The sequence below is a fragment of the Jatrophihabitans sp. genome (genome assembly GCF_036388195.1).
Lineage (GTDB): Bacteria > Actinomycetota > Actinomycetes > Mycobacteriales > Jatrophihabitantaceae > Jatrophihabitans_A.
In genome coordinates this window covers 1-47024 of sequence record NZ_DASVSG010000165.1, presented here as the reverse complement: position 1 = coordinate 47024, position 47024 = coordinate 1, and the positions used below count along the sequence as shown (strand labels likewise).

General features: G+C 71.0%; 43 protein-coding genes and 2 pseudogenes. 11 read left to right on the top strand and 34 right to left on the bottom strand.

Translation table 11 applies throughout. The features are described from left to right. Positions 1-302 precede the first annotated feature (302 nt). On the top strand, positions 303-626 hold the full coding sequence (locus tag VF612_RS16985; protein WP_408661035.1) for a M23 family metallopeptidase: 324 nt from the start codon (positions 303-305) through the stop codon (positions 624-626). A gap of 174 nt (positions 627-800) precedes the next feature. Here VF612_RS16985 and VF612_RS16980 read toward each other — a convergent pair whose 3' ends face one another. From VF612_RS16980 to VF612_RS16915, 14 genes are all read right to left on the bottom strand, one after another. Then, positions 801-1721 carry a tyrosine recombinase XerC gene (locus VF612_RS16980; protein WP_408661034.1) on the bottom strand — a complete coding sequence of 307 codons (921 nt, stop codon included), beginning with the start codon at positions 1719-1721 and terminating at the stop codon, positions 801-803. Between the two features lie 167 nt (positions 1722-1888). After that, positions 1889-3121: a DNA-processing protein DprA gene (gene dprA, locus VF612_RS16975; protein ID WP_408661033.1), complete on the bottom strand. Its 1233-nt coding sequence runs from the start codon at positions 3119-3121 to the stop codon at positions 1889-1891. After that, a complete protein-coding gene (locus VF612_RS16970; RefSeq protein ID WP_408661032.1) occupies positions 3118-4647 on the bottom strand; it encodes a YifB family Mg chelatase-like AAA ATPase in 1530 nt (509 codons plus the stop codon). Before VF612_RS16970 ends, dprA begins: the two co-directional genes overlap by 4 nt. Then, on the bottom strand, positions 4647-5003 hold the full coding sequence (locus tag VF612_RS16965) for a YraN family protein (protein ID WP_408661031.1): 357 nt from the start codon (positions 5001-5003) through the stop codon (positions 4647-4649). Before VF612_RS16965 ends, VF612_RS16970 begins: the two co-directional genes overlap by 1 nt. Positions 5004-5195: 192 nt before the next feature. Beyond that, the gene (locus VF612_RS16960; protein ID WP_408661030.1) at positions 5196-5519 is read right to left on the bottom strand and encodes a DUF2469 domain-containing protein; all 324 of its coding nucleotides are present in this window, start codon (positions 5517-5519) and stop codon (positions 5196-5198) included. Beyond that, positions 5516-6424 carry a ribonuclease HII gene (locus VF612_RS16955; protein WP_408661029.1) on the bottom strand — a complete coding sequence of 303 codons (909 nt, stop codon included), beginning with the start codon at positions 6422-6424 and terminating at the stop codon, positions 5516-5518. Before VF612_RS16955 ends, VF612_RS16960 begins: the two co-directional genes overlap by 4 nt. Beyond that, on the bottom strand, positions 6425-6898 hold the full coding sequence (locus tag VF612_RS16950) for an NUDIX hydrolase (protein ID WP_408661028.1): 474 nt from the start codon (positions 6896-6898) through the stop codon (positions 6425-6427). It lies immediately after the preceding gene. Beyond that, entirely contained in the window at positions 6895-7863 is a 969-nt protein-coding gene (gene lepB, locus VF612_RS16945) for a signal peptidase I (protein WP_408661027.1), read from the bottom strand. Before lepB ends, VF612_RS16950 begins: the two co-directional genes overlap by 4 nt. Before the next feature lie 210 nt (positions 7864-8073). Continuing rightward, a complete protein-coding gene (gene rplS / locus VF612_RS16940) occupies positions 8074-8430 on the bottom strand; it encodes a 50S ribosomal protein L19 (protein ID WP_408661026.1) in 357 nt (118 codons plus the stop codon). A 179-nt stretch (positions 8431-8609) separates the two neighbouring features. Further along, the gene (gene trmD / locus VF612_RS16935) at positions 8610-9311 is read right to left on the bottom strand and encodes a tRNA (guanosine(37)-N1)-methyltransferase TrmD (RefSeq protein ID WP_408661037.1); all 702 of its coding nucleotides are present in this window, start codon (positions 9309-9311) and stop codon (positions 8610-8612) included. A 35-nt stretch (positions 9312-9346) separates the two neighbouring features. Next, positions 9347-9880 carry a ribosome maturation factor RimM gene (gene rimM / locus VF612_RS16930; RefSeq protein WP_408661025.1) on the bottom strand — a complete coding sequence of 178 codons (534 nt, stop codon included), beginning with the start codon at positions 9878-9880 and terminating at the stop codon, positions 9347-9349. Positions 9881-9911: 31 nt separating this feature from the next. Continuing rightward, the gene (locus tag VF612_RS16925; protein WP_408661024.1) at positions 9912-10151 is read right to left on the bottom strand and encodes an RNA-binding protein; all 240 of its coding nucleotides are present in this window, start codon (positions 10149-10151) and stop codon (positions 9912-9914) included. Continuing rightward, positions 10152-10721, bottom strand: a complete 570-nt coding sequence (gene rpsP / locus VF612_RS16920; protein ID WP_408661023.1) for a 30S ribosomal protein S16 — start codon at positions 10719-10721, stop codon at positions 10152-10154. A gap of 181 nt (positions 10722-10902) precedes the next feature. Further along, the gene (locus tag VF612_RS16915; protein WP_408661022.1) at positions 10903-13878 is read right to left on the bottom strand and encodes a S8 family serine peptidase; all 2976 of its coding nucleotides are present in this window, start codon (positions 13876-13878) and stop codon (positions 10903-10905) included. A gap of 215 nt (positions 13879-14093) precedes the next feature. On the opposite strand from VF612_RS16915, the pseudogene VF612_RS16910 reads away from it, so the two are divergent. The 6 genes and pseudogenes from VF612_RS16910 to VF612_RS16885 form a co-directional block, all read left to right on the top strand. After that, positions 14094-14307: pseudogene (locus VF612_RS16910) on the top strand (carbohydrate ABC transporter permease); the annotation flags it as partial. After that, positions 14304-15716, top strand: coding sequence for a glycoside hydrolase family 1 protein (locus tag VF612_RS16905; RefSeq protein ID WP_408661021.1), 1413 nt, complete (start codon positions 14304-14306; stop codon positions 15714-15716). The pseudogene VF612_RS16910 and the gene VF612_RS16905, both read left to right, overlap by 4 nt. A 387-nt stretch (positions 15717-16103) precedes the next feature. Then, on the top strand, positions 16104-16649 hold the full coding sequence (locus VF612_RS16900; protein WP_408661020.1) for a MauE/DoxX family redox-associated membrane protein: 546 nt from the start codon (positions 16104-16106) through the stop codon (positions 16647-16649). 37 nt (positions 16650-16686) lie between these two features. Further along, positions 16687-17202: a hypothetical protein gene (locus tag VF612_RS16895; protein WP_408661019.1), complete on the top strand. Its 516-nt coding sequence runs from the start codon at positions 16687-16689 to the stop codon at positions 17200-17202. Next, positions 17180-18994: an ABC transporter ATP-binding protein gene (locus VF612_RS16890; protein ID WP_408661018.1), complete on the top strand. Its 1815-nt coding sequence runs from the start codon at positions 17180-17182 to the stop codon at positions 18992-18994. Before VF612_RS16895 ends, VF612_RS16890 begins: the two co-directional genes overlap by 23 nt. Further along, positions 18991-19413: a S26 family signal peptidase gene (locus VF612_RS16885; protein WP_408661017.1), complete on the top strand. Its 423-nt coding sequence runs from the start codon at positions 18991-18993 to the stop codon at positions 19411-19413. Before VF612_RS16890 ends, VF612_RS16885 begins: the two co-directional genes overlap by 4 nt. A 1-nt stretch (position 19414) precedes the next feature. On the opposite strand, the gene VF612_RS16880 is transcribed toward VF612_RS16885, so the two are convergent. From VF612_RS16880 to VF612_RS16850, 7 genes are all read right to left on the bottom strand, one after another. Further along, a complete protein-coding gene (locus VF612_RS16880) occupies positions 19415-20629 on the bottom strand; it encodes an amidohydrolase (RefSeq protein ID WP_408661016.1) in 1215 nt (404 codons plus the stop codon). Next, positions 20626-21966: an MFS transporter gene (locus tag VF612_RS16875; RefSeq protein WP_408661015.1), complete on the bottom strand. Its 1341-nt coding sequence runs from the start codon at positions 21964-21966 to the stop codon at positions 20626-20628. The genes VF612_RS16880 and VF612_RS16875 overlap by 4 nt, the downstream gene beginning before the upstream one ends. 129 nt (positions 21967-22095) lie before the next feature. Beyond that, positions 22096-22962 carry a hypothetical protein gene (locus tag VF612_RS16870; protein ID WP_408661014.1) on the bottom strand — a complete coding sequence of 289 codons (867 nt, stop codon included), beginning with the start codon at positions 22960-22962 and terminating at the stop codon, positions 22096-22098. A gap of 171 nt (positions 22963-23133) precedes the next feature. Continuing rightward, positions 23134-23469 carry a hypothetical protein gene (locus VF612_RS16865; protein ID WP_408661013.1) on the bottom strand — a complete coding sequence of 112 codons (336 nt, stop codon included), beginning with the start codon at positions 23467-23469 and terminating at the stop codon, positions 23134-23136. Positions 23470-23609: 140 nt separating this feature from the next. Beyond that, positions 23610-24482, bottom strand: coding sequence for a hypothetical protein (locus VF612_RS16860; RefSeq protein ID WP_408661012.1), 873 nt, complete (start codon positions 24480-24482; stop codon positions 23610-23612). A 150-nt stretch (positions 24483-24632) separates the two neighbouring features. Continuing rightward, positions 24633-25706, bottom strand: coding sequence for an amidohydrolase family protein (locus VF612_RS16855; RefSeq protein WP_408661011.1), 1074 nt, complete (start codon positions 25704-25706; stop codon positions 24633-24635). Beyond that, the gene (locus VF612_RS16850; protein ID WP_408661010.1) at positions 25703-27280 is read right to left on the bottom strand and encodes a helicase HerA-like domain-containing protein; all 1578 of its coding nucleotides are present in this window, start codon (positions 27278-27280) and stop codon (positions 25703-25705) included. The genes VF612_RS16855 and VF612_RS16850 overlap by 4 nt, the downstream gene beginning before the upstream one ends. Positions 27281-27589: 309 nt before the next feature. Between VF612_RS16850 and VF612_RS16845 the strand changes: the two genes are divergently transcribed. Beyond that, positions 27590-28510: an EAL domain-containing protein gene (locus VF612_RS16845; protein ID WP_408661009.1), complete on the top strand. Its 921-nt coding sequence runs from the start codon at positions 27590-27592 to the stop codon at positions 28508-28510. A gap of 87 nt (positions 28511-28597) precedes the next feature. Here the strand turns inward: VF612_RS16845 and ffh are convergent, their stop codons facing one another. The 7 genes from ffh to VF612_RS16810 form a co-directional block, all read right to left on the bottom strand. Continuing rightward, positions 28598-30133: a signal recognition particle protein gene (gene ffh, locus VF612_RS16840; RefSeq protein WP_408661008.1), complete on the bottom strand. Its 1536-nt coding sequence runs from the start codon at positions 30131-30133 to the stop codon at positions 28598-28600. A gap of 126 nt (positions 30134-30259) precedes the next feature. Then, a complete protein-coding gene (gene fabG, locus VF612_RS16835; RefSeq protein WP_408661007.1) occupies positions 30260-31015 on the bottom strand; it encodes a 3-oxoacyl-ACP reductase FabG in 756 nt (251 codons plus the stop codon). 82 nt (positions 31016-31097) lie between these two features. Beyond that, a complete protein-coding gene (locus tag VF612_RS16830) occupies positions 31098-31907 on the bottom strand; it encodes an SDR family oxidoreductase (protein ID WP_408661006.1) in 810 nt (269 codons plus the stop codon). Beyond that, complete coding sequence (locus tag VF612_RS16825; protein WP_408661036.1) at positions 31904-32935, bottom strand: LLM class F420-dependent oxidoreductase; 1032 nt, start codon at positions 32933-32935, stop codon at positions 31904-31906. The genes VF612_RS16830 and VF612_RS16825 overlap by 4 nt, the downstream gene beginning before the upstream one ends. Before the next feature lie 14 nt (positions 32936-32949). Then, positions 32950-34191 carry an acyl-CoA dehydrogenase family protein gene (locus tag VF612_RS16820; protein ID WP_408661005.1) on the bottom strand — a complete coding sequence of 414 codons (1242 nt, stop codon included), beginning with the start codon at positions 34189-34191 and terminating at the stop codon, positions 32950-32952. A 10-nt stretch (positions 34192-34201) separates the two neighbouring features. Next, positions 34202-35233: a phosphotransferase family protein gene (locus VF612_RS16815; RefSeq protein WP_408661004.1), complete on the bottom strand. Its 1032-nt coding sequence runs from the start codon at positions 35231-35233 to the stop codon at positions 34202-34204. Positions 35234-35578: 345 nt separating this feature from the next. Continuing rightward, entirely contained in the window at positions 35579-35833 is a 255-nt protein-coding gene (locus tag VF612_RS16810; protein WP_408661003.1) for a hypothetical protein, read from the bottom strand. A 25-nt stretch (positions 35834-35858) separates the two neighbouring features. On the opposite strand from VF612_RS16810, the gene VF612_RS16805 reads away from it, so the two are divergent. Next, positions 35859-36008: a hypothetical protein gene (locus VF612_RS16805; protein WP_408661002.1), complete on the top strand. Its 150-nt coding sequence runs from the start codon at positions 35859-35861 to the stop codon at positions 36006-36008. Positions 36009-36232: 224 nt separating this feature from the next. Here the strand turns inward: VF612_RS16805 and VF612_RS16800 are convergent, their stop codons facing one another. From VF612_RS16800 to VF612_RS16790, 3 genes are read right to left on the bottom strand one after another with little or no spacing between them, the layout of a single operon-like run. Next, positions 36233-38629 (bottom strand): [protein-PII] uridylyltransferase, encoded by a 2397-nt coding sequence (locus VF612_RS16800; RefSeq protein WP_408661001.1) that lies wholly within the window; start codon positions 38627-38629, stop codon positions 36233-36235. After that, complete coding sequence (locus VF612_RS16795) at positions 38613-38945, bottom strand: P-II family nitrogen regulator (protein ID WP_408661000.1); 333 nt, start codon at positions 38943-38945, stop codon at positions 38613-38615. Before VF612_RS16795 ends, VF612_RS16800 begins: the two co-directional genes overlap by 17 nt. Beyond that, the gene (locus VF612_RS16790; protein WP_408660999.1) at positions 38942-40324 is read right to left on the bottom strand and encodes an ammonium transporter; all 1383 of its coding nucleotides are present in this window, start codon (positions 40322-40324) and stop codon (positions 38942-38944) included. Before VF612_RS16790 ends, VF612_RS16795 begins: the two co-directional genes overlap by 4 nt. Positions 40325-40554: 230 nt before the next feature. Between VF612_RS16790 and pepN the strand changes: the two genes are divergently transcribed. After that, complete coding sequence (pepN, locus tag VF612_RS16785; RefSeq protein WP_408660998.1) at positions 40555-43047, top strand: aminopeptidase N; 2493 nt, start codon at positions 40555-40557, stop codon at positions 43045-43047. A gap of 36 nt (positions 43048-43083) precedes the next feature. After that, on the top strand, positions 43084-43458 hold the full coding sequence (locus VF612_RS16780) for a VOC family protein (protein ID WP_408660997.1): 375 nt from the start codon (positions 43084-43086) through the stop codon (positions 43456-43458). A 137-nt stretch (positions 43459-43595) separates the two neighbouring features. Here the strand turns inward: VF612_RS16780 and VF612_RS16775 are convergent, their stop codons facing one another. The 3 genes and pseudogenes from VF612_RS16775 to VF612_RS16765 form a co-directional block, all read right to left on the bottom strand. Next, positions 43596-45113: a M4 family metallopeptidase gene (locus VF612_RS16775; protein WP_408660996.1), complete on the bottom strand. Its 1518-nt coding sequence runs from the start codon at positions 45111-45113 to the stop codon at positions 43596-43598. A gap of 538 nt (positions 45114-45651) precedes the next feature. Beyond that, a complete protein-coding gene (locus VF612_RS16770; RefSeq protein ID WP_408660995.1) occupies positions 45652-46344 on the bottom strand; it encodes a streptomycin biosynthesis enzyme StrG in 693 nt (230 codons plus the stop codon). Then, positions 46341-47024 (bottom strand): annotated as a pseudogene (locus VF612_RS16765) (hypothetical protein); the annotation flags it as partial. The gene VF612_RS16770 and the pseudogene VF612_RS16765, both read right to left, overlap by 4 nt.

Below are 47024 nucleotides of genomic sequence, written 5' to 3'. Positions count from 1 at the left end.
CCGGGGTTTCGTCAGCGCGGGTCTCGTCAGCCGGGGTTTCGTCAGCGGGAGTTTCGTCAGCCGGGGTTTCGTCAGCCGGGGTCTCGTCAGCTATCGCCCCGTCAGCTGATGCTCCGTCGGCGGTCGCGTCCTCGGGCGTGTGGCCTGTTGCGGGGTACCCCGGCTCCGCCGGCTTGGGCCTGCACCGAAGTGCGGCCGAGCGGAGCGCGGGAAGGTACCGGGTTCCGACCCCCACCGGCGCAACCCAGGTGCTGACCGGTTTCAAGCCTCCGGCGACCCGCTATGGCCGGGGACATCTAGGGGTGGATCTCGCCGCTGCCCAGGGCAGTGCGGTGATGGCCGCCGGCGATGGGGTGGTCCGCTTCGCCGGGCCGGTGGCCGGTCGGGGCGTGGTGGTGCTGGTACACCCGGACGGCATCAGCACCGAGTACGAGCCGGTGGCTGCCGTCGTGGCAGCCGGCCAGCGGGTGGTGGCCGGCCAGCGGATCGGGACGGTGCGCGGCGTCCATCGCAGTTGCGCACCGGCGGAGTGCCTGCATTGGGGAGCCCGGCGCGGTAACGCCTACCTCAACCCGATGTCGTTGCTCGAGCCGCTCGGGGTGGTACGGCTGCTGCCCTGGTCCTGAGGGTGCCGCCGCTGGGGACCTGAAGGTGCCGCCGTGGGACTGAACTGGTGGCATAGAGCTGAGGGGGTCGCTGGGGAACTGAAGATGCCGCCGTGGAGCTGAAGGTGCCGCTGGAGAACTGAGCTGGTGGCCCAGGCTGGGGCCCGGGCCGAGGATCGATACCCGCGTCGGTGCTCAGGCGCGCGGGTGGGCCTGGTTGAAGCTGGCGCGCAGCCGGTCGACCGAGACGTGGGTGTAGATCTGGGTGGTTGCCAGGCTGGCGTGCCCGAGCAGCTCCTGGACGGCCCGCAGGTCGGCGCCGCCATCGAGCAGGTGCGTCGCCGCGCTGTGCCGCAGCCCGTGCGGCGACAACCCCGACCCGCCCGCCAGCCCGGCGGTCGCGGTGTTGACCACGCGCCGGGCGGCCCGCTGGTCGAGCCGGCCACCACGCCGTCCGAGCAGCAGCGCCTGGCCTGACGCGGCGGTGGCCCAGAGCGGCCGCCCGTGGTCCAGCCACCGTTGCAGGGCGGCGTCGGCCGGGATCCCGTAGGGCACGGTGCGCTGTTTGTCACCCTTGCCGATCACCCGGAGAACCCGGCGGCCACGGTCCAGGTCGGTCAGGTCCAGGCCGACCAGCTCGGCGACCCGGATGCCGGTGCCGTACAGCAGCTCCAGGATCAACCGGTCGCGCAACTGCTCGGGTTCGTCGCCGTCCAGGGAGTCGACCACCTGGCCGGCCTCGCCAGCGGACAGCACGGCAGGAATCGACCGGTGCGGCCGCGGGCTGACCAGCAGCTCGGCGACGTCGGCGGCCAGCAGCTGGTTCTTGAAGGCCCAGGTGCTGAACGTCCGGGCTGCGGCCGCGCGCCGGGCAAGCGTGGTGCGCGATGCCCCGGCCTGGTGCAGGCTCGCCAGCCACCCGCGCAGCAACCGCAGATCCAACCCGCGCAGATCCGTCTCGCCGGCGGATCGGAGGTAGTGCAGCAGCTGGGTGATGTCGCCGAGGTACGCCTGCACCGTGTGGGCGGACCGGTTGCGCTCCAGCCGCAGGAACCGCTCGAAGGCGGTGAGCACCGCTGACAGCTCCGGGTCCAGTTCTTCGCGCAGAGCGGCCACGTCGAGCCGGCGGTCCTTCTTGCGGGCAGCCCCGGTCGAGGGGGCCGCACGAGCGGGACCCGGTCGTCTCCGAGTCGTTGCCGCAGCGGCCGTGACAGCAGCCGGGACGGCAGCGTCGCTGGGACCGGCAGGCATGGCCAGACAGTGCGCGCGGGCCGGTGGTCACGTCAACTCGCCACGCTGGACAGCCGGTAGCCCTCTCGCGCGGCGGTGATCAGACCGGCGCCCTGCAATACCGGCAGGGCCGCGATCACCTGGCTGATCGGCTGCCCGCTGAGCCGGGACAGCTCTGCCTCGGTGACACTGCGCCCCCGACCGGGAAAGCCGTCGAGCACCGACCGGGCCACCAGGTCCAAGCTGTCGTAGGCCCGCTGGGTCAAGGATCCGCCGGTGGCTGCTGCCGCGCCGGCGTCCTGCTCGATCTCTGCCGAACCGCAGTAACTCAGCACCTCGGCCACGCTGGTGACCAACCGGGCCGGGTCCTCCTCGCGCTGGATCAGCCGATGGCACCCGCTCGACATCGCCGAGGTGACCGGACCGGGCACCGCCAGCACCGGGCGGCCGAGGTCGCGCGCATACCCCGCGCTGTTCAGGGCGCCCGAGCGGTGAGCCGCCTCCACCACCAACGTGGCAGCGCCCAGCGCCGCGATCAGCCGGTTGCGGCTGAGGAACCGCTGCCGGTGCGGGGCGCTGCCCGGCGGCCGCTCGCTTACCAGCACGCCCTGCTCGGCAGTCCGGTCGTAGAGGTGTCGGTGGCCGCTCGGATAGGGCCGGTCCAGCCCACCGGCCGACACCAGCACCGAGCTGCCACCGGCTGCCAGGGCGCCGCGATGGGCCGCCGCGTCGATGCCGTACGCGCCGCCGGAGACGACCACCACCTCGCGTTGGGCCAGCCCGTAGCTGAACTCCGAGGCGATGTGCTCGCCATAGGCGGTGGCAGCCCGCGAGCCGACCACCGCCACCGACCGCAGGCCCACCGTCGCCAGCGGCGCGCTGCCGCGCACCCACAGCGCCAGCGGCGGGATCAGCTCGCCCCGCTGGGGGCGGCTCCGCACGCCTGCCTGCCACTGGGCCACCCGCCGCTGCCCGGTGGCCTGCAGCGCCGCGAACGCGAAATGTGGCCAGTCCGCATCGGCCGGTGTCAGCAGCCGGATGCCGTTGCGCTCAGCGGCCGCGAGGTCGGCCTCCGGATCAGCAGCGGTCCGGCGCGCCTCGGTGCAGGCGGCCACCTCGGCGGGCACCTCTCCGGCCCGCACCGCCGCGGCCGCTGCCGGGTAGCCGTAGTGCTGGACGAACATCCACAGCGGCACCGATGCCGGCTCGGCGACCCGGCTCAGATAGGCCGCCGCGAGCAGGTGCTCCTCGCGGTCGGCGTGCCCTGGCGTAACCGTGCTGGTCATGCCGACGTCACCGCCGCCCGTCCGGTCCGCAGCCAGATCGCCTCGGCGATCTCCGCGGAGCCGGGGCTGTCCAGGCCGGCCAGATCGCTCAGCGTCCAGGACAGCTTCAGCACCCGATCGCAGCCCCGGGCGCTGAGCCCGCCCCGTTCGATCTCGGCATCCAGCCGGGCCAGCGCCTGGCGCGGCGGCCGGCAGCCTCGTGAGCGCAGCACCGGCCCGGGCACCTCTGCGTTGGTGTTCCAGCCGAACGGCGCCCACCGCGCGCGTGCCGCTGCCCGGGCCGCGATCACCCGCTCGGCCACCGCGGCGCTGGGTTCGCGCGCCTCCTGGTCCTGCATCAGTTCGGCCCGCGAGACCGGATCGATCGGGATCTGCAGGTCGATCCGGTCCAGCAACGGGCCGGACAGCCGTCGCCGGTACCGGCGGCGGGCATCGGGGGTGCACGAGCAGTCGGTGTCCTTGGCCGCCCCGCACGGGCACGGGTTCGTGGCCATCACCAGCTGGAACCGGGCCGGATAGCTGACCGCGCCGCCGGTCCGGTGCAGCACGATCTCCCCCGATTCCAGCGGCTGGCGCAGCGAGTCCAGCACGGTCGGCTTGAACTCCGCCGCCTCGTCGAGCACCAGCACGCCGCGGTGGGCCAACGAGGCGGCGCCCGGCCGGCCCAGCCCGGTGCCACCGCCCACCAGCGCAGCCATGGAGGACGTGTGATGCGGCGCCTGCAGCGGAGGGCGGCGAAGCAGGCCGGCGCCGCCGGGAAGCACGCCGGCGACCGAATGGATCGCGGTCACCTCCAGCGCCTCGGCCGGTTCGAGCTCAGGCAGGATCGAGGGCAGCCGCTCGGCCAGCATGGTCTTTCCGGCCCCCGGCGCTCCTTCCAAGAGCAGGTGGTGCGCCCCGGCGGCGGCGATCTCCAGGGCCCGCCGGGCGACCGGCTGGCCCACCACATCGGCCAGGTCGGGCAGCGGCGCCGGCGGATCAGGACGGCCGGCCGATGCGCCGGTCAGCGGCGCGCCGCCGCGCAGCGCCAGCACGATCTCGGCCAGCGAGGACGCCACCTGCACGTCCAGGCCGGTCACCAGCGCGGCTTCGGCGCAGTTGCCGGGCGACACCACCACCCGTCCCACCCCGGCTTCGCGAGCGGCCAGCACCGCCGGCAGCGCGCCCCGGACCGGGCGCAGCCGGCCGTCGAGCCCCAACTCGGCCAGCCACACCACTCCCGACACGGCGCGGGCCGGCACGTCGCCGGCCGCCGCCAGCACCGAGACCGCCAGCGCCACGTCGAACATCGAGCCGTATTTGCGGACGTCGGCGGGCAACAGGGCCACCGTGATCCGCTTGTTCGGCCAGCTCAGCCCGGAGTTCAGCACCGCCGCCCGGATCCGGTCCCTCGACTCCAGCACCGAGACGTCCGGCAGCCCCGTGAAGGTCAGGCCCGGCAGCCCCGCGGACAGGTCGGCCTCCACCTCGATGAGCCTTCCGGACACCCCGGACAGGGTGATCGACAGCGTTCCTGCCAGGGCCATCAGAACGCCGCCCGCAGGTGCCGGACCTGGGCCGGGCCGTGCGCACGGCGCAGCACCGACACCACATCGAACCGGATCGCCTCCCAGCCGCCTGGATGCTCGGCCAGCCACTGGGTGGCCAGCAGCCGCAACCGACGCGACTTCGCCTCGTCCACCGCCTCGGCGGGCTCTCCGAAGGCCAGCGAGGTGCGGGTCTTGACCTCGCAGATGACCAGGGTGCGGCCGTCCGCGGCGATGATGTCGATCTCGCCTCGGCCGCATCGCCAGTTCGTCTCGATCAGCCGGTGACCGCTGTCGGTCAGGCAGCGAGCGGCGATGGCCTCGCCGTAGCGTCCGAGGGCGTCCTTGAAGTGCATGGACCTGACCCTGCCCTGGCCGACCTGGCCAGCAGGCCGCTCGCCCGCGAATGTGGATAGCAAGCGACGCTGTGGACAACGCCGGCTCCCACCACCGGTAGCGCCCAACCAGCCGGAGCGTGTCGCCCGGCTACCGGCCCAAAGGCGGGTCGAAGGGCAGATTACGGGGGCTCTGTCCAGTCGCTCGGCCGATCAGCCGCCGAACGGGCTCTTGCCGCCCAGGTCCAGGTCCGGCTTCTCCAGCTCCTCGACGTTGACGTCCTTGAAGGTCAGCACCCGGACGTTCTTGACGAACCGGGCCGGCCGGTACATGTCCCAGACCCAGGCATCGCGCATCGTCACCTCGAAGTACACCTCGCCGTCGGCGTTGCGCGGCACCAACTGGACGTCGTTGGTGAGGTAGAAGCGCCGCTCGGTCTCGACCACGTAGCTGAATTGGCCGACGATGTCCTTGTACTCGCGATAGAGCTGCAGCTCCATCTCGGTCTCGTACTTCTCGAGGTCTTCGGCACTCATCGGGCGATCCCTGCAGGCATCATCTGTCCATTCTCACCCATCGCGTCCGGGGCGGTGAGGCCGCCCGGCAAGTCCGGAGCCGCAACAGCGGGCTCCGCCAGATCCCGAGCCGCGACAGCAGCCTCCGGCAGCTCCAGCAGCTCGGGCAGCTGCTCCAGCTCGCGCAGCTGGTTCAGCCGGGCCCGCTCGATCAGGCCCGACCACCCCGACGGCAGGTCCCACCAGCCGTCGCGCCCGGGCAGGTTCCAGGAGCACCGGTGCACCTGCGACGGCCCGTGCTCCAGCAGCGCTGCCAGGTGCTGCGGCGAGGAGTAGGCCTTGTTCTCCTCGAAGCCGTACTGCGGGTACTGCTCGGCGAGGGAGATCAGGATCCTGTCGCGTTCGGTCTTGGCCAGCACCGAGGCAGCGGCGATGGACGAGCACTTCAGGTCGCCCTTGATCAGGGTCCGCACCGGCACCCGGCAGCGCCAGCGATCCGGCTCCTCGAAACCCCAGTCGAACAGGCCGTCCCGGACGGTGAGGTAGTCGTGGTTGCCGTCCAGCAGCACCCAGTCGGGCTTGACGCTGAGCTGGCTGACCGCCCGCTCGGCGGCCAGCCGGAGCGCGGCGATGATGCCGATCCGGTCGATCTCGGCGGCCGAGGCGTGTCCCACCGCGCAGTCCAGCGCCCACCGCCGGATCCGGGGCACCAGCCGCTCGCGGGCCTGCGGGGTGAGCAGCTTGGAGTCGGCCACCCCCAACGGCGCGGGCTTCGTGTCGGCCGACAGCAGCACCACGCCGACCGACACCGGCCCGGCCAGGGCGCCCCGGCCGACCTCGTCGACGGCTGCCAGCAGCCCTGCTCCGGACCGCCATGCCTCGCGCTCGTAGCGAAGAGTCGGCGCCTTGCGAGCTGTCGTTGCCACCTATCTCACCGCCAGTGCTCGTTCGATCAGCTCGACCATAGTCACCGGCTCCCGGACCACGTCGGAGGCGGCCAGCTCGGCAAGCGGCCACCAGCGATGGCCGAGCACGACCAGCTGCTCGATGTCGGTATGCCCGGCCGGCTGCACCGGCAGGCCGCTGGGAACCTGGACCAGGAAGTAGAAGTTGGTCTGGTCGATGTCGCGGCCGGCGATGGTGAAGCGCACCCGTTCGGAATACATCGGCTCGGCTGCCGCGTCCAGCTCCAGGCGCAGCCCGGTCTCCTCGTACACCTCGCGCAGCGCGGCCTCCACCAGGCTCTCCCCCGGCTCCACGCCGCCACCGGGGGTGATCCAGTGCGACTGGTCGGAGCCGATGTCGCGCCGCTCGTGCATCAGCAGCACCCGGCGCTCGTCATCGAGGACGAAGATCCGGCCGGCCTGGCGGGCGACCGGCTGGTTCGCGTCCGCAGTCACCGGCGGCGACGCCTGCGCCGCCACCCGCCCAGGCCCACGGTCAGCACCAGCGCCGCAGCGGCGGGCTCGACCGGTGAGATTCCCGGCCCCAGCGCGCCGAGGGAGGTGAAGGTCGAGGGCGTGCCCAGGGTCCGCCAGCGCGACGGCGGCCAGGCGATCACGACCGCCTTGCCGATCACGTCGTCGTTGCCGACGGTGCTGTTCATCGGGTCGCAGGACTTGCCGTCACTGACGTTGCCGCAGTGGTAGCGGGAGTCGGCAGAGTCACTGCGGTGATCGCCCATCACCCACAGCCGGCCCTCCGGCACGGTGACCGGGCCGAAGCTGCGGGTGTCGTCGGCGCTGCGCTGACCGGGCGTCGAGGACTTGCTCCAGCTGCTGTTCTCGAAGACGTACGGCTCGTTCAGGCTGCGCCAGGGGCCTTCGGCGCCACGGTCGGAGATCTGCACGTTGCCGTTGCTGTCACAGCAGCGCACGGTCTGCCCGCCGACGGCGATGACCCGCTTGACCAGGTCCTTCTCACTCGGTGGCACCACCCCGACCAGCTGGCCGAACAGCTGCACGCCGTGCACCACCGGGTTGGTCGACAGCTGCACGCCGGCCAGCTCGTCCCAGTCGTGCGGAGCCCGGAACACCACGATGTCGCCGGGATGCGGATCGCGGACGTGGTACACCGGCTTGAACACCAGGATCCGGTCGCCGGTGCAGCCCGGGCAGCCGTGCAGGGTCTGCTCCATCGACTGCGACGGGATGTAGAACGGCTGCACCACGAACGTCTTGAGCACGATGGCGATGGCGATCGCGATGGCGATCAGCAGCGGGAGCTCCAGCCGCGCCCACCGGCGGCTGCGCCGGGCCGCCTTGCCGTCACGCACCGCCTTGGCGTCACCCGCCGCCTTGGCCTCACGCGCCGCTTGACCGTCAGCTGCAGACTGTCCGGGCACGGACGCCGATGGGTCAGGCACGGACGCAGACGAACCGGGCACAGACGCCCCGGGCACAGCCGGACCGGACGCAGGGGGCCCGGACGCAGCCGGACCGGGCACGGCCGGCCCAGCGCCGGTCGAGGGCACAGCGGCTGGCCGGGGCCCGGTGGAGATGGAAGGGTCAGCGCTCTCGTTGGCGTCGTAGCCCATGTCCGAGTTCGACACCTCGCGAGTCAGGAGAAGCTCCGACTAGCGGGTGATCGCGTCCCGCTTCTCCTTGATCTTGGCGGCCTTGCCGCGCAGGTCGCGCAGGTAGTAGAGCTTGGCGCGCCGGACGTCGCCGCGGGTCACGACCTCGATCTTCTCGATGACCGGGGTGTGCACCGGGAAGGTGCGCTCCACCCCGACGCCGAAGCTGATCTTGCGGACCGTGAAGGTCTCCTGCAGCCCACCGCCCTGGCGGCGGATCGTGACGCCCTGGAAGACCTGCACCCGGGAGCGGCTGCCTTCGATGACCCGCACGTGCACCTTCAGGGTGTCGCCGGCCCGGAAGTCCGGGATGTCGCTGCGCAGCGATTCGGCGTCCAACGTCTGCAAGGTGTTCATGTGACTCAGCTTCCTTCGGGTCCGAGCCGGGAACGCGCGGGTGAGCGCGTGCGGCCTCGATCGAGACTTCTACGACTACATCTGGGCTGTGTGCGGGCAGCGGGCCGCGAAGGCAGCCGCCGGGCAACCCCACGATGGTGCCATAACGACCTGTGGATTGAGAAACCGGGGGCGGCGGGTCAGCCGCCGAGCAAGTCCGGGCGACGGTCGCGGGTCCGCTCCACCGAACGCTCCCGCCGCCACTGCTCGATCCTGCCGTGATGCCCCGACATCAGCACCTCGGGAACCGGCAGATCCCGCCAGAGCGCGGGCTTGGTGTAGGCCGGGGCCTCCAGCAGGCCGCCGACCGCGGCGCTGAACGAGTCGTCGTGCGCCGACAGCGCATTGCCCAGCACGCCCGGGATCAGCCGGGCGACCGCCTCCAGGATCACCAGCACGGCTGCCTCGCCGCCGCACAGGACGTAGTCGCCGAGGCTGATCTCGTCCACGTCCATCCGCTGGCCGGCGTAGTCCAGGACCCGGGCGTCGATCCCCTCGTACCGGCCGCAGGCGAACAGCAGCCACGGCTGGCCGGCCAGCTCCTCGGCCACCGCGTGGCTGAACCGCCGCCCTGCCGGACCGGGAACCACCAGCCGCGGCTGGCTCGGGCCGTCAGCCGGCGCGATCGCGTCCAGCGCCCGTCCCCACGGCTCGGGCAGCATCACCATGCCAGGGCCGCCGCCGTACGGGGTGTCGTCGACCGTGCGGTGCGGATCGTCGGTCCAGGTCCGCAGGTCGTGCACGTCCACCCGGACCTGGCCGCGCTCGATCGCCTTGCCGAGCAGCGATTCGCGCAACGGGCTGAGGTAGTCGGGAAAGATCGTCACCACGTCGACGGACAGGGCCGGCGCCTCGGCGGAGCCGTCCGGAAGGCCGCTCACAGCTCCAGCAGCCCGTCCGGCGGGTCGATCTCGGCGATGCCTGCGGCCAGGTCCACCACCGGCACGAACTCGGTCCGGAACGGCACCAGCACCTCGCGGCCGTCGACGTCGATGGCCAGCAGGCTGCCGGCCGGCGAGTGCAGGACGTCGGTGATCGCGCCCAGCTGCCGGCCCTGCACCGTCCGCACCGCCAGCCCGATCAGGTCGGTGTCGTAGAACTCGTCCGGATCCTCGATCACCGGCCGGGCTCCGGCAGGCACCAGCAGCACCGTGCCCCGCAGCGCCTCGACGGCATTGCGATCGTCCACCCCCGCGAAGTGCACGACCAGCTTGCCGGAATGGTCCCGCGACGATTCGACGGTCAGCGGGCCGCGGTCGGCCGGCTCGGTGGTCAGCCGGGAGCCGGGGCTGAACCGCTCGTCCGGCGCGTCGGTCCACGGCTCGACGAAGGCGTCGCCGCGGACGCCGTGCGCCTTGCCCACCCGGCCCACGGCGACGAGCAGCTCGCCGTCGCCGAGCTGCTCAGTCACTGCGGACCTGCCTTCGGAGTGCGGGAACCGGTCAGCGGCCCTCGTCGGTGTCGACGACATCGACTCGGATGCCCTTGCCGCCTACCCCGTTGACGACCTGGCGCAGCGCCTTGGCGGTGCGGCCATTGCGGCCGATCACCCGCCCGAGGTCATCGGGGTGCACCCGGACCTCGAGCCGGCGACCGCGCCGGTTGTCGATCAGGTCGACCACCACGTCATCGGGATGATCGACGATGCCACGAACCAGATGCTCGAGGGCCTCTTCGAGCACTTAGCTGCCCGCCTCGGCAGGAGCGTCGGTGGCGGCACCGGCGTCCGCGGCAGGAGCGGCAGCCGGAGCAGCCTCAGGGGCGGCCTCGGCAGCCGGAGCAGCCGGAGCCTCGGCAGCCGGAGCGGCCTCAGCAGCAGGGGCGGCAGCCGGAGCGGCGTCCGCGTTCTCGGCCTGCTCGCGCCGCGGAGCGGCCTTCTTGCGCGGCGTGGTGGCCTCGGCGGACGGCTCACCCTCGGAGTCGCGCAGGGCGGCGTCGAACAGCGCGCGCTTGTCCGGCTTCGGCGCCGCGACCAGCATCGGCGCGGGCGCCGGCAGGCCCTTGAACTTCTGCCAGTCACCGGTCACCTTCAGGATCGCGGTCACCGCCTCGGTCGGCTGCGCGCCGACGCCGAGCCAGTAGGCGGCCCGATCGGCGTCGATGCGGATGATCGACGGGTCGTTCTTCGGGTGGTACTCGCCGATGGTCTCGATGGACCGGCCGTCACGCTTGGCGCGGGCATCGGCAACGACGACGCGGTAATGCGGCTCGCGCATCTTGCCGATGCGGGTGAGCTTGATCTTGGTTGCCACGGGTGTCGTTCACTCCAGTATGTGCAGGGACGGGCCAGAGCGCCGATGGGTGGGGAACACCGCGGCGGGTAGTCCTGATGGACTGGCCGGCGCTCGGCGAGAGGGTCCGAAGGCTGGCCGGTACTCGACCAGCCATTCTGCCAGACGATCGGGCAGGCGCTGACCCCGGCTCCGATTCGGGCTAGGCCCCGGGCGTCACGAAGTAGCCGTAGGCGTCGGAGATGACGTTGGACGCCCCGAACCGGTCCACCGTGCTGAAGGCCGGCGGCGCGGCAGCGGTCCGCGGCGAGAGCATCGCGATGCCCGCGTTGGGGATCACCTGGCCCACGGTGAAGTTCAGGTTCACCGCATGCGGCGCGGTGGTTCCCTTGGGATAGATCGTCAGGTAGCCGTCGCCGGCCGCGATCGCGGTCAGCCCGATCCACAGCCCGGTCGCGGTGTAGGGCACGCCGTACAGGCCGCCGCCGTCCAGGGTGAGCACCGAGTTGGGAGTCATGGTCGCGAACCGGCCGCCGTTGCCGGTGCGGGTGTCGGCGATCCGCCGGGGGTTGGCCAGCGCGACGAACCGGGCGGTCGCGGTGGGGCTGAAGTAGCCGACGATGTCGATCATCAGGTCGGTGCTGGCGTTGCGGTTCTGCAGGACGAACCTGCCCTGCGACAGCGGGACGACCACCATGCCCGACCTGGGGAGGTACCGGTAGTCCAGCGAGACCATCGCCGGCGAGACGCTCGGATAGGCGGTCAGGTAGCCGGCCCCGACGCGGTTGAGGGCAGTCATGCTCACCACCGCGGCCGTGGCGGTGGTAGGCACGCCGGTGCTCACCGTCACGGTCTGGTTCGGCGCCAGCTTCGCCTTCCTGGCGATGCCGGTCGGGACCCGGGTGTCCAGCAGCCGCCGGGACGGCACGGCGACGTAGCCGAGGCCGCCGGCGGCCGTGGGCGCGCCGAAGTACCCCACGACGTTGATCACCGCGTGGACGGCGGCGCCGGAGTTGCGCAGCATGAACCCGTGGCTGGAGTTCAGCTTCACGACCGCGGTGACGGTGTCGTCGGGGACCTTCTTGCTGAGGTTCAGCGTGGAGTTGCCGCTGACCACCTTGCTGTAGACGGCGAGGTAGGTGCTGCCCTGCGCGGCGGCCCCGGACAGGCTGATCACCACCGAGGTGGCGTCCGCGGGCACCGGGTTGGTTCCGGTGCTCGGCACCGGGACGGCCAGCGCGGTGCCGGCGACCAGCGGGCCCTTGCGCACCCCGAGGCCGCTGCGGGTGTCGGCGATCCGCCGGGGCGCGGCCAGCCGGAAGTACCGTGAGCCGGCCGCCGGCTGGACGCCGCTGGGAGCGCCGAGGGCCAGCAGGCCGTGGCCGACCGTGTTGGTGGGCGGCGTGCCGAGCGGATTGGCGCGCCGCTGCAGGAACGCCTCGAGGTCGGAGGCGTCCATGCCGGGGTTGGCGCCGGCGACCAGCGCGGCGGCGCCCGCGACGTGGGGCGCGGCGGCGGAGGTGCCGTAGAAGCCGGTGGTGCCGGGGACGACGTTGCCCTGCTCGTCGTACTGCGAGGCCTGCACCTCGCCGATGTTGGAGGAGACGCCGTCGAAGCCGAGCAGGTCCGGCTTGACCCTGCCGTCGATGGTCGGGCCGCGGGAGGAGAAGGCCTCCAGGGCCTTGGTGCCCCGGAAGGCCGCGCCCACCGCGAGCGCCCAGGGCGAGCTGGCCGGCTGCAGCACGCTGCCGGCCGCGGCACGCGCCGGATCCTGGCTGCTCAGGAAGGACGGGTAGACGTCGCCGCCGTAGTAGAGGTCGTAGTGCACCTGGGGCGCCGCCTGGCCGATCAGCACCACCACGTCGAAGAACCGGATGCCGTCCTCCCCGCCGGTGTAGTCCGGGTCGTCCGGGGTGTTGCTGATCACCAGCTCCAGCACCGGCGGATCACCCGGGACGTGGTCGAGGAACTGCGTCTGGCCCAGTTGCTCGTTCTGGTTGTTGTACGTGCTGACCGCCAGCGTCACGTCGAGCGAGGACGAGGGCCACCGGTCCCAGCTCAGCACCATGTTGCCGATGCCGCCGGGCTCCAGGGCCACCTCATCGGCCTGGCTGTTCGCGTTCTGCAGGTCGACGAAATGGTCGCCGTCGGTGTCGGCGAGGACGCCCGACCAGTGATCCTGGGCGCCGTTGCCGCTGGCCTGGACCCACAGCACCCCGGCCTCCCGGGCGGCCTTGACCGCGCGCTCGGAGGAGGCCGAGGGGCCGAAGCCGTCGCCCCGGCTCTCGGCGGTGAAGACCAGCGAGCTGTTCACGATCTTGATGCCGTCCGCGACGATCTGGCTGGCCGCCGCCGAGAAGCCGACGTTGTCGTCGATGCAGTACAGGTACAGGGTGGCCCGGGGCGCCATCTGGTGCACGATCTCGCTGACGGCGGTGCCATGGGCGGTGCTGGCATCGTCGACGCAGTGGTTCTGGCCCTCCGGATAGACCACGGTCACCGGGTTGCCCTCGGGGTCGTTGAAGTTGCCGGCGTCGATCTCGGCCTGCAGGTCCTTGAAGCCGAGGTCGACGATGCCGACCTTGACGCCGGCGCCGCCGTTGCCGACATCGCCGGTCTGCGCCCAACTCTGGGCGCCGGAGGCCGCGACCCCCTCACTGGTGCTCTGCGGCTGCGCCCGGACGGCCGGGGCGACCTTGCTGACACCGGGCTGGCCGGCCAGGCTGCGCAGCTTGCCCGGCGCGAGGACCACCGTGCTGGCTCCGTCGAAGCTGGCCAGCACCCGGGCGCCCACCGCCCTGGCCGCGGCCAGGGCGCCCGGTCCGGTGACGGTGACGGTGACCTTGCCGTCGCGCTCCAGCCGAACGCCGGAGTTGACCGCGGGCGAGCCGGGGACGCCGGCGAGCCGGTTCAGCTGCGGCGCCAGGTGCGCGATGGCCGGACGGGCCGGGCGGGCCTGCCGGCTGCGGAGCTCGGCAGCCCGGGGAGAGGCCGTCGCCCAGCGGCCGGGCGGGATCGCTGCCGGGGAGCGCTTGAGCTGGGCGTGGGCCGGCGCCTTGGCAGGCCGTGCGGCCGGAGCGGCCGGCTGCGCGGTCGCTGGCGTGCTGAGGGAGCCGATGACCAGGCAGCCCACTGCCGAGACGGCGACCATCGCCGGGACTAGCCGTGCTCGCTTCATGTGTGCCCTTTGTGAGATTAAGAAACTTGCGCAGCGTACCCGGGTGATCACAGAGTGTCGACGCGAACGCGCCGCAGCCGTCTAGGTCTTATCGGCCCGCGCCAGGCTTCCTTTATGAATTCCACGCCCTCCCCGGCTCCCCCGGCGACCGCGGGCGGCCGGAACCTGCCCACCCTGGAAGAGGTGGCCGCTCGCGCCGGGGTGTCACGGGCCACGAAGCCGGTTACGTCGACGGCGCCGGCACGTTCCGGATCTTCCGTTCCATCGTGCTGCCTGCGGCCCGGCCGGAGCCTGGCGACCGGGTACGCCCCGGAGCAATCCATCATCATGGCCGGCACCCTCTACGGCACCGTCCCGGTGCTGATCGTCTTTGCCCTGCTGAGCAGGCAGATCGTCGGCGGAATCATGCAAGGAGCAGTCAAAGGATGACCGATCGCCTTTCCTTTCCACCGGATTTCGTCTGGGGATCGGCCACCGCGGCCTACCAGATCGAAGGCGCCGCCCGCGCCGACGGCCGGCTGCCGAGCATCTGGGACGTGTTCTGCCAGGTGCCGGGCAAGGTCCACGACGGCGACACCGGCGAGGTCGCGTGCGACCACTATCACCGGATCGCCGACGATCTGGACCTGATGGCCGAGCTGGGGCTGCCCTCCTACCGGTTCTCGGTGTCCTGGCCGCGGGTGATTCCGGGTGGCTCCGGGCCGGTGAACAACGCCGGCCTGGACTTCTACCGCCGGCTGGTGGACGGCCTGCTCGAGCGGCGCATCACCCCGTTGGTGACCCTGTACCACTGGGACCTGCCGCAGGCGCTGCAGGTCGAGGGCGGCTGGACCAACCGCGACACCGTCGACCGGTTCGTGGAGTTCGCGATCGCGGTGGCCGAGGCGCTCGGTGACCGGGTACCCGGCTTCACCACCCTGAACGAGCCGTTCTGCTCGGCGTTCCTGGGCTATGCCTCGGGCGTGCACGCGCCCGGCGAGACCGACCGGCATGCGGCGCTGACTGCAGCTCACCACCTGAACCTGGCGCACGGCCGGGCGGTCGCCGCGCTACGCGCGGTCACCGCGGCGCAGCTGTCCATCACGCTCAACCTGGCCCAGCTCTACCCCGCCAGCGACAGCGAGGCGGACCTGGCCGCGGCCGAGCACGTCGACCGGATCGCCAACCGGATCTTCCTGGACCCGATCCTGCGCGGCAGCTACCCGGCGGAGCTGCTGGCCGAGACCAAGCACCTGACCGACTGGGCATTCGTCGCCGACGGCGACCTGGCCGAGATCGCAGCGCCGATCGACTCCCTCGGCGTCAACTTCTACAACCCGACCACCATCGCCGCCGCCACCGAGCAGCTGCGCGGCCAGCTGGCCGGCCGGTGGCAGAACGACCCGGACGGCTCCCCGGGGCCCAGCCAGTGGCCGGGCACCGATCTGGCCTTCGCGGCGCCGACGCCCGGCCCGCAGACCGGGATGGGCTGGCCCATCGTGCCCCAGGCGCTCACCGAGCTGCTGCTGCGGGTGCACCGGGACTTTCCCCAGCTGCCGATGGTCGTCACCGAGAACGGGGCGGCCTTCGACGACGTCCTGGTGGACGGTGAGGTGCACGACGCCGACCGGGTCGACTACGTCCACCGGCACCTGGCCGCCGTGCACGCGGCCATCGAGGCCGGCGCCGACGTCCGCGGGTACTACCTGTGGTCGTTCCTGGACAACTTCGAATGGGCCTGGGGCTACTCCAAGCGGTTCGGCATCGTCTACGTCGACTACCCGTCGCAGGCCCGGATCCCGAAGGACTCGGCCCTCTGGTTCCGCGACGTGATCAGGAACAACGCGGTGGAGCTGTGACAGCGGTGAAGCATGAGCAGCCGATTCGGGACGGTTGCTGACCACACCCGGTGGTTGTCCCCTCTACCATCCTTGACACTGTCTGCCATGAGGAACAGGATTCGCCAATCTTGCTTTCCCAACCCAAAGGGGCACCAATATGAGGACTCTCGTCCGGATCAGCACTGCGCTGGCCAACAAGGCGCTCGGAAATGTCGACGCCGGTGCGTGCATCGCTGAGAAGGGCTGCTGCTGCAATGCCGCTCGTACTCGCGGCTTGGACTGCTACGCCAACTGTGTGCGGAGGTCGTGCTCCACCCGAAACAGCGACTACAACCAGCCCTGTTCTGGCGTGTGAGCTGATCCCGGCGATCAGCTATCGCCCCGCATGGTGGGACGACGACGCCAGTGATAGCTGATTGGGCGGCGACCGCGATGCTCGTGGTTTTCGTGGTCGCCTTCGTCGCCAAGGCGCGGTCTGCCCGGGCCTTCGATGACTTCGCCGCGTCGCTGAGCCAGTTCGGCATCGGCTCGATCACCGCGCAGCGGCTCGTGGCCGCCACGGTGCTGTCGCTGGAGGCGGTTGCCAGCGTCGGCCTGCTGCTGGCGCACCACCCGCTTGTCCGCTTCGCCCTGCCCATCGCGCTGCTTGCCGGCTTCAGCGCCGGTGTCGCCCTCGGTGCGCGCGCCGGCCGGCTGAGCGCCTGCCACTGCTTCGGCACCTCCACAACGCTGCCGACCAGGCCACACCTCGCCCTGAACGGCTCGCTGGCCGCGCTGGGTTGCCTGGCGTTGTTCGCCGGCCCGGCCGGTTCAGCTGGTGAGTCCGTGCTCGGCATCGGTCTCGGCATCATCACCGGCATCCTGTTCGTCGGCTCCGCGGACCTGTACACCGCGCTCTCGACCGCCAGCACAGCGCCCGGTCGAGGCGCTGTTCCCGAGAAGGTTGGTTGATGTGGCCGTCCTGACCGCTGTGTGCATCCTGCTTTCAGTGCTGGTCGCCATTGACCTACTGCTGACCGTGGGCATCCTGCGCCGACTGCGTGAGGGAGCTGACGGCACGCCGGCCCGGCCGGTGGCCACGCCGCCTCGCGGCCATCGAATCGAGCTGGGACTCGATCGGCAGCCCTGGCCCGCCGAAGCCGAGCGGATGCTCAGCGGCACCGCGCTGGTGGCCATGGTGGTGCTGGGCTGCTCCACCTGCGAGCGACTGCACCGGGCAATCGACGAGCTCGACTACGGCGTGCCGATCCCGTTCCTGGTGCTCGGCGAACCCGACGATCCGGAGAGCACCACCGCGTACCTGGCCACCTGGCAGGACGCCACGGCAGTCGTGGCGCCGCACCCCTTCGACGAGCTGGACTCGTTCGGCCGGCCCGACACCTACCCGGTGATCATGGTCATCGAGAACGGCCGGGTCACGGCCAGCGGGCACCGGCTGCATGATGTCACCGCCGCGATGTATATGGCTGCGGACCGCCTCGATGCTGCTTCGCGCCCGCACTGACCGAAGCTCCGGACGCGCGTTCCTGGCGGCCTGCCGGTTGGCGTTCCGCATCTCACCGGTGAGCTTCGTGCTCATCATCCTGGCCGGCATGCTGGCCGGATCGGTGCTGGCGCCGGCCGCCGTGTTGACCAAGAACCTCGTCAACGACCTCGGCGACGACGCTGCTCGCCAGCAAGTGGGGGCACTGGTGCTCTCGGCCGTCCTCATCGCGATGCTGACCGGGCTGGCGACGGCCGCGAACTCGCTTGCGGGCATCCCCGCCTACCGGCTCGCCGGGCGTATCCGGGTCGTCACCGAAACCGAGCTCGCTCGCGCCTGCGCAGGCTTTCCCGGCACCGAGATCCTGGACGACGCGACCTTGCAGGACCGGCTGGGCCTGGCTCGCGAGGGGGCTCATGACGGCCCGTCGATGGTGGCCAGCACCATCGTCGAGATCTTCAGCTCACTGTCCCGCCTCGGCGTGTTCGTCGGCGTGCTCTGGGTCACCTCCCCCGCGATGCTCGCCGTTCTGTTGATGACCGTGGTCCCCATGGTGTTGGTCCGCCGTGCGACGACCGCGCGGTCCATCCGGTACGCGGAGCTGGCCAGCACCGCCTACCGTTGGCGTGACTACTTCACCGAGCTCTTCAGCACTCCGGCTGCCGCCCGGGACCTACGCCTCTACGGCGCCCAGGACGACCTGATCGGCCGGCTCCGGCATCACCTGCAGATTGCCGTCAAGTTGGACGTGCGCCGGTCCATCCTGCAGTCGCTGAGCCAACTGCTGTTCGCCTCGCTCAACGCGGTGATCGCCGGAGCCGGCTCTGCTTGGGTGGTCTGGCAGATCGCGGAGGGCCGGTTGAGCGTCGGCGACTTCCTGCTGTTCACCAGCGCGGTGGTCGCTGTGCAGAGCGCGATCACCGGCGTCCTCTACGCGCTGGTCGAGGTCGACATCTACGGCGCGGTCTTTGCCCGCTACCTCGATTTGATCGCGCTGTCCGAGGCTGCCCAGGCCGCCGGTGGCGCCGAGCCGGCCCCGCCGCTGCGCGACTCGATCGAATTCTGCGACGTGTGGTTCCGCTACCCCAACTCCACCGAGTGGGCGCTGCGCGGACTGAGCCTGAAGCTGCCAGCCGGCGCGTTCACCGCGCTGGTCGGGCTCAACGGCGCCGGCAAGTCCAGCATCGTCAACCTGCTGCTGCGCTTCTACGAGCCGCAGCGGGGTCAGATCCGCTGGGACGGCATCGATATAGCGACGCTCGACCCTGCCTCGCTGCGATCACGCATCGCGGGCGTGCTGCAAGACCACACCAGCTTCGAGCTGACCGCCCTGGACAACGTGCTGATCGGAGCCACCGGCGCCACACCAGCGCAGGCCCGCGAGGCAGCTGCGGCGGCGGGCGTGCTGGACGCGATCGACCGGTTGCCCCAAGGCATGCAGACGATGTTGAGCCCGCGCCGGGCAAGCGAGGACGGGGCGAGCGGCTCCTCGCTGTCCGGCGGTCAGTGGCAACGGATCGCGCTGGCTCGTGCGTTGCTGCGAGCCGACCGCGACGTCGTGATCTTCGACGAGGCCAATTCCCGGCTCGATGTCACGGCCGATGCGGCGCTCAACCGGCTGCTGCACTCGCTGACCGGCGCCACCCGGCTGGTGATCAGCCACCGGATGCACGGCGTGCGCGATGCTGACCTGATCTACCTGATCGCCGACGGGGTGGTCGCCGAGCACGGTGACCATCAGCAGCTGATGGCAGACGGCGCCCGCTACGCCCAGCTGGCGACGGGCGACCAGACGTCACAGGCGCTGCCGTGAACCGCTCGCTCGGCTGGCTCGGCGTTGCCGGTGGACTGTCGGTCATGGGTGTGCTGCTGGCCCGCCGGTGGTGCACGGTGGCGACCGTGCGCGGGCACAGCATGAGCCCGACCCTGCTCGACGGCCAGCGGGTGCTGGCGGTACGGCGCGCGCGCTACCGGACCGGAGAGGTGATCGTCTTCTGGACGCCCGATGGCTCCGGCGTCCCCGGCGATCCCGACTACCGGGTCAAGCGAGTGGTGGCCACCGGCGGCGAGTCACGTCCGGAGATGTTCGCCGACTCGGCGCTGCCCGCGGTGGTGCCGGCCGATTGCCTGGCGGTGGCCGGTGACAACGCCGAGCGCAGCCAGGATTCCCGGCACCTCGGTTATATACCGCTGACCGATGTCCTGGGACGGGTCCGCGTCCGGGCGCGATAGCTCAGCCGGTGCGGTAAGGGTTGCTGACGATGCGCTGGCCGTCGGCGTAGCGGTACACCTCGTGGCCGGAGACGAACACCCGCTCGGCCCGCTGCAGGACGTCCAGCGGGTCGCCGGACCAGATCACCACGTCGCCGTCCTTGCCCTCGGCCAGCGAGCCGACCCGGTCGGCGAAGCCGAGGATGCTGGCCGGGTTGATGGTGATCGAGCGCAGCGCGTCCTCGCGCGACATTCCCTCCCGGACGGCGAAGGTCGCCTGGTGCACCAGGAAGTCGATCCCGACCACCGGATGGTCGGTGGTCAGCGCCACGGTGACCCCGGCGTTGGCCAGCTTGCCAGGGGTGGCGAGGTTGCGGTTGCGCAGTTCGACCTTGCTCCTGGTGTGGAACATCGGCCCCACGATGCATCCGATGCCCCGCTCGGCGATCACGTCGGCCAGCAGGTAGGCCTCGGTGGCATGGTTGATCACCAGCCGGTAGCCGAACTCGTCGGCCAGCCGGATCGCGGTGGCGATGTCATCGGCGCGGTGGGTGTGCTGGCACCAGGGCAGCTCGCCCTGCAGCACCCGGACCAGCACCTCCGACGACGGATCGCGCTCGAAGGGCTCCTGTCTGGCCAGCGCCGCGTCGCGCCTGGCCAGGTAGTCCTGGGCCTTGGTCAACTCGTCCCGGATCACCGCGGCGACCCCGAGCCTGGTCGAGGGCAGCTTGTCCTTGTCGCCGTAGACCCGTTTCGGGTTCTCGCCCAGGGCGCTCTTCACGCTGGCCGGTGACTTGATCACCATCTCGTCGACCATCCGGCCCCAGGTCTTGATGGCTACCGTCTGGCCGCCGATCGGGTTCCCGCTGCCCGGCTTGACCACGCACGAGGTGACGCCGCCGGCCAGGGCGTCGGCGAAGCCCTCGTCTGCCGGGTTGATCGCGTCCAGGGCCCGCAGCCGGGCGCCGTTCGGATGGGTCATCTCGTTGACGTCCGCGCCGGCCCAGCCCTCGCCCTCCTCCCAGACACCGAGGTGGGCGTGGGCGTCGATGAAGCCGGGCAGCACCCACTTGCCGCTGGCATCGACCACCTCGATGTCGCCGTCCAGCGGCACGTCGGCGCCGACGGCGGTGATGGCGCCGTCCTCGATCAGCACCGTGCCGTTCGGCAGCGGCGGGCCGTCGACGGGAACGACGTAACCGCCGACGATCGCGACACTGCCGCTCTGCTGGGTCATGACCCGACCCTATCGCCAGCGCCGAGATCCCACCGGTGCCGCACGATCGGGACGGGAACCGACTGCCCGGCCTCCAGGGCGCGCAGCAGCCCCCGCCGGGCCAGCAGCCACCAGCGCACCATCTGCGCCAGTCCCAGCGCCTGCACGGTGACCGCCACCGCGAAGGCCAGCCGGTAGCTGCCCAGGGTCTGCGATCCCAGCAGGTCCAGGGTCCAGCCCAGGCTCAGGCAGGCCACGATCGAGGCGACGAACCCGGCGACGTTGACCACCCCGGTCGCGGTGCCGACGATCGCCGGGCCGTTGTAGTCGCGTGCCAGCGCGAACCCGATCGAGGACACCGGCCCGCCGGTGGTGGTCACCAGCACCAGCGCCAGCAGCAGCCAGTACGGGATCGGGCCGGAGAACCCGGCCAGCACCGCGTACCAGCCCAGGACGGTGACCAGGCTGGTGCCGATCGCCAGCGGCACCCTGGTCACCGGGTGCCGGCCGGTCAGGTAGCCGATCGGCGGGCCCACCAGGATGGCCACCAGCACGCTCAGCAGCAGCACGGTGCTGGCGGCGTTGCGGCTCATCCGCTGGCCCTCGACCATGAACGGCACGCCCCACAGCACCGCGAAGGTCAGCGAGGTCGACATCGACCCGAAGTGCACCCAGAAGCCGACCCGGGTGCCGGCCAGCGACCAGGCTGTGTTCACCCGGCGCCCGACGCCGCGCAGCGAACCCAGCAGCACCGCCGCCTCCCGGGGCTGGTGCTGCAGCTTGGGCGAGCGGGGCAGCAGCAGATACACCGCGGCGCCACTGATCAGCGACAGCAACCCGGCGCTGAGGAAGGTGGGCGTCCAGCCGGCGCTGTGCAGCAACGCGGTCAGCGGCAGCGTCGCGACCACGTTGCCGATCTGGCCCAAGGTGCCGGTGAGCGACACCACGACCGGATAGCGGTTGGGCGAGAACTGCCCGGCGGCGAAGCGCAGCACGCTCACGAACGTCAGGGCGTCGCCGAGCCCGAGCACCGCCCGGGCGGCCAGGGCCAGCGGGTAGCTGTCGGCCACCGCGAACAGGCTCTGGGCGACCCCCATGGTGCAGGCCGCGACCACCAGCAGCCGGCGCGGACCGTACCGGTCGACCAGGATCCCGGTAGGGATCTGCATCCCGGCATAGATCCCCAGCTGCAGCAGGATGAAGATGCTCAACTGGCTGGGGCTGATCCCGAACCGGCTGGACGCCTGCAGGCCGGCGACGCCGAGCGAGGTCCGGTGGAACACCGCCACCAGATAGACGGCCACCGCGATCCCCCAGCGCCATATGGCGATGGCGCGGTTTCCACGCAGGGTGGTCACTCATCAGGCCCTTCGAATCGGCGTACCGATTCCACCCTAGTGAGGCCGCGGCCCGCCGCCGTCCCGGAGCAGGCGCCCTCAGTTGAGCGCAGCGGCTGCCCGCGACGGTGCGGTCACCGGCTGGCCGCCCTAGCTCCTGCGGGACCGCCACGCCGGCGCCTTGCGCGCCGGGCCTGCCAGATCCTCGACGGGGACGATGGGTGGGGGTTCGGGCGCCCTGCGGACGTCTGACCAGATGCCTGCGGCGAAGGCCACCACGTCCAGCAGCACGTGGGTCGTGCGCTGTGCGTACACGCGCAGGGTGTCCGTCGAGCTCAGGCCGCTGACGCAGGAGTTGGCCACCACCTGGCCGGCCAGGTAGTTCAGCGTCGAGGTGCCGGGCCGCGTGCCGCTGGGCCACACCGTCAGGTAGCCGCTGGACACCGGCTGGGTCACCGTCACATTGGCGTACACCGCGGCGCCCTGGAACACCTCGTTCCCCAGGTCGATCTCGATGGTGTGGCCGCCGATCAACCGGCCGGCGCTGTCGAGATTGCCGCTGCGGTTGAGGATGTTGGCCCGGCCGGCCGTGGTGCGGGTGTCGACGGCGCGGAACGGCCGCACCGGGATCAGCTGCGAGGCGCTGAGCGAGGTGTAGACCGACCCCACCCAGTAGTCGCCGTGCGCGAAACACAGGTCGCCGTCGATGTTCATCAGGTCGCCTGAGTCGGCGAACTCCGGAGCCGGGTGCGCCGCCAGCCGCAAGGGCACGCCGGTTCCGGCGTTGTCCAGGATCAAGGTCGGCTGCCAGGTGTTCGCGGTCAGAGTCGTGGGCGACGCCCCGCCGTCGTTGCTCGCTCCCGCGAGCACCGGATCACCCGTCGCCGCGTCGGCCGAGGGAGCGAGCGCGGCTGCGATACCGGCGATACCGGCCGCCACCCCGCTCGCGCGCAGCAGAGCGCGCCGATTCATCACTGCGCCGGAGCCGTCGCCGGCCGTGCCCTCAACGTCGCTCATCTGCGTCCTCGATCCCTGAATCTGCGTGGTGGCTACCCGCAGGTGGGGGGAGCGTATAGCTGAATTTCTCTCACATATCTGGTTTCGCCTTAGGCGCCCTTGCGGGTGAACCAGGCGGGCGGCTTGCGCGCCGGACCGGCCAGGTTCCAGACGCCTGTGGGATATGCGGTCCTATCCGTTCTTGGCGGTCCACCACGCCGGAGGCTTGCGCCCGGCCTGGTGTGAGAACTCAGGAGGGTACTGCAGCAGCTCGTCGTTGATGTCCGACGAGCTGTTCACGACGAACGCGACCACGTCCAGCACCACATGGGTCGTGCGGCTGGCGTACAGACGCACCTTGTCGTCATGAAGACCGCTGACACAGAAGTTGGACAACACCTGCCCGGCCGAGTAGTTCAGCGAGGATGTGCCGGGCCTCGGGCCTTGGTGCCACATCGTCAGGTAACCGGCGGCCGTCGGCTGGGTCACCGTCAGGTTGGCGAGGACCGCCTTGCCCTGGAAGACCATATAGATACCGAAGTCGATGGACCATTCAATGTTCTAATCACCGGGGATCGCATCTACAGCTATCCCCTGGCCGTCATCTGATCAACCGCTGCTTCAGGAGGTGATCCGGCCAGGGCGACGGACGGGCCGCGCCACCGGCCCTACTTGTGGGTCCGCCACGCCGGCGGCTTGCGGGCCGGAGCGGCCAGGCGCGCATCGCCGGTGGCAGCCAGCAAGGGCCCGTTGACATCCTCCGGGCCGCCGGCGGCGAACGCGACGACGTCCATCAGCACGTGGGTCGTGGCCTTGGCGTACACCCGCACGGTGTCGGCGAAGCTCAGGCCGCTGACACAGAAGTTGGACACCACCTGGCCGGCCGCGTGGTTCAGCGCCGACGTGCCGGGCCGCGTGCCGCTCGGCCACACCGTCAGGTAGCCGCTGGCGACCGCCTGGATCACCGCCAGGTTGGCGTACACCGCGGTTCCCTGGAACACGTGGTCTCCCAGGTCGATCTCGATGGTGTGGCCGCCGATCAGCCGCCCGGCGCTGTCGAGATTGCCGGCGCGGTTGACGATGTTGGCCCGGCCCGCCGCGGTGCGGGTGTCGACCGCCCGGAACGGCCGCACCGGCAGGAGCCGCGCGGAGTTGTAGGAGGTGAAGACCGACGCGAGCATGAAGTCGCCGTGCGCGAAGTGAAGGTCGCCGTTGATGTTCATCAGATCGCCGGAGTCCGAGATCGGCGCATCCGGGGACGAGCGCTCGGCCAGCCGCAAGGGCGCGCCCGGCCCGGTATTGGACAGCAGCACGGTCGGCCCGTACGCATCGGTGGTGACCAGCGTGCCCGCCGTCCCCGCATTGTTGGTCGCACCCATGAGCACCGGGTCGCCTGCGGCGGCAGCGGCCGACGGCGCGGACGCGACCGCATAGCCACCGATGCCGGCGATTCCCGCGACCACGCCACTCATCCGCAGCAGAGCGCGCCGATCCATCACTGTGCCGGAGCTGTCGCCGGCCGTGCCCTCAACATCGCTCATCGCGTCCTCGATCCAGGGAATTCCCGCATGGTGGCTACCCGCGGGTGGACGGAGCGTACAACCGCAAAGCGGCCACTTACCCGGTATGTCCTATCCGCCGGAAGACGAAGTCGAAGTTGATGCTTCGTCGTGATCGCAGGCGGCTCCGGTTCAGCGGATGACCCGGCCGTCCAGCACGATCCGGCGCGGCTGGTACAGCGTGGCCAGGTCTTCGCGCGGATCCTCGTCGTAGACCACCAGGTCGGCCAGCGCCCCCTCGGTCAGGCCCTGGAAACCCAGCCACTCCCGAGCACGCCAGGACGCCTGGGCGATGACCTCGGCCTGCGGTATGCCGGCCTGTACCAGAGCGGTGATCTCCTCCCGGACCAGGCCGTGCGGCAGCGAGCCGCCGGCGTCGGTCCCGGTGTAGATGGGCACGCCGGCGTCGAAGGCGTCCCGGACCCGCTGCCGGGAGCTGGCGTGCAGCGCTCGCATGTGCGCGGCATAGGCCGGGAACTTCTCCGCCGCCGCGGCGGCGATCTCGGGAAAGGTGTCGATGTTGATCAGCGTCGGCACCACCGCGATCCCGCGCCGGGCGATCTCGTCCAGCAGGTCGGGGGTGATCCCGGTGCCGTGCTCGATCGAGTCGATGCCGGCGTTGATCAGTCCCGGCAGCGCCTGCTCGCTGAAGGTGTGCGCCGCCACCCGGACCCCCAGCTCGTGGGCGCGGCCGATCGCGGCCGCCAGCACGTCGTCGGGCCAGACCGGCGTCAGGTCCCCCACCGAGCGGTCGATCCAGTCCGCGGCCAGCTTGATCCAGCCGTCGCCGCGGCCGGCCTGGTGCTCCACCTCGGCGACCAGGTCCTGCGGCTCCACCTCGACGCCGAGATCGCGGATGTAGCGCTTCGGCCGGGCGATGTGCCGGCCGGCCCGCACCAGCCGCGGCAGGTCCGCCCGGCGCTGGACGCCGGTGTTGTCCACCGGCGCGCCGGCATCGCGCAGCAGCAGCGCGCCGGCATCGCGGTCGAGAATCGCCTGCTCGACCTGCAGATCGGGGTCGGCCCAGCCTTCGGTGGTGACGCCGATATGGCAGTGCGCGTCGACGAAACCGGGCAGGATCCAGCCACCGCTGGCGATGGTGTCGGCATCGGGCACCGGCGAGAAGCTCAGCCTGCCGTCGACCACCCAGACGTCGCGCTGCTCCTCCTCCGGCAGCAGGATCCCGCGCAGGCGCAGCACGCTCACCGGCGCCGCCGCCGGGCGGTGCCGAACAGCGACCGGGTGATCTCGCGGCCCAGCACGGTGGCCGCCGAGCGCGCGAAGGACTTGAAGGCGGGCGAGCCCAGGACGTCGGCCACCGCGCCGCCCTCGGGTTCGGCTGGCGCGCGGTCCGCTGGCTCGGCACGGCGCGGCGGCGCTGGCTCGTCCGGAGCCGGCTCGGCTGATTCGGCCGCGCTCAACCGGGCGGCGAGCTTCTCATACGCCGACTCCCGGTCGATCGGCGTGCCGTACTTGGCCAGCAGCGGCGAGCCGGCGACCGCCTCGGCCTGCCGGGCCGGGTCCAGCTGGGCCATCAGCGACCGCGGAGCACGCAGCCGGGTCCACGCCACCGGCGTCGGGGCGCCGCGCTCGGACAGCACCGTGACCACCGCCTCGCCGATGCCCAGCTGGGTGAGCAGCTGGGCCAGGTCGTAGGACGTGGTCTTGGGATAGGTGCGGACCGCCTTGGCGAGGTTGGTGGCGTCGTCCGGGGTGAAGGCGCGCAGCGCGTGCTGGATCCGGTTGCCGAGCTGGCCGAGGACGCTGTCGGGCACGTCGGCCGGCACCTGGGTGACGAAGAAGATGCCGATGCCCTTGGAACGGACCAACCGGACGGTTTGGGTCAGCTGCTCCAGAAACGCCTTGGACGCATCGCTGAACAGCAGGTGCGCCTCGTCGAAGAAGAACACCAGCTTCGGCTTGTCGAGATCACCGACCTCGGGCAGCTCGGCGAACAGATCTGCCAGCAGCCACATCAGGAAGGTCGAGAACAACCGGGGCTTGTCCTGCACCGAGGCCAGCTCCAGGGCCGAGACGATCCCCCGGCCTGCGCCGTCGGTGCGGATCAGGTCGGCCGGCTCCCACTCGGGCTCACCGAAGAACGCCTCGCCGCCGTTGTTCTCCAGCGTGATCAGCGCTCGCAGGATCACCCCGGCAGTCGCCTTGCTCAGCCCGCCGATGCCTTTGAGCGCCTCCTGGCCCTCGTCTGATGTCAGGTACTGGATCAGCGCCCGCAGATCCTTCAGATCCAGCAAGGGAAGCCCGGCCGAGTCGGCGTAGTGGAAGATCAGGGCCAGCGAGGACTCCTGGGTCTCGTTCAGGTCCAGGATCTTGGCCAGCAGCAGCGGGCCGAACGACGTCATGGTGGCGCGGACCGGCACCCCGCTGCCCAGGCCGCCCAGCGCGAGGAACTCCACCGGGAAGGCCGACGGCTGCCAGTCGTCGCCGGTGTCCTGGGCCCGCTGGGTGACCCGGTCACCGGGCTGGGCCGGCGGAGCGGGGGTGGCCAGCCCGGACAGGTCGCCCTTGATGTCGGCCACCACCACCGGCACGCCGGCCGCCGACAGCTGTTCGGTGAGCAATTGCAGGGTCTTGGTCTTGCCGGTTCCGGTGGCGCCGGCGATCAGGCCGTGCCGGTTCAGCATGCCCAGCGGGATGCGGACTCCGGCCGAGGGATAGGCGGCGCCGTCCAGCACCACGGAGCCCAACTCCAGGGACGGGCTGTCGAAGGCGTACCCGGCGGCGATGCTGGCCGCGGTTTCGGTAGGCGTCTCGGCCATGTGGCACTCCCGGCGCTGGAATCCGTCGATGGCGACCGCAACGGTCTCTGAGGCAGCCTAGCTGTGGGACGCCCGTGGGACGGGCAGCGGCCGTCTGCAGCCGAAGTCACTTGCGCGCACATGGATACCACTGTTTGGATCTGTCACGGCAACCATGCGGGTAGGCTGCCTCCTGCTGGTCTCGATGCCCGCCGGTGTCGCGGAACAGCGTCCACGCGTACATCGGAGAAAGGCCCGAACCGGGGGGCGAGGCGAATGCCGGACCGTCGATTGTGGCGTCTTCTCGTCACCATCACGATCCTGGATCTGTTGATTGTTGTCGCTGGGCCCGTCATCCTGCTGATCGAGCGCGGCCAGGGAGCCGGCAGCGCGGATCGGATCGTGCTGGTCACCGCGGTGGTGGCCGGTGTGGTGCTGCCGCTGCAGTGCGTCGCGCTCTGGAAGGTGCTGGCCAAGCAGTTCGGCGAGCAGCGACGGCTGCGCCGGTTGTTCCGGCGGATCGACGAGGTGGTCCGGACCGGTGAGCTGACCATCGCCTTCCAGCCGGTGGTCAGCGCCCAGGACCTGCGGGTGGTCGGCGTCGAGGCGCTGGCCCGGTTCGGCGGCGATCCGCTGATCACACCGCTGCAGTGGTTCACCGACGCCGAGCTGGTGGACCGGGCGCTGCAGCTGGACCTGCTGGCGGTGCGCACCACGCTCAGCGCCGCGGTCGACCTGCCGCCGGACGTCTACGTCGCGGTCAACGTCTCACCTGCCACCTTCGCCAGCACCGCTCTGTTCACCGAGCTCCGCTCGACCGCGATCCGGCCGGACCGGCTGGTGCTCGAGGTCACCGAGCACTCCTCGATCGAGGACTACGGGCCGCTGATCGAGGCCCGGATGCGGCTGCGGGCGCACGGCATCCGGTTGGCGGTCGACGACGCCGGGGCCGGTTACGCCTCGTTCCGCCACATCGTCGCCCTCTCCCCGGACATCATCAAGCTCGACCGGGCGATCGTCTCGGGAGTGGACAAGGACCCTGCCCGCAGCGCGCTGGTGGCCGCGGTGGTGATGTTCGCCCACCGCTCGGGCGCCACCCTCGTCGCCGAAGGGGTCGAGACCACGTCCGAGCTGGAATGCCTGGCCCGGCTCGGAGTGGACACCCTGCAGGGGCACCTGACCGGCATGCCGACCAGCGCGCCGGGCGACTGGTCGAGCTGGGGCTCCGCGCCCACGACCAGCAGCCGCTGAGTGGGCTGACCGACCTGCTCCCGACGCGCCGGGACGCTCCGTCGGCAGGTCGGTCCAGGCGTAGGCGCCCGGCCGGCTGGGACGGCGTCAGGACTTCGGGAACTTGAACTTGGAGATGTCGGGCAGCTCGGTGCCCGGCGGCAGGCCGCCCAGCCCGCTCGGCAGGCCACCGGAGCCCAGCCCGCCGGGCAGTCCGGTCATGCCGGGCAGTCCGGCCGGCATCCTGGGCTGGCTCGGGCCGCGTCCGGCCTGCTTGTTCTTGCCCTTCTTGCCCTTGCGGCTCTTGCTGGTGTTGTTCCGGCGGGTGCCGGGCAGCCCCATCCCGCCGGTCATCCGGGCCATCATCTTGCGGGCCTCGAAGAACCGGTCGACGAGGTTGTTGACCTCGCTGACGGCGACGCCGGCGCCGTTGGCGATCCGCAGCCGCCGGGAGCCGTTGATCAGCTTCGGGTCCTCGCGCTCGGCCGGGGTCATCGACCGGATGATCGCCGCGGTCCGGTCCAGGTCCTTGTCATCGACCTGGGCCAGCGCCTCCTTCATCTGTCCGGCGCCGGGCAGCATGCCCAGCAGGTTGCCGATCGGGCCCATCCGCCTGATCGCCTGCAGCTGCTCGAGGAAGTCCTCCAGGGTGAACGCGTTCCCGCTGGTGAGCTTGGAAGCCATCCGCTCGGCTTCCTGCGCATCGAAGGTCTTCTCGGCCTGCTCGATCAGGGTGAGCATGTCGCCCATGCCCAGGATCCGGGAGGCCATCCGGTCGGGGTGGAAGACGTCGAAGTCCTCGAGCTTCTCGCCGTTGGAGGCGAACATGATGGGCTGGCCGGTCACGTAGCGCACCGACAGCGCCGCGCCGCCGCGGGCGTCACCGTCGAGTTTGGTGAGCACCACCCCGGTGAAGCCGACCCCGTCGCGGAACGCCTGGGCGGTGTTGACCGCGTCCTGGCCGACCATCGCATCGAGCACGAACAGGATCTCCTGCGGCTGCACCGCATCCCGGATCGCGGCGGCCTGCTGCATCAGCTCGGTGTCGATGCCCAGCCGGCCGGCGGTGTCGACGATCACCATGTCGTGCTGGGCGCGCAGGGCGAAGTCCAGGGAGTCGCGGGCGACCGCGACCGGGTCGCCGACCCCGTTGCCCGGCTGCGGGGCATAGACCGCCACCCCGGCGCGCTGGCCGACCACCTGCAGCTGGTTGACCGCGTTCGGACGCTGCAGGTCACAGGCCACCAGCACCGGGACGTGGCCCTGGTCCTTGAGATGGCGGGCCAGCTTGCCCGCCAGGGTGGTCTTGCCGGCGCCCTGCAGACCGGCGAGCATGATCACCGTCGGCGGGTTCTTGGCGTACTGCAGCCGCCGGGTCTCCCCGCCCAGGATCTGGATCAGTTCCTCGTTGACGATCTTGATGACCTGCTGGGCGGGATTGAGCGCCCGGCTGACCTCCTCGCCGGCTGCCCGCTCCTTCACCGCCGCGATGAACTGGCGGACCACCGGCAGCGCGACGTCGGCCTCCAGCAGGGCGATCCGGATCTCGCGGGCCACCGAGTCGATGTCGGCCTGGGACAGCCGGCCCTTGCCACGCAGGCCGGTGAAGACCTTGTTCAGCCGATCAGACAGAGTGTCGAACACCGAGAAAACCCCTTTGTGCCCATGTGCGCGCTCAGCGCCGCCGCTGGACGGCGACGGCCGTCGCGCTCAAGGTTACGTGAGTGCCGCGGCCGCCCGGACCGCCGGAGCCGGACGGTGGAGAACCCGCTAGAGCAGCCCGCGGCCGCCGTCGACGTAGATGACCTGGCCGGTGACGTAACCGGACTCCTCGCCGGCGAAGAACGCCGCGGTGTTGGCGATATCGGTGGGCACGCCACCCCGGCGGACCGGGATGGTCGAGGCCACCCGCTCGCGCATCTCCTCGATGGTGGTGCCGATCCGCTCGGCGGTGGCCTTGGTCATGGCGGTCTCGATGAAGCCCGGCGCGATCGCGTTGACGGTCACCCCGAACTGGCCCAGCTCGATGGCCAGCGTCTTGGTGAAGCCCTGCAGGCCGGCCTTGGCGGTGGCGTAGTTGGCCTGGCCGCGGTTGCCCAGCGCCGAGGTCGAGGACATGTTGATGATCCGGCCGTAGTTGGCGGTGACCATGTGCGCCTGGGCGGCCCTGCTGCACAGGAAGGCGCCCTTGAGATGCACGCTCATCACGGTGTCCCAGTCCTCCTCGGACATCTTGAACAGCAGGTTGTCCCGCAGCACGCCGGCGTTGTTGACCAGGATGTGCAGGGCGCCGAACTCGGCAGCCACCCGGTCGACCGCGGCCTGCACCTGGTCGGCCTTGCTGACGTCGGCGCCGATGCCGATCGCGCCGCCGCCGATCCGCTCGGCGGTGGCCACCGCGGCGTCGGCGTTGAGGTCCAGCACCGCGACCTTGGCGCCGTCGGCGGCCAGCCGGGTGGCCACCGCCTCCCCGATGCCCTGCGCGCCGCCGGTCACCAGCGCCACCCGATCCTGCACTCCTGCCATGCTCAACCCTTCCCCTGCTCTTCGCGCGAGCGCTCATCGCCCGCTCGCTCCGGTCCTCGCTCGCTGGCGCTCGCTGCGATCCTCACGCGCGCTCATCTGCTGTCGCGCCGGTCGCGCCGGCCAGCTGGGCCATGGCGGTCAGCCAGCCCTCGACGTCGGTCGCCTTGCTTGCCCAGAACTTACCCACCTGCGGATGCGGCAGGACCAGGAAGGCCTCGTTCGTCACAGCCCGGACGACCGCCTCGGCCACCTCGTCGACCCCGGCCACCGGGCCGGAGGCAGCGACCGCCGCGGCGGCCGGCGACCCGACGGCCAGCCCGTCCCTGAGCAGCGGGGTCTCCACACCCATCGGGCAGAGCACGCTGACCCGGATGTTGCGGTCGCGATAGGTGTAGGCCAGCCACTCAGCGAAACCGACCGCGGCGTGCTTGCTGGCGGTGTAGGCGGCGTCGCCGGGGGCGCTGAGCAGGCCGGCGGCCGAGGCGGTGTGGAGCAGGTAGCCGCCGCCGGCCGCGATCATCGCCGGCAGCACCGCCCGGGCCGCGTACACGTGGGCCATCACATGCACCTCCCAGGCCCGCTGCCAGCTCTCGGCCGGCCCGTGCAACCCGGCGCCGGTCGCGACCCCGGCGTTGGAGCAGAACAGGTCGATGCGGCCGTGCTCGGCCAGCACGCCTGCGACCAGCTCGGCCACCGCAGCCTCGTCGGTGACGTCCAGGGCAGCGGCTGAGGCCCTGGGACCCAGCTCGGCGGCCACCGCTGCCGCTGCGGCCAGGTCCCGGTCGGCCAGCAGCACCGCCCGGGCTCCGTCGGCGACGAACCTGCGGGCCAGCCACGCCCCGATGCCGCTGCCGGCTCCGGTCACCACGATCACGGCGTCGGCGATCCTCATCCGGCGCCCTCAGCGCCCCCACCCTCGCCGGCGACCGCGGCTGACTCGGCGGCGTCATCCGGCGACTGCGCCAGTCCGGCCGGTCCGAGCTCGGCGAGCACCGCCGCCAAGCCCGCCGGGTCGGCCGTCTCGGGGCTCGGCAGCACCGCGAGCACCGGGATCTGCACGCCGGCCTCGACGTAGCGCAGCACCTGGTCCCGGCAGCTGAGCGGGCTGCCGTGCAGCACCAGCTCATCGACCACGTCATCGGGCACCGCCCGCGCCGCGGCGGCCCGATCGCCGTCCTCCCACAGCTGCCAGACCTGTTCCAGGCGCGGCCCGCGGCCCAGCCACCGGTGGAACTCGGCGTAGGCGGGCACGTTCAGGTAGGTCGCGAGCAACCGGCGGCCCAGCGTCCGCGCGTAATCGGCGTCCTCGGTCGGGCATACGAAGATCCGCGCCACGATCCGGCTGGCCGGGTTGCCGATGGCGGCGACGCAGCGGCCGACGTCGGTGGCAGCCAGCCAGTTCAGGATGGCGCCGTGGGCCTCGCGGCCGGCCAGCGCCAGCATCTGCGGGCGCAGCGCCGCGAGCAGGATGGGCACCGGCAGCGGCGGCGGCTGCTCCAGCCGGAAACCCGATACCGTGAAGGTGTCGAAGTTGGCGCTGACCTTCTCACCGGCCAGCGCCCGGTTGACGAAGCGCAGCACGTCGCGGGTGCGGCGATAGGGCTGGTCGAAGCCGATGCCGTTCCACTGCTCGACGATCGCCGGGCTGGAGGCGCCGAGCCCAAGGCTGAACCGACCCGGCGCGAGTGCGGCCAGGCCGGCCGCCGACTGCGCGATCAGGGCCGGCCCGCGGGTGAACACCGGCACGATCGCGGTGCCGAGGTACAGCCGGGGCTCGGCCAGCGCGGCCACCGCCAGCGGGGTGAAGGCGTCGGCGCCGGCGGTCTCCGACGACCAGACGTCGGTGTAGCCCCAGCCCGGCAGCGACCGCATCAGCTCCGCCTGCGCGGGCAGGTCCAGGCCGGGCAGCGGGACCGTCAGACCCCAGCTGCCGGTCATGCCCGGCTCGCTTCGGCGGCTCGGGACTTGGCGATCTCAACCCGCGTCACACTGCGCAGGTGCACCTCGTCCGGGCCGTCGGCCAGGTGCAGGGTGCGCAGCCCCGCCCACATCTGGGCCAGCGGAGTGTCACCGGAGACCCCGGCGGCGCCGAAGGTCTGGATCGCGCGGTCCAGCACGTAGGACGCCGCCCGGGGCGCGGCGACCTTGATCGCGGCGATCTCGGTGGCGGCCTGCCTGACCCCGGCCGTGTCGATCAGCCAGGCGGCCTTGAGCACCAGCAGCCGGGCCTGCTCGATGGCCAGCCGGGACTCGGCGATCCAGTTCCGGATCACCCCCTGGCCGGCCAGCGGACCGCCGAACGCCTCGCGGCTGAGCGCCCGGGCCACCATCAGCTCCAGGGCGCGTTCGGCCATCCCGAGCGAGCGCATGCAGTGGTGGATCCGTCCCGGGCCGAGCCGCGCCTGGGCCATCGCGAACCCGCCGCCCTGCGGGCCGAGCAGGTTGCCGGCCGGCACCCGGACGTCGTCGAAGCTGATCTCGCCGTGGCCGCCGTGCGCCCCGTCGTCGTAGCCGAAGACCGTGGTGGACCGGTGCACGGTGACACCGGGGCTGTCCAGCGGCACCAGGATCATCGAGTGCCGGGCATGCCGGTCGGCGTCCGGATCGGACACCCCCATCACGATCGCCAGCGCGCACTCGTCCCGCATCGCGCCGGTGGACCACCACTTTCGTCCGGTGACCACGTAGGAATCGCCGTCGGCGACGATCCGGGTGTCGATGTTGGTGGCATCGGAGGAGGCCACCTCGGGCTCGGTCATCGAGAAGCAGGACCGGATCTCGGCATTCAGCAACGGCTGCAGCCACTGCCGGTGCTGGTCGTCGGTGCCGAACATCGCCAGCAGCTCCATGTTGCCGGTATCGGGCGCCGAGCAATTCATCGCCTCGGGAGCGAGATCGGGCACCCGGCCGGACAGCTCGGCCAGCGGCGCGTAGTCCAGCACGGACAGTCCCGCGCCGAACCGGTCGTCGGGCAGGAACAGGTTCCACAGCCCGCGCCGGCGCGCCTCGGCTTGCAGGTCGGCCATGATCGCGGGCGTTGTGAACGGCCGGCCGGCTCGTCGATTGGCTTGTTCCTGCTGGTGAAACTCGGCTTCGGCGGGAAGGATCATCTCTGCGAGGAAGGTGGCCAGCTCTGCTTGCAGGGCCACCGAGCGAGCGCTGTGCTGGAAGTCCATATCCCTGTCCCTACCCGGAGATCCGCTCGGCGGCCGCTGCCAGGGTGCTGTCGCGCAGCTGGCCGAACACCTCGAAGCCGCTGCCCACGGTCTTGCCCTGCAAGTAACGAGCATGGATGCCGGCGGCGATCACGGCGAGTTTGAAGTAGCCGAAGGCGATGTACCAATCGAGCTCATCGAGTTGCTGGCCGGTTCGCGCCGCGTATCGCTCAAGGAGCTGGTCCGGACCGAGAAAGCCTTGCGAGGACGGGAAATCCGGCATCACGGCGTCCGCCGTGCCGGATCGCTCGTGGTAGACGTAGAGCAGTCCGAGGTCGGTCAGCGGATCGCCGAGCGTGGCCATCTCCCAGTCGACCACCGCCGCGATCCGGCTGAAGTCCGGGGCGTACAGGACGTTGGTGAGCCGGTAGTCGCCGTGCACGATGCTCATTCTCGCCGACTCCGGCAGCCGCTCGGCAAGGTGCTGGACGACCTCGGTCTCATCCTCGCTGCCGTCGGGTACCGAGGCCTGGAACTGCTTGTGCCAGCGGGCGACCTGGCGCTGCAGGAAGCCCTCGGGACGGCCGAAGTCGCGCAGGCCGATCCGGTCCGGATCGACCGCGTGCAGCGCGACGAGCGTGTCTACCAGCAGCTCGCTGGCCCGGATCGCGGTCGCCGGGTCCGGGACCAGGTCGGGCCGCTCGAGCACGATGCCGTCCACGAAGGACATCAGGTAGAAGGGCTCCCCCAGCACGTCCCGGTCGGCGCACAGCGCGATCGGCTCGGGCACCGGCACCGCCGAGCCGTGCAGCGCCGAGATCACGGTGAACTCCCTGGCCATGTCGTGCGCGGTGGGCAGCACGTGGCCCATCGGCGGGCGACGCAGCGCCCAGGTGCTCGTGCCGTCGGTCAGCCGGTAGGTCAGGTTCGACCGGCCACCGGCGATCACCTCCGCGTCGAGCTCACCCGCTCGCAGGCCAGGCAACTGCCGGTCGAACCAGCCGGTCAACCGGCTCAGGTCCAGGCCGGGCGGCTCGTCAGACGGGCGGAAGGGGCTGGTCACCGATCGACCCTAAGTCCCGCCGTCCGGGCGGTCAAAGTAACGCGAACAGCCACTCCCCTGGATATTCACCTTGAAGGTAGTCGTGCGGAATCTCGATCACACGTCGAGCCGGCACAAACCTGACACTGCTCGGCGATCATTCACCACCCGGCGGGAGCCGCTCACGGCACCTAGGGGGAGATGGGCCGGCAGAGCCCGGGGGTGCGCGCGATTCGCTGAACTGCGGACTTAGCGCCGGCACGGGTCCGACGCCACGTCACCCTGCATTACATGCTGTTCTGGCCCGCGTGCGCAGCAAGCACTATACCTAGCTCCTAGGTAATCTGCCATATTTTTTACTCTTGTCTAAATTTGAATTAAGTGTAACTTCATATCTATAGGGCCTATAAACATTTTCTTTACTACTAGCAACGCGAGGCCGAAGATGAATAAAGCACTAACAATTGCCTGTGCCACCGCCACGTTCGCCGGGCTACTCGCCGGTTCAGCGAGCAACGCCACGGCAGATGCGCCCTGCGGCAAGACGGTGGCGGACAAGGACGGCTCGTCCTGGCCGACCGCAACGGCCAGCGCCGCCAACATGCGCACCGGCTCGAGCACGGGCTGCACCAGTGTCGGTTATTTGATGCAGGGCCAGAAAGCCGACTACCACTGCTTCACCTACGCCGGCAGCTACAGCTGGACCTACCTGCGTAACAACGCCACCGGAAAGCTCGGCTGGGTGCGGGACGACCTGCTACCGGGCTACGGCAGCTCCGTCTACTGCGGCTTCTGATCTCGCAGCACCCGGAGCAGGTACGCGGGTCGGCGCTTCATTAGAATTGCCGGGGCAAACTCCTGGTAACCAGCGCATCGACCCGAACCGTTCTGCAGGTTAGCTTGCCGGGCCGGAAATACCCGGTCCGGCAAGTTCCTGAGACAGCTATCGATTCAGCGAATCACGAGTGCGAACGATGATCTCCACCGCTTCAGGCTTCGGTGGGTAGCCGGTTCGCCGAGTCAGCTGGCCAACGCCTCGATCAGCGCGGATTCGACCCGCTCCTGATGTGACTCCGACAGCGGCTTGCCGTCGGCGTCGGTGAGGTAGAACGCGTCCACCACGAAGGAGCCCAGCGAGGAGATCCGGGCCGAGCGGATGTCGACCCCGGCGCTCTCCAGCGCGGCGGTCAGCCAGTGCAGCAGGCCGATGGCGTCCCGGGCCCGGACCTCCAGGACGGTGGCATCGGTGGCCTCGTCGTCGAACCAGAGCAGCCGGGGCGGTGGCTGCGAAACCTCGCCAGCATGCCGGTAGGCCCGCTCCTTGGCCCGCAGCCGATCGTCCAGCGGCAGCGTGCCGGCCAGGATCCGGCGCAGGTCGGCATTGAGCAGCGTGGGATCGGGCAGCTCGCCGAACCGCGGCGAGACCGTGAACCGGTTCACCGCCATCCCGCGCACGGTGCGCACGTCGGCGGCCTGCACGTCCAGGGAGTGCAGCGCCAGCAGCCCGGACGCGCGGGACAGCAACCCGGCGGCATCCGGCGCCAGCACCAGCACGTCGCTGCCCTCGATCATCACCTCGGCGCCGCCACGCCGGGCCAGCGCGAGCACCGCCTCGGACGGCGGTTGCGGCGGGGGCAACGAGCCACCGTCCAGCACCGCCCCGGCTGCCCGCACCAGCTGGCCGACCAGGGATGCCTTCCAGTCGCTCCAGGCCGCCGGCCCGGTGGCTTCGGCGTCGGCGATCGTCAGGTAGTGCAGCAGCTCCAGCAGCTCGGCCGAGCCGCCGATCGCCGACACCACGATCTGGACGGTCGAGGGATCGTCCAGGTCGCGCCGGGTGGCGGTGTCGGGCAGCAGCAGGTGATGCCGGGCCAGGCCCGCGATGACGGCGGTGTCGGCGGCGGAGAACCCCATCCGGGCCGCCATCCGCTCGGCCAGCTCGGCGCCGACCACCGAATGGTCGCCGGGATAGCCCTTGCCGATGTCGTGCAGCAGCGCGCCGACCAGCAGCAGGTCCGGCCGGGCCACCTCGGCCGCCAGCGCGCTGGCCCGCACGGCCGTCTCGATCAGGTGCCGGTCGACGGTGAACAGGTGCACCGGGTTGTGCTGGGCCTTGAACCGCACCTGCTCCCACTCAGGCAGCAACCGGCTCAGCAGGCCGTGCTGGTCCAGCGCCTCCAGCGCCGGCACCGCTCGCGGCCCGGCCCCGAGCAGCGTCACGAACTCCTCGCGCGCCGCGGCCGGCCACGGCTCGGGCATCGGCGCGGCCTCGGTGGCCAGCCGGGTCAGCGCGTACGCCGACACCGGCAGGTCCGCCGACGCTGCCGCCCGGGCAACCCGCAGGGTCAGCACCGGATCGGCCCACGGGTCGGCGTCGCGGGCCAGCACCACCTCGCCACCCTGGGCCACCACGTCCTTGGCCAGCGGGGTCCGGGCCGCCGGGTCCGGGGAGCGGGCGGCGGCTGATGCCCCGGGGCGCAACCGGCCCAACAACGACCGCGGCGCCGGACGGCTGGCAGCCACCCGGCGCCACGCGGCATCGGTGGCGTAGGCCAGCGTCCGGGCCGCCTCGTTCACCGCCCGCAGCACCTCGTCCGGGCCGGCCAGGCCGAGCGCTTCGGCGACCGAGTCGCGGTCCTGGGCCCGCAGCACGTCGGCCGAGCGCCCGGCCAGCCGGTGCAGCTCGCCGCGCACGTCGAGCAGCACCGCGCTGGCCTGCTGCATCGACGGCGTCAGGTCCAACACCTGCGCCGAGGCGAGCGCGCGCAGTCCCACCCAGTCACGCAACCCGCCCCGGCAGTCCTTGAGATCCGGCTCCAGCAGGAAGGACGCGTCGCCTCGACTGCGCCACCGGCTGCGGGCCAGCTCCTGCAATTCGGCGATCTTCGCCGGGGCGGTGCGCCGCCAGCGGCTGATCACCTGCTCGCGGACCAGCCCGGTCAGCGCCGGGTCGCCCGCGATGTGCCGGGCATCGAGCATGCCCAGCAGTGCCTTGAGATCGTCGGCGGCCACTGCCACCGCCTGCTGCGCAGTCCGTACCGAGTGATCCAGGCCCACTCCGGCGTCCCAGATCGGGTACCACACCGAGTCAGCGACCGACGCTAGATCTGCCGTCTTGCCGTCGTGCAGCAGGACCAGGTCCAGATCGCCGTACGGGGTGGGTTCCCGCCGTCCCAGCCCGCCGACTGCCAGCAACGCGATCCCGGGCGCGGGCGGCAGGATCTCTGCCAGCCAGGAGTCGAACATCGCGGTGAGAGCGGCCCGCAACTCCGGTCCGACCAGGTCGGTCCGGGCCAGCAACTCCGCCCGGGACGACCTGATGGACGGGGCCGATCCGACGGACCGCTCAGGTCCGGTCGACCGCTCAGACCCGACGGACGGCTCAGATCCGACGGACGGCTCAGAGGGCGTCGTCATCCCGTTCGCCGGTCCGCACCCGCACCACGGTCTCGACCTCGGTCACCCAGACCTTGCCATCGCCGATCTTGCCGGTCCGGGCCGCCTCCACCATGGCCTCCACCACCTTGGCGGCGTCGTGCACCAGCACCTCGACGCGCACCTTGGGCACCAGGTCGACGGTGTACTCCGCGCCCCGGTAGACCTCGGTGTGCCCGCGCTGCCGGCCGAAGCCGGACACCTCGCTGACGGTCAACCCCTGGATGCCGAGGTTCTCCAGCGCCAGCTTCACGTCCTCCAGCTTGAAGGGCTTGATGATCGCGGTGACCAGCTTCATGCCTGCACCCTTTCCCTGCTCGCGGCGGCCGGCGCGTACTGCCCGGCGCCAGAGCCGGTCAGCGTACCGAAGTCGTAGGCGGTTTCACCGTGTATGGACTGATCCAGCCCGGCGACCTCGTCCTCCTCGGTGACCCGGGTCTTCATGACCAGGCCGATCACCTTGGCGATGATGAAGGTGCCGACGAAGGAGAACACGCTCACCACCGCGGCCGCTTCGACCTGGTGCAGCAGCAGGTTCCAGCCGGCGTACTTGCCGCCGCCGCCGTAGAAGACGCCGTTGTTGGCCAGGGAGTTGATCGCGTCGGTGGAGAAGAGGCCGACGGACAGGGTGCCGATCCAGCCGCCCACGAAGTGGACGCCGACCACGTCGAGGGAGTCGTCGTAGCCCAGCCGGTTCTTGAGGCTGATCGCGAAGGCGCAGCCCGCCCCGGCCAGCAGCCCGATGACCAGGGCGCCGGTGACGCTGACGAAGCCGGCGCAGGGCGTGATCGCCACCAGCCCGGCCACCGCGCCGGACGCGGCGCCCAGCGCGGTGGACTTGCCGTAGCGCAGCTTCTCCACGATCAGCCAGCCCAGCATGGCGGTCGCCGTCGCGGTGTTGGTGTTCATCCAGGCGTAGCCGGCCAGCCCGTTGGCCGCCAGGGCGGAGCCTGCGTTGAACCCGAACCAGCCGAACCACAGCAGGCCGGCGCCCAGCATCACGAACGGGATGTTGTGCCCGCGCATGTTCTCCCGGGGCCAGCCGCGACGGCGACCGAGGACCAGCGCCATCGCCAGGCCCGCCGCGCCCGCGTTGATGTGCACGACCGTGCCACCGGCGAAGTCCTGGGCGAAGAACTTGCCCGCTGACTGCATGGACTGGTTGAGGAAGCCGTAGCCGTTGAACACCCAGTGCGCGACCGGGGCGTAGATCAGGATCGACCAGGCCGAGACGAAGGCGACGAACGCGCCGAACTTCCACCGGTCTGCCGTCGAGCCGGTGATCAGCGCGGGGGTGATGATCGCGAAGGTCAGCTGGAAGGCCACGAAGACGATGGTGGGCATCGTCTGGGCCGCGCCGAGCGCAGGCACCACGTCGTCGATGTTGTGCAACAGCGCAAAGTGCAGGTCACCGAAGTATCGGCCGGTGCCGCCGAAGGCGATGCTGAAACCGATGACGACCCAGGTGACGCTGACGATCGCCATCGCGGCGAAGTTCTGCATCAGCATGGCGAGGGTGTGTTTGGCCCGGACCATGCCGCCGTAGAAGAACGCCAGCGCCGGGGTCATGAGCAGGACGAGGGAGGCCGATGCCAGGACCCACGCCGTATCGCCGCCACTGAGGTTCTTGGGGTCGAAGGGCGCGTAGCTGGCAGCGGTGAGGACAGCCTGTGACACTCAGGTCTCCGCTTCTTCTCGGGTGGGTGCGAGCCGGAGAGCGCGCTGGCACCGAGCATCGGTGGGCCTTGTTACATCGGGAGCCCGGCTGTGTTACCGGCATGTGAACGCTCACCCAGGGTTGCCGCAGGGGGATTTGTTCGAGAATGCCGCCAAATCTGCATACCGAGTGTGCGTCGCTGTAGTCACCTACCGTAACGAGGCTCGGCCGAGCCAGTAGCTTCGTAGACATGCCCAGCCTGACCCGCCGCGAAGCAGCTGAGCGCGCCGCCCTGCTAACTGTCCGTAATTATCGAATCGCCTTGGACGTCGACGGCGCCGGCGCGGATTTCGGCTCCGACACCGTCATCGAGTTCGCCGCCCACCCGGGCGCCAGCACCTTCCTCGACCTGCAGGCCTCGGCGGTGCTCTCGGTGCTGCTCAACGACGAGCCGGTCGACCCCGCCGGCCTGGTAGACGGCCGGCTGCCGCTGACCGGGCTCCGGGCAGCGAACGTCCTGCGGATCCGGGCGCGAATGGCCTACTCGACCGACGGCGAAGGCATCCACCGCCATGTCGATCCTGCCGATGGCCGGACCTACCTCTACGCGATGTCCTTCCTGGACGCCGCGCCGCGCTGGTTCGGCTGCTTCGACCAGCCTGATCTCAAGGCCAGCTTCGACATCGAGGTGCGCTGCCCGCCGGAATGGAACGTGATCGGCAACGGCGCCGCGACCCGCACGGCGCCGGGCCGCTGGCAGCTGGCGAGCACCCAGCCGCTGGCCACCTACTTCGTCACCCTGGTGGCCGGGCCGTACGCCTCGATCACCGCCGAGCATGACGGCATCGTCCTGGGCGTGCACGCCCGCGCCTCGCTGGCCGAACACCTGAAGGCCGAGGCCACCGACATCCTGTCGGTCACCACCGCCTCGCTGGACCGCTATCACGAGCTGTTCGGCATCCGGTACCCGTTCGGGGAGTACCACCAGGCCTTCGTGCCCGACTTCAACGCCGGCGCCATGGAGAACCCCGGCTGTGTCACCCTGCGCGACCAGTTCATCTTCCGCTCCGCCGCCACCCGCGGCGAGCGGAGCGTCCGGGCCTCGACCATCGCGCACGAGATGGCGCACATGTGGTTCGGCGACCTGGTCACCATGCGGTGGTGGGACGACCTCTGGCTCAACGAGTCCTTCGCCGAGTACATGGGCTACCGGGTGTGCGCTGAGATGACCGGCGAGCTGGCCGAGCTCGCCTGGATCGAGTCCGCCCTGCACCGCAAGGACTGGGGCCGGATCGCCGACCAGGCCCCGTCGAACCACCCGGTGGCCGGCAACGGCTCCGAGAGCGCCGCCGCAGCGCTCGCCGATTTCGACGGCATCTCCTACGCCAAGGGCGCCTCGGTGCTCAAGCAACTGGCCGCCCACCTCGGCGACGAGGTCTTCTTCGCCGGCCTGCGCCGGCACTTCGACCAGCACCGGTTCGGCAACGCCGAGTTCGCCGACCTGATCGGCGCCTGGGTGGGGGCCGGCGCGGCAGACCTGCCCGGCTGGGCCGAGGTCTGGCTGCGGACCAGCGGCCTGGACACCCTCACCGCCGAGCAGCGCGACACCGGCGAGGTCTGGCTCGGCCGCACCGCGGCGGCCGGCGCGCGCCGCCCGCACACCATCCGGGTCACCGGGTTCGACGCCGAGGCCCGGCCGCGGCTGGAGGAGCAGGTCACCCTGCACGACGACGCCGTCCGGGTCAGCCAGAACGGCGCCGGGCCGCTGCGGCTGGTGGTGGCCGACAGCGCCGACGACAGCTGGGCCAAGATCCGGTTCGGGACGGCCGGCTGGCAGCCGGTCGCCGAGTTGCTGCCACGGATCGCCGCCGCGCCGACCAGGGTGGTGCTCTACAACGCGATCCGGGACGCCGTCCGCGACGCCGACCTGGACCCCGCGCAGGCGCTGGACACGGTGCTGGCCGCGGTCGCGGTGGAGCCGGTCGAGCTGGTGACCGCCGAGCTGCTGGAGTTCGCCACCAAGGAGCTGGCGGGCAACTACGCCCGGCCCGCCGACCGGGCCGGGCGCCGGTCCCGGGTAGCCGGCCTTGCCCATCGGCTGCTGGCCGGCGCCGAGCCCGGCAGCGACCAGCAGCTGGAGGCCGCCCGGGCCGGCATCCGGGCCACCGACGACGTCGCCTGGTTGCGGGCCTGGTGGGCCGGGGAGCAGCTGCCGGACGGGCTGGCGATCGACGCCGAGCTCAGGTGGGCGCTGGTCACCCGGCTGGCCGCTCTGGGAGCGCTCAGCGAAGCCGGCATCGACGCCGAGCTGGCCCGGGACGAGAGCACCTCGGGCGTGGTGCACGCGGCCCGCGCCCGGGCGGTGCGGCCGGATCCGGCGGCCAAGCAGGCGGCCTGGGCGCTGCTCACCCAGCCGAGCCAGCGGCCGGCCTACGAGCTGTACGCCATCGCCGAGAGCTTCTTCGAACCGAGCCAGTCCGAGCTGACCGCCGGCTACCTGCCCCGGTTCTTCGCCGAGATGCCGGCCACCGCCGGGCACCGGCACGGCTGGGCGCTCGGCTCGGTGATCTTCCGGGCCTTCCCGGTGTCCGCCGCCTCACCGGACGTGCTGCGGCTGGCCGAGGACGCGCTGGCCGAGCCGCGGGCCGCCGAGCTCGCCCCGCCGGTCCGGCGCGCCCTGGTCGACGGCACGGACGCGCTGCGCCGGGCGCTGCGCTCGCTGCAGCGTCACGGCGGGGTCTGACAAACCAGGCCGGAACGCGCCCGCTAGGGTCAGGCCATGACCGAGATGCACGTCCGTGGCCTGACCATCGCCGTCCATGCCGGTGACCGGGACGAGGCGCTGGCCTTCTACTCAGCGCTGCTCGGCCGCGAGCCGGACCTCGGCCCGGACCCGGACTTCTACGAGTGGGAGATCTCCCCCGGCGCCTGGCTGCAGCTGGCCACCGGACGCACCGACATCAACCCGTCGTCGTTCCGGCTGCGGTTCCAGGTGGAGGACATCGAGGCCTCGGCCGGGGTGCTGCGCGCCAAGGGCTTCGAGCCCGGTGACATCAAGTGGCTGCCGGGACTGGTCGCCTTCGCCAACCTGACCGATCCGTGGGGCAACCCGCTCGGGGTGTACCAGGACCTCGGCGTGGTCGCCGGGCCCTAGCGTCGGTCCACCCATATCACCCGATTCCCTCGTCGCCACCGAACGAGTGGTGGACGGATGACGCGCCAATGACGAACCGGGCGGCAAGCCATCGCTGGCTTGCCGCCCGGTCGCGACTCAGGTCATGCGTCGAAGGGTCAGGGGCAGGTCGGCTCCCCGGTCTGCGCCGGGACGCTGACGGCGTTCCAGGCAGCCTTGATGACGTTGAAGTTGGCGCAGTTGCCAGGAGTGAGGTTCTTGGCGGCGTTCAGGGTGGCGATGCGGTACTTGAAGTAGCTCATGCGGGAGGTCTTGGCCAGCATGGCGTTGTAGCAGATCTGGCCGACGGTCTGCATGCCGATGCCGGTGACGGTGGAGCCGTTGCAGGTCGGGCTGGCCGGCTGGCCGTTGGTCGGGTTGCTGCCCTCGGAGGCCAGGTAGAACCAGTGGTTGCCCGGGCCGGCCGCGGAGTGGGTCTCCATGCGGTCAACCGTCTTGGAGTAGCAGTTCGGGTCACCGATCAGCGACGGGTTGTACATGTTGCGGATCGGGCCCTGGCCGACCAGGTTGACCTCTTCGCCGACCAGGTAGTCCGGCTCGTCGTAGGTGGCCGACTCGTTGGCGAAGCGCTCGGTCAGCGCGCCGAAGACGTCACCGGTGAACTCCGCGACCGCGGAGGAGCCGATGCCGCCGGGGGTGTTGGCGTCGAGGCCGTGCCCGAACTCGTGGCCCACCACGTCCAGGGAGGAGATCCACTCGCCGGCCTGGTTGTGGCCGATCGTGACCGAGGAGCCGTTCCAGTAGGCGTTGAGGTCGTTGAGGCCCATGTAGATCGGGAAGCCGCCGCCGGAGCCGTTGATGCCGTTACGGCCGAGCCAGGAGGACAGCATGGTCCACTGCATCTTGAGGTCGAACAGGGCGTCCACGCAGCCGGTCTCGATGTTGGTGCCGACGCCGTTGCCCCACACGTCATCGGCGCCGGACAGCACCGCTCTGCTGGTGTAGTCGCGGCAGGAGACGTTCGACCGGATCGGGTCGGTCATCGTCCAGGTGGTGCTGGTCGGGTGGCTGGTGTCGATGGCCAGCGGGCTCGGGCCGTTCCACTTGCCGGTGCCGGAGCCCTCCTGCACCTCGTCGTAGGAGTGGGCCAGCGCGCCGGTCCTGGCGTCGGTGAACACGTGCAGCTTGCTGGGCTTGGCGCCGGCGTGGCTGGAGACGACCGTCTCGTAGGCCAGCCGCGGCGTGCCGTAGGCGAGCACGACCTGGCGGGTGCCCGCGACCTTGTCCAGGACCTTGTACTTGGCGTGGGCCCGGGCCGCGGCCGCGGCCTGGGTGGGGGTGCGCGTGGCGGCAGTGGACAGGTTGATCGCCTGCTCCTGGGCCACCGAAGTGGACAGCACCTGACCGGCGGCGTTGGTGACCACCACGAAGTCGCCGCCGATCACCGGCAGGCCCTTGTAGGTGCGGTCATAAGGCACGTACTGCAGGCCATCCTGCGTGGAGATCACCTTGTGGGCGATGAAGGCGTCGTGGCTGCTGACGTGTAGGGCGGCTGCCTTGGACGCGACCAGGGCGGCGGCCGATTGCGCGGCCAGAGCGCTGGGTGAGGCCTTGGGAGAGGGCGCGGCGGTGGCCGAGCCGGTGACCGCGATACCGGTGACGGCCAGGGCCGACATACCGAGCAGGGCGACCACTGTCGCGCTACGGCGACGGGGGGATAGGGCCATGGGAAACCTTTCAGAACAGGCGAAAGCTGATCAGCGGCAGCCCGGGTCGGGCAGCCTGGTAGGGGTGAGAGCGCTGACTTTCGTCTGGGGTGGGTGGGTAAGCCGGGAAAATCTCCGAGTGCGCATATCTGGTGCCGGGCGCGCTGGGCGCTGCCTGGGCCCGGCGGCCCGTGGCAGTAGACCAGTCCACATCCGAACGACTGATCCAGCCGGGGCCGGTTATTTCTACGGCTTATTCCTACGGCACAGTTCGAGGGCAGTCAGATGAGACAGAGCATTAGTCCTAAGGCACCATAAGAGTGGACTAAGAATGTTGTCAATGATGTATTTTACGAACTTCTAACAGCGCTGCTCGCGGGATGACGTACGCGCGGCGGGCGCCGGTGTGCCGAGACCCGCATCTCCATTGAGCCGCCCCGCTACTCACCGTCACCAAACCCTGGAGTTGGCCAGGTGACACCGGCGGATGTCGAGGTGGGTGTCGTGCCTAGGAGCGGCCCAGCCGGTCCAGCCGGCGGACGATGCGGTTCATCAGATGGATCCCTTCTGCCCGGGTGGTGGCGCCCCGGTAGCCGAAGCGCATGTCGAAGCTGATCCGGGTGACGTCGGTGGTGTTGAGCACCGACCCGTGCCCGAGGTACCCGCCGTCGAAGATGAGCGCCTGGCCGTAGCGCAGCGGCGCCGGCGCGTAGTCCTGCAGGCCGTAGTCGCTTTCCAGCTGGAGCGCCGCAGACCCGTGCACGTCGGTGATCGGCAGCCAGAAATTGATCTGGTCGACCCGTTCGGTCACCGGCGCGTCGGCATGGAACGAGCTGACGCTCGGGGTCTGGGGAAAGTGCACCCGGATCTTGGGCCGGTTGGAGTACGACAGCGACCGGCCCGCGACCGGCGCCAGCACCAGGCGCATGAACTCGTGATAGAGCTGGAAGAACGGCGCGCTGTCGGGCAGCCGCTGCACCAGCGCCCGGGCCGCCAGGTTGTCCCGGGTGCGAAGCTCGGTGCGCTGGCCGCGGCTGGCGCGGGAGGCCTGGATGTCGCGATGCAGCGACTCCAGCGATCCGACCCGGAAGACATCGCGGCGCAGCACCGCAGCGAACGGGAACCGCTCGGTGTCATAGCCCAGCCGCACCCTGCTGAGGACCGGCCTCAGCTCGCCGGCCGTCTCTGCCAGCGCGGTCACCGGGAGACCTCCCGCACCACATAGCGCAGCATCCGCAGGTTGAGCACCGCCGTCTGCCATGCGTTGTAGACGAACAGGCCGCCGGACCGGCTGGCCTGGCAGGTGAGCTCCACCAGGTGCTCCCAGGCCCAGTCCGGAGTGCCGAGCTGGGGGTCGGCGGCCAGCATCCGCTGGTCCTCGGAGCTGACCGGGACGATCCCGGTCAGCGTCATCGGACGGCTCCCGGGTGTGGCCCGGCCGGTCCCGAACAGCATCGAACGGGCGGTGATCGGGTCGAACACGGCCCGGCACTCCCCCTCGACCAGGCGGGCCGGGCCGTCGCTCCAGCGCAGGCTGCCGCCGGTGAGCTGCGCCTGCCCCGGCAGCTGCCCGTCGACGGTGATCTCGGTCCCGACGCCCAGCTGGACCAGCCGCGGGCCCTGCCCGGTCGCCACCCGCACCGTGTACTCGCCGGCGATCTGCGCCGGGCCGGCCGGCGTGCTGCGGGGCAGCGGCTGGGCGGTGAGCTCGATGCGGTGCCCGCTGGCCGCGCTCTGCCCGGCCGGCCAGGTGGCGCCGACCAGCCGCCGGCCGCCGCGCGCGGTCACGTCGGTCTGCAGGAAGCCGTTGCCGTCCGGGCCGCTCCACCGGATCGCGCCGGCGGAGTAGGACGCGCCGGACAGCAGCCGGCCGTCGAGATA

What these genes read in the sequence shown, in the direction of transcription:
- dprA (WP_408661033.1), bottom strand. Translation starts at nt 3,121, where the DNA reads ATGACCAGCACGGTTACGCCAGGGCACGCCGACCGCGAGGAGCACCTG.
- VF612_RS16970 (WP_408661032.1), bottom strand. Translation starts at nt 4,647, where the DNA reads ATGGCCCTGGCAGGAACGCTGTCGATCACCCTGTCCGGGGTGTCCGGA.
- VF612_RS16965 (WP_408661031.1), bottom strand. Translation starts at nt 5,003, where the DNA reads ATGCACTTCAAGGACGCCCTCGGACGCTACGGCGAGGCCATCGCCGCT.
- VF612_RS16960 (WP_408661030.1), bottom strand. Translation starts at nt 5,519, where the DNA reads ATGAGTGCCGAAGACCTCGAGAAGTACGAGACCGAGATGGAGCTGCAG.
- rplS (WP_408661026.1), bottom strand. Translation starts at nt 8,430, where the DNA reads ATGAACACCTTGCAGACGTTGGACGCCGAATCGCTGCGCAGCGACATC.
- VF612_RS16915 (WP_408661022.1), bottom strand. Translation starts at nt 13,878, where the DNA reads ATGAAGCGAGCACGGCTAGTCCCGGCGATGGTCGCCGTCTCGGCAGTG.
- VF612_RS16905 (WP_408661021.1), top strand. Translation starts at nt 14,304, where the DNA reads ATGACCGATCGCCTTTCCTTTCCACCGGATTTCGTCTGGGGATCGGCC.
- VF612_RS16890 (WP_408661018.1), top strand. Translation starts at nt 17,180, where the DNA reads ATGCTGCTTCGCGCCCGCACTGACCGAAGCTCCGGACGCGCGTTCCTG.
- VF612_RS16880 (WP_408661016.1), bottom strand. Translation starts at nt 20,629, where the DNA reads ATGACCCAGCAGAGCGGCAGTGTCGCGATCGTCGGCGGTTACGTCGTT.
- VF612_RS16870 (WP_408661014.1), bottom strand. Translation starts at nt 22,962, where the DNA reads ATGAGCGACGTTGAGGGCACGGCCGGCGACGGCTCCGGCGCAGTGATG.
- VF612_RS16865 (WP_408661013.1), bottom strand. Translation starts at nt 23,469, where the DNA reads ATGGTCTTCCAGGGCAAGGCGGTCCTCGCCAACCTGACGGTGACCCAG.
- VF612_RS16860 (WP_408661012.1), bottom strand. Translation starts at nt 24,482, where the DNA reads ATGAGCGATGTTGAGGGCACGGCCGGCGACAGCTCCGGCACAGTGATG.
- VF612_RS16850 (WP_408661010.1), bottom strand. Translation starts at nt 27,280, where the DNA reads ATGGCCGAGACGCCTACCGAAACCGCGGCCAGCATCGCCGCCGGGTAC.
- fabG (WP_408661007.1), bottom strand. Translation starts at nt 31,015, where the DNA reads ATGGCAGGAGTGCAGGATCGGGTGGCGCTGGTGACCGGCGGCGCGCAG.
- VF612_RS16830 (WP_408661006.1), bottom strand. Translation starts at nt 31,907, where the DNA reads ATGAGGATCGCCGACGCCGTGATCGTGGTGACCGGAGCCGGCAGCGGC.
- VF612_RS16820 (WP_408661005.1), bottom strand. Translation starts at nt 34,191, where the DNA reads ATGGACTTCCAGCACAGCGCTCGCTCGGTGGCCCTGCAAGCAGAGCTG.
- VF612_RS16805 (WP_408661002.1), top strand. Translation starts at nt 35,859, where the DNA reads ATGCAGGGCCAGAAAGCCGACTACCACTGCTTCACCTACGCCGGCAGC.
- VF612_RS16800 (WP_408661001.1), bottom strand. Translation starts at nt 38,629, where the DNA reads ATGACGACGCCCTCTGAGCCGTCCGTCGGATCTGAGCCGTCCGTCGGG.
- VF612_RS16795 (WP_408661000.1), bottom strand. Translation starts at nt 38,945, where the DNA reads ATGAAGCTGGTCACCGCGATCATCAAGCCCTTCAAGCTGGAGGACGTG.
- pepN (WP_408660998.1), top strand. Translation starts at nt 40,555, where the DNA reads ATGCCCAGCCTGACCCGCCGCGAAGCAGCTGAGCGCGCCGCCCTGCTA.
- VF612_RS16780 (WP_408660997.1), top strand. Translation starts at nt 43,084, where the DNA reads ATGACCGAGATGCACGTCCGTGGCCTGACCATCGCCGTCCATGCCGGT.
- VF612_RS16775 (WP_408660996.1), bottom strand. Translation starts at nt 45,113, where the DNA reads ATGTCGGCCCTGGCCGTCACCGGTATCGCGGTCACCGGCTCGGCCACC.